At 62.5% G+C, this 55,981-nt stretch carries 53 protein-coding genes (2 of these 53 cut by a window edge); 29 read left to right on the forward strand and 24 right to left on the reverse strand.

All coding sequences use genetic code 11. The features are described 5' to 3' along the window. The 5 genes from HB860_RS19675 to def all read right to left on the reverse strand — a co-directional run. Positions 1 to 203, reverse strand: the 5' portion of a protein-coding gene (locus tag HB860_RS19675) for a TrkH family potassium uptake protein (protein ID WP_139437627.1). The gene continues 1,240 nt to the left of window position 1, outside the view; 203 of the gene's 1,443 nt are visible here — the first part of the coding sequence; its start codon is at positions 201 to 203; the stop codon falls past the left edge of the window. 93 nt (positions 204 to 296) lie between these two features. Next, positions 297 to 1,673, reverse strand: coding sequence for a Trk system potassium transporter TrkA (trkA, locus tag HB860_RS19680; protein WP_139437629.1), 1,377 nt, complete (start codon positions 1,671 to 1,673; stop codon positions 297 to 299). 80 nt (positions 1,674 to 1,753) lie between these two features. Continuing rightward, a complete protein-coding gene (gene rsmB / locus HB860_RS19685) occupies positions 1,754 to 3,046 on the reverse strand; it encodes a 16S rRNA (cytosine(967)-C(5))-methyltransferase RsmB (RefSeq protein WP_247627695.1) in 1,293 nt (430 codons plus the stop codon). A 60-nt stretch (positions 3,047 to 3,106) separates the two neighbouring features. Further along, entirely contained in the window at positions 3,107 to 4,051 is a 945-nt protein-coding gene (gene fmt / locus HB860_RS19690) for a methionyl-tRNA formyltransferase (protein ID WP_202047931.1), read from the reverse strand. Positions 4,052 to 4,063: 12 nt separating this feature from the next. Next, positions 4,064 to 4,576, reverse strand: coding sequence for a peptide deformylase (gene def / locus HB860_RS19695; protein WP_043132215.1), 513 nt, complete (start codon positions 4,574 to 4,576; stop codon positions 4,064 to 4,066). Between the two features lie 108 nt (positions 4,577 to 4,684). On the opposite strand from def, the gene HB860_RS19700 reads away from it, so the two are divergent. The 7 genes from HB860_RS19700 to aroE all read left to right on the forward strand — a co-directional run bounded on the left by HB860_RS19700 (position 4,685) and on the right by aroE (position 10,774). Next, entirely contained in the window at positions 4,685 to 5,773 is a 1,089-nt protein-coding gene (locus tag HB860_RS19700) for a LysM peptidoglycan-binding domain-containing protein (RefSeq protein WP_247627696.1), read from the forward strand. A 1-nt stretch (position 5,774) separates the two neighbouring features. Continuing rightward, positions 5,775 to 6,890 carry a DNA-processing protein DprA gene (gene dprA / locus HB860_RS19705; protein WP_247627697.1) on the forward strand — a complete coding sequence of 372 codons (1,116 nt, stop codon included), beginning with the start codon at positions 5,775 to 5,777 and terminating at the stop codon, positions 6,888 to 6,890. Further along, positions 6,883 to 7,356 carry a DUF494 family protein gene (locus HB860_RS19710; protein WP_025325340.1) on the forward strand — a complete coding sequence of 158 codons (474 nt, stop codon included), beginning with the start codon at positions 6,883 to 6,885 and terminating at the stop codon, positions 7,354 to 7,356. The genes dprA and HB860_RS19710 overlap by 8 nt, the downstream gene beginning before the upstream one ends. Positions 7,357 to 7,411: 55 nt before the next feature. Beyond that, positions 7,412 to 7,969 (forward strand): DNA topoisomerase family protein, encoded by a 558-nt coding sequence (locus HB860_RS19715; RefSeq protein ID WP_139745007.1) that lies wholly within the window; start codon positions 7,412 to 7,414, stop codon positions 7,967 to 7,969. 301 nt (positions 7,970 to 8,270) lie between these two features. After that, entirely contained in the window at positions 8,271 to 8,831 is a 561-nt protein-coding gene (locus HB860_RS19720; protein ID WP_247627698.1) for a Sua5/YciO/YrdC/YwlC family protein, read from the forward strand. Between the two features lie 108 nt (positions 8,832 to 8,939). After that, positions 8,940 to 9,848 (forward strand): oxygen-dependent coproporphyrinogen oxidase, encoded by a 909-nt coding sequence (hemF, locus tag HB860_RS19725; protein WP_247627699.1) that lies wholly within the window; start codon positions 8,940 to 8,942, stop codon positions 9,846 to 9,848. Between the two features lie 104 nt (positions 9,849 to 9,952). After that, on the forward strand, positions 9,953 to 10,774 hold the full coding sequence (gene aroE, locus HB860_RS19730; RefSeq protein WP_247627700.1) for a shikimate dehydrogenase: 822 nt from the start codon (positions 9,953 to 9,955) through the stop codon (positions 10,772 to 10,774). Between the two features lie 990 nt (positions 10,775 to 11,764). Here the strand turns inward: aroE and yihA are convergent. After that, on the reverse strand, positions 11,765 to 12,421 hold the full coding sequence (gene yihA, locus HB860_RS19735) for a ribosome biogenesis GTP-binding protein YihA/YsxC (RefSeq protein WP_202047937.1): 657 nt from the start codon (positions 12,419 to 12,421) through the stop codon (positions 11,765 to 11,767). Between the two features lie 143 nt (positions 12,422 to 12,564). On the opposite strand from yihA, the gene HB860_RS19740 reads away from it, so the two are divergent. From HB860_RS19740 to hemN, 4 genes are all read left to right on the forward strand, one after another. Next, complete coding sequence (locus HB860_RS19740) at positions 12,565 to 13,182, forward strand: c-type cytochrome (protein WP_342059285.1); 618 nt, start codon at positions 12,565 to 12,567, stop codon at positions 13,180 to 13,182. A gap of 795 nt (positions 13,183 to 13,977) precedes the next feature. Further along, positions 13,978 to 14,553, forward strand: coding sequence for a Der GTPase-activating protein YihI (yihI, locus tag HB860_RS19745; RefSeq protein ID WP_139437654.1), 576 nt, complete (start codon positions 13,978 to 13,980; stop codon positions 14,551 to 14,553). A gap of 11 nt (positions 14,554 to 14,564) precedes the next feature. Beyond that, the gene (locus tag HB860_RS19750; RefSeq protein ID WP_247627725.1) at positions 14,565 to 15,005 is read left to right on the forward strand and encodes a DUF2489 domain-containing protein; all 441 of its coding nucleotides are present in this window, start codon (positions 14,565 to 14,567) and stop codon (positions 15,003 to 15,005) included. 31 nt (positions 15,006 to 15,036) lie between these two features. After that, positions 15,037 to 16,410: an oxygen-independent coproporphyrinogen III oxidase gene (gene hemN, locus HB860_RS19755; RefSeq protein ID WP_247627701.1), complete on the forward strand. Its 1,374-nt coding sequence runs from the start codon at positions 15,037 to 15,039 to the stop codon at positions 16,408 to 16,410. Between the two features lie 68 nt (positions 16,411 to 16,478). Here hemN and add read toward each other — a convergent pair whose 3' ends face one another. The 5 genes from add to glnA all read right to left on the reverse strand — a co-directional run bounded on the left by add (position 16,479) and on the right by glnA (position 22,376). Beyond that, complete coding sequence (gene add, locus HB860_RS19760; RefSeq protein WP_247627702.1) at positions 16,479 to 17,480, reverse strand: adenosine deaminase; 1,002 nt, start codon at positions 17,478 to 17,480, stop codon at positions 16,479 to 16,481. A 142-nt stretch (positions 17,481 to 17,622) separates the two neighbouring features. Continuing rightward, positions 17,623 to 19,041, reverse strand: a complete 1,419-nt coding sequence (gene glnG, locus HB860_RS19765; protein WP_106885257.1) for a nitrogen regulation protein NR(I) — start codon at positions 19,039 to 19,041, stop codon at positions 17,623 to 17,625. A 9-nt stretch (positions 19,042 to 19,050) separates the two neighbouring features. After that, positions 19,051 to 20,106 carry a nitrogen regulation protein NR(II) gene (gene glnL / locus HB860_RS19770; protein ID WP_139437660.1) on the reverse strand — a complete coding sequence of 352 codons (1,056 nt, stop codon included), beginning with the start codon at positions 20,104 to 20,106 and terminating at the stop codon, positions 19,051 to 19,053. Positions 20,107 to 20,192: 86 nt separating this feature from the next. Next, positions 20,193 to 20,768, reverse strand: a complete 576-nt coding sequence (locus HB860_RS19775) for a DUF4124 domain-containing protein (RefSeq protein WP_247627703.1) — start codon at positions 20,766 to 20,768, stop codon at positions 20,193 to 20,195. Positions 20,769 to 20,966: 198 nt separating this feature from the next. Next, positions 20,967 to 22,376, reverse strand: a complete 1,410-nt coding sequence (gene glnA / locus HB860_RS19780) for a glutamate--ammonia ligase (protein ID WP_025325354.1) — start codon at positions 22,374 to 22,376, stop codon at positions 20,967 to 20,969. Positions 22,377 to 22,726: 350 nt separating this feature from the next. Here glnA and typA point away from each other — a divergent pair, with 350 nt between their 5' ends. From typA to dtd, 4 genes are all read left to right on the forward strand, one after another. Beyond that, positions 22,727 to 24,538 (forward strand): translational GTPase TypA, encoded by a 1,812-nt coding sequence (gene typA, locus HB860_RS19785; protein WP_139437664.1) that lies wholly within the window; start codon positions 22,727 to 22,729, stop codon positions 24,536 to 24,538. Positions 24,539 to 24,841: 303 nt separating this feature from the next. Beyond that, positions 24,842 to 25,714, forward strand: coding sequence for a virulence factor BrkB family protein (locus HB860_RS19790; RefSeq protein ID WP_247627704.1), 873 nt, complete (start codon positions 24,842 to 24,844; stop codon positions 25,712 to 25,714). Between the two features lie 12 nt (positions 25,715 to 25,726). Further along, entirely contained in the window at positions 25,727 to 25,858 is a 132-nt protein-coding gene (locus tag HB860_RS19795; RefSeq protein WP_432612687.1) for a ribonuclease BN, read from the forward strand. Positions 25,859 to 25,933: 75 nt separating this feature from the next. Then, a complete protein-coding gene (gene dtd / locus HB860_RS19800) occupies positions 25,934 to 26,371 on the forward strand; it encodes a D-aminoacyl-tRNA deacylase (RefSeq protein WP_247627705.1) in 438 nt (145 codons plus the stop codon). A gap of 27 nt (positions 26,372 to 26,398) precedes the next feature. Here dtd and HB860_RS19805 read toward each other — a convergent pair whose 3' ends face one another. Continuing rightward, positions 26,399 to 27,055, reverse strand: coding sequence for a spermidine synthase (locus HB860_RS19805; protein ID WP_247627706.1), 657 nt, complete (start codon positions 27,053 to 27,055; stop codon positions 26,399 to 26,401). Positions 27,056 to 27,228: 173 nt separating this feature from the next. On the opposite strand from HB860_RS19805, the gene HB860_RS19810 reads away from it, so the two are divergent. Beyond that, positions 27,229 to 28,137, forward strand: a complete 909-nt coding sequence (locus HB860_RS19810) for a bifunctional GNAT family N-acetyltransferase/hotdog fold thioesterase (protein WP_247627707.1) — start codon at positions 27,229 to 27,231, stop codon at positions 28,135 to 28,137. Positions 28,138 to 28,190: 53 nt separating this feature from the next. On the opposite strand, the gene HB860_RS19815 is transcribed toward HB860_RS19810, so the two are convergent. The 4 genes from HB860_RS19815 to HB860_RS19830 form a co-directional block, all read right to left on the reverse strand. Further along, complete coding sequence (locus HB860_RS19815; protein ID WP_247627708.1) at positions 28,191 to 30,260, reverse strand: AsmA-like C-terminal region-containing protein; 2,070 nt, start codon at positions 30,258 to 30,260, stop codon at positions 28,191 to 28,193. 143 nt (positions 30,261 to 30,403) lie between these two features. Further along, positions 30,404 to 32,473 (reverse strand): ATP-dependent DNA helicase RecG, encoded by a 2,070-nt coding sequence (gene recG / locus HB860_RS19820; protein ID WP_247627709.1) that lies wholly within the window; start codon positions 32,471 to 32,473, stop codon positions 30,404 to 30,406. A 177-nt stretch (positions 32,474 to 32,650) separates the two neighbouring features. After that, entirely contained in the window at positions 32,651 to 34,000 is a 1,350-nt protein-coding gene (gene pssA, locus HB860_RS19825) for a CDP-diacylglycerol--serine O-phosphatidyltransferase (protein WP_162519253.1), read from the reverse strand. A 153-nt stretch (positions 34,001 to 34,153) separates the two neighbouring features. Continuing rightward, complete coding sequence (locus HB860_RS19830; RefSeq protein ID WP_236661794.1) at positions 34,154 to 35,515, reverse strand: GntP family permease; 1,362 nt, start codon at positions 35,513 to 35,515, stop codon at positions 34,154 to 34,156. A 164-nt stretch (positions 35,516 to 35,679) separates the two neighbouring features. Here HB860_RS19830 and HB860_RS19835 point away from each other — a divergent pair, with 164 nt between their 5' ends. The 4 genes from HB860_RS19835 to HB860_RS19850 all read left to right on the forward strand — a co-directional run bounded on the left by HB860_RS19835 (position 35,680) and on the right by HB860_RS19850 (position 39,532). After that, on the forward strand, positions 35,680 to 36,189 hold the full coding sequence (locus HB860_RS19835; RefSeq protein ID WP_005328545.1) for a gluconokinase: 510 nt from the start codon (positions 35,680 to 35,682) through the stop codon (positions 36,187 to 36,189). A gap of 61 nt (positions 36,190 to 36,250) precedes the next feature. Continuing rightward, entirely contained in the window at positions 36,251 to 38,047 is a 1,797-nt protein-coding gene (gene edd, locus HB860_RS19840; protein WP_247627710.1) for a phosphogluconate dehydratase, read from the forward strand. A gap of 9 nt (positions 38,048 to 38,056) precedes the next feature. Further along, entirely contained in the window at positions 38,057 to 38,698 is a 642-nt protein-coding gene (locus HB860_RS19845; protein WP_247627711.1) for a bifunctional 4-hydroxy-2-oxoglutarate aldolase/2-dehydro-3-deoxy-phosphogluconate aldolase, read from the forward strand. 141 nt (positions 38,699 to 38,839) lie between these two features. Then, a complete protein-coding gene (locus HB860_RS19850) occupies positions 38,840 to 39,532 on the forward strand; it encodes a helix-turn-helix domain-containing protein (RefSeq protein ID WP_247627712.1) in 693 nt (230 codons plus the stop codon). On the opposite strand, the gene HB860_RS19855 is transcribed toward HB860_RS19850, so the two are convergent. Together HB860_RS19855 and HB860_RS19860 are read right to left on the reverse strand one after the other, a co-directional pair. Then, positions 39,521 to 39,910, reverse strand: a complete 390-nt coding sequence (locus tag HB860_RS19855) for a nuclear transport factor 2 family protein (protein ID WP_247627713.1) — start codon at positions 39,908 to 39,910, stop codon at positions 39,521 to 39,523. The two genes, HB860_RS19850 and HB860_RS19855, sit on opposite strands and share 12 nt — an antisense overlap. 125 nt (positions 39,911 to 40,035) lie before the next feature. Continuing rightward, positions 40,036 to 41,043, reverse strand: coding sequence for a substrate-binding domain-containing protein (locus HB860_RS19860; protein ID WP_247627714.1), 1,008 nt, complete (start codon positions 41,041 to 41,043; stop codon positions 40,036 to 40,038). An 89-nt stretch (positions 41,044 to 41,132) separates the two neighbouring features. Here HB860_RS19860 and HB860_RS19865 point away from each other — a divergent pair, with 89 nt between their 5' ends. Continuing rightward, the gene (locus tag HB860_RS19865) at positions 41,133 to 41,783 is read left to right on the forward strand and encodes a Qnr family pentapeptide repeat protein (protein WP_247627715.1); all 651 of its coding nucleotides are present in this window, start codon (positions 41,133 to 41,135) and stop codon (positions 41,781 to 41,783) included. Between the two features lie 117 nt (positions 41,784 to 41,900). Here the strand turns inward: HB860_RS19865 and HB860_RS19870 are convergent, their stop codons facing one another. Beyond that, positions 41,901 to 43,304 (reverse strand): peptidoglycan DD-metalloendopeptidase family protein, encoded by a 1,404-nt coding sequence (locus HB860_RS19870; protein WP_247627716.1) that lies wholly within the window; start codon positions 43,302 to 43,304, stop codon positions 41,901 to 41,903. A 9-nt stretch (positions 43,305 to 43,313) separates the two neighbouring features. Continuing rightward, positions 43,314 to 44,843: a 2,3-bisphosphoglycerate-independent phosphoglycerate mutase gene (gene gpmM / locus HB860_RS19875; RefSeq protein ID WP_247627717.1), complete on the reverse strand. Its 1,530-nt coding sequence runs from the start codon at positions 44,841 to 44,843 to the stop codon at positions 43,314 to 43,316. 337 nt (positions 44,844 to 45,180) lie between these two features. On the opposite strand from gpmM, the gene HB860_RS19880 reads away from it, so the two are divergent. Genes HB860_RS19880 through gpsA form a run of 3 tightly spaced genes read left to right on the forward strand, consistent with a single transcriptional unit; the run spans position 45,181 to position 47,136 of the window. Further along, a complete protein-coding gene (locus tag HB860_RS19880) occupies positions 45,181 to 45,612 on the forward strand; it encodes a rhodanese-like domain-containing protein (RefSeq protein WP_025325373.1) in 432 nt (143 codons plus the stop codon). A 46-nt stretch (positions 45,613 to 45,658) separates the two neighbouring features. After that, positions 45,659 to 46,129, forward strand: coding sequence for a protein-export chaperone SecB (gene secB, locus HB860_RS19885; protein WP_005328525.1), 471 nt, complete (start codon positions 45,659 to 45,661; stop codon positions 46,127 to 46,129). A 2-nt stretch (positions 46,130 to 46,131) separates the two neighbouring features. Next, on the forward strand, positions 46,132 to 47,136 hold the full coding sequence (gene gpsA, locus HB860_RS19890) for an NAD(P)H-dependent glycerol-3-phosphate dehydrogenase (protein ID WP_025325374.1): 1,005 nt from the start codon (positions 46,132 to 46,134) through the stop codon (positions 47,134 to 47,136). Positions 47,137 to 47,205: 69 nt separating this feature from the next. On the opposite strand, the gene nfuA is transcribed toward gpsA, so the two are convergent. Together nfuA and HB860_RS19900 are read right to left on the reverse strand one after the other, a co-directional pair. After that, the gene (nfuA, locus tag HB860_RS19895) at positions 47,206 to 47,784 is read right to left on the reverse strand and encodes a Fe-S biogenesis protein NfuA (RefSeq protein WP_033129997.1); all 579 of its coding nucleotides are present in this window, start codon (positions 47,782 to 47,784) and stop codon (positions 47,206 to 47,208) included. A 148-nt stretch (positions 47,785 to 47,932) separates the two neighbouring features. Further along, positions 47,933 to 48,661 carry a ComF family protein gene (locus HB860_RS19900; protein WP_202047953.1) on the reverse strand — a complete coding sequence of 243 codons (729 nt, stop codon included), beginning with the start codon at positions 48,659 to 48,661 and terminating at the stop codon, positions 47,933 to 47,935. Positions 48,662 to 48,699: 38 nt separating this feature from the next. Between HB860_RS19900 and bioH the strand changes: the two genes are divergently transcribed. The 3 genes from bioH (at position 48,700) to HB860_RS19915 (ending at position 50,815) form a co-directional block, all read left to right on the forward strand. Next, positions 48,700 to 49,464, forward strand: a complete 765-nt coding sequence (bioH, locus tag HB860_RS19905) for a pimeloyl-ACP methyl ester esterase BioH (protein ID WP_247627718.1) — start codon at positions 48,700 to 48,702, stop codon at positions 49,462 to 49,464. A 71-nt stretch (positions 49,465 to 49,535) separates the two neighbouring features. Then, the gene (locus HB860_RS19910) at positions 49,536 to 49,769 is read left to right on the forward strand and encodes a flagellar biosynthesis protein FlgE (RefSeq protein WP_202047955.1); all 234 of its coding nucleotides are present in this window, start codon (positions 49,536 to 49,538) and stop codon (positions 49,767 to 49,769) included. Between the two features lie 284 nt (positions 49,770 to 50,053). Next, on the forward strand, positions 50,054 to 50,815 hold the full coding sequence (locus HB860_RS19915; protein WP_247627719.1) for a putative metalloprotease CJM1_0395 family protein: 762 nt from the start codon (positions 50,054 to 50,056) through the stop codon (positions 50,813 to 50,815). Between the two features lie 69 nt (positions 50,816 to 50,884). Here the strand turns inward: HB860_RS19915 and HB860_RS19920 are convergent, their stop codons facing one another. Both HB860_RS19920 and greB read right to left on the reverse strand, forming a co-directional pair. Next, positions 50,885 to 53,197 (reverse strand): Tex family protein, encoded by a 2,313-nt coding sequence (locus tag HB860_RS19920; protein WP_247627720.1) that lies wholly within the window; start codon positions 53,195 to 53,197, stop codon positions 50,885 to 50,887. 217 nt (positions 53,198 to 53,414) lie between these two features. Further along, positions 53,415 to 53,888, reverse strand: coding sequence for a transcription elongation factor GreB (gene greB / locus HB860_RS19925; protein WP_247627721.1), 474 nt, complete (start codon positions 53,886 to 53,888; stop codon positions 53,415 to 53,417). 225 nt (positions 53,889 to 54,113) lie between these two features. Between greB and ompR the strand changes: the two genes are divergently transcribed. Together ompR and envZ are read left to right on the forward strand one after the other, a co-directional pair. Beyond that, entirely contained in the window at positions 54,114 to 54,833 is a 720-nt protein-coding gene (gene ompR, locus HB860_RS19930; protein WP_111911588.1) for an osmolarity response regulator transcription factor OmpR, read from the forward strand. Further along, positions 54,830 to 55,981 carry the 5' portion of a two-component system sensor histidine kinase EnvZ gene (envZ, locus tag HB860_RS19935; protein WP_202047958.1) on the forward strand. 159 nt of this gene lie beyond the right edge of the window, so 1,152 of the gene's 1,311 nt are visible here — the first part of the coding sequence; the start codon lies at positions 54,830 to 54,832; the stop codon falls past the right edge of the window. Before ompR ends, envZ begins: the two co-directional genes overlap by 4 nt.

A 55,981-nucleotide genomic window follows, 5' to 3' on the forward strand; every position in this document is an offset into this window, starting at 1 on the left:
CTTACCCCGAGGTGAAACTCGGCCTTGCGCCCGTAGTGCAGGCAGAGCAGGGCGGCACCGTGGGTGATGAGCACGGACTTGAGAAACTCGACGAAACCCTCGGAGCCGGTGAGCAGCGCCAGCAGGGTGGGCAGCCACATGAAGAGGGCCAGTTTGGAGAGCACCAGCCCGAGGGTGAAGACGATGGGACGCAGCTTGATCATGCAAGATAACCTGGTCGTTGATTGAAAAAAGACCCGGACCTTCCCTCTGGGAAGTGTCCGGGTCTGAATGTCGCAGCCTGTTGCATGGGGTGCTTACAGGAAGAAAGGGCTGGGCTGGAACAGGCGTTCCACTTCCGGGATGTACTTCTTGTCCACCAGGAACATCACCACATGGTCATCCTGCTGGATCTGGGTGCGATCGTGGGCGATCAGCACCTCATCCCCCCGGACCACGGCGCCGATCGTGGTGCCCGGCGGCAGCTTGAGCTCGCCCACCGTCTTGCCCACCACCTTGGAGGTGTTCTCGTCACCGTGGGCGATGGCCTCGATGGCTTCGGCGGCGCCGCGGCGCAGGCTGTAGACGTTGGCGATGTCGGCACGGCGCACATGGGTCAGCAGGGCCGAGATGGTGGCCTGCTGGGGCGAGATGGCGATGTCGATGGAGCCGCCTTGCACCAGATCCACATAGGCCCCGCGCTGGATCAGCACCATTGTCTTCTTGGCACCCATCTTCTTGGCGAGCAGGGCCGACATGATGTTGGCCTCGTCCTCGTTGGTCACCGCGATGAAGACGTCGATCTGATCGATGTGCTCCTCCGCCAGCAGCTCCTGATCCGCCGCGTCGCCGCAGAAGACTATGGTGTGTTCCAGGTTCTCCGAGAGCTGCTCCGCCCGCTTCTGGTTGCGCTCGATCAGCTTCACGCTGTAGCGCTTCTCCAGCTGGCGGGCGAGACCGGCACCTATGTTGCCGCCCCCGACTATCATGATGCGGCGATAGGGACTCTCCAGGCGTTGCAGCTCCGACATCACGGCCCGGATGTGGCCGGCGGCGGCGACGAAGAACACCTCGTCATCCGCCTCTATGATGGTGGTGCCTTGCGGGCGGATGGAGCGACCCTGGCGGAAGATGGCGGCTACCCGGGTCTCGATGTTCGGCATGTGATCCCGCAGGGTGGAGAGGGCATTGCCCACCAGGGGGCCGCCGTAGTAAGCCTTGACCGCCACCAGGCCCACCTTGCCACCTGCAAAATCAACCACCTGCAGTGCACCCGGATACTCGATGAGACGACGCACATAGTCGGTCACCAGCTGTTCGGGGGCGATCAGGTGATCCACAGGCACGGATTCCGGCAGGAACAGGCGATCCCGCTCCACCAGATAGGCGGGGGAGCGGATCCGCGCCACCTTGTTCGGGGTGTTGAACAGGGAGTAGGCCACCTGACAGGCGATCATGTTGGTCTCGTCACTGTTGGTGACCGCGACCAGCATGTCCGCATCCTGGGCTCCCGCCTCCCGCAGCACCCTGGGGTGGGCGCCGTGGCCGTTCACCACCCGCAGGTCGAACTTGTCCTGCAGCTCCCGCAGGCGGTCGCTGTCGGTGTCGACTATGGTGATGTCGTTGTTCTCGCCGGCGAGGTTTTCCGCCAGGGTGCCACCCACCTGACCCGCACCCAGAATGATGATTTTCATATGGACATCTTACTCAAGATTGTTGCTTCGAAACGAGGCAAGCCAGCCTGTCGCCCGGACTCGGCATCCGACTGCACGGCCTACAGCTTGATCAGCTTGGCATAATAGAAGCCGTCCATCTCCGCCTCGCCGGGCAGGAACTGGCGACCCGGGCAATCCGGGGTGTCCTGCTGGTGCAGCGGCACCAGACGGGCATCCTTGGTGTCAGCCAGGAAGGCGCGGATCTGGTCACGGTTCTCTTCCGGCAGCACCGAGCAGGTGGCATAGAGCAGGGTGCCGCCGCTCTTCAGCTTCGCCCAGAGGGCGTTCAGAATGCGGCGCTGCAGCTCGGCCAGCTCACGGATGTCCTGATCCCGGCGAAGCCACTTGATGTCCGGATGGCGGCGGATGACGCCGGTGGCTGAGCAGGGGGCGTCCAGCAGGATGCGGTCGAACTGGCCCTCTGGCCACCACAGATCCGGGGTGCTGGCATCCCCGTGGATCACCCGGGCGGTGAGGCCGATGCGATCCAGGTTCTCCTGCACCCGGGTGAGGCGGTTCTCGTCGGCATCCACGGCCACCACACCGGCGAGGGCGGGCTGCAGCTCCAGCAGGTGGGCGGTCTTGCCGCCGGGGGCGGCGCAGGCGTCCAGCACCCAGTCACCCGGCTGGGGATCGAGCAGGCGTGCGGCCTGCTGGGCGGCACAGTCCTGCACCGAGCAGTCACCGGTTTCGAAGCCGGGCAGCTTGGTCACGTCGCAAGGGCGCTCCAGCAGGATGCAATCCTCACCCTCTTCGCCGGCCACCGCATTGATACCCACTTCGGCCATGCGGGCCAGCATCTGCTCGCGGCTCTGGCGCTGGCTGTTGTTGCGGATCCACATGGGGGGGCGCTGGTTGTTGGCCTCCATGATGAACTCCCAATCTTCGGGATAGGCCTGGCGCAGACGCTTGGTGAGCCACTCGGGGTGACCGAGGCGGATGCTGGGCACCCGATCGATGCGCAGCAGTATGACTTCGGCGCTGCGCTGGAAGTTGCGCAGCACGCCGTTGATGAGGCCGCGCAGTGAGGTGCCCTTGAGCAGCTTGACGGCATTGACGGTCTCGGCCACGGCGGCATGCGCCGGAATGCGGGTGTAGATGAGCTGATAGAGACCGACCAGGATCAGATAGTGGAAGATGCGGCTCTTGTTCTTGAGCGGCTTGTCCATCATCTCGCTCACCGCCGCGTCGAGACGGGGCAGCCAGCGCAGGGTGCCGTAGCAGAGTTCTTGCAGGAGGGCGCGATCGCGAGGCGCCACCTTCTCCTGGGCAGCAGGCAGAACAGCGGAGAGGGATTGGCCCTGATCCAGCACCTGTTGAATAACGAGAGCGGCCTGTGCACGTGTTTTCATAGAGTTACCTTAGATGCGCAAGTCGGGGCCTGGGCCCCGCTTGTGTCAATTCAATCCAGTTCAATGCAATTGCGTGCCGGGTTCAAACCAGTCGCGGCGAGAGTTGAGCAGATCCGGGACGGACATGGCCTTCTTGCCGGGCGGTTGCAGGGTCAGCAGACGTAGCACCCCCTTGCCGGTGGCGACGTCGATCCCCTGCTTGTCGGCCTTGAGCAGGGTACCGGCGCTCTGGCCATGGTCGCTGTCGATGACCTCGGCCTGCCACACCTTGATGGTCTGCTCCGCGACCTCGAACCAGCTGATGGGCCAGGGATTGAAGGCACGGATGCAGCGCTCGATGGCGACGGCCTCCATGGACCAGTCGATGCGCGCCTCTTCCTTGGAGAGCTTCTGGGCATAGTTGGCCAGCGCATCGTCCTGCACCTCGGCCGCTGTGTCACCGGCGGCCATGGCATCAAGGGTGTCGACCAGCGCCTGCGGGCCCAGCTCGGCCAGCTTGTCATAGAGGCTGGCGGAGGTCTCGTCACTGGCGATGGGGCAGCTCACCTTGCGGATCATGGCGCCGGTATCCAGCCCCACATCCATCTGCATGATGGTGACGCCGGTTTCGGCATCCCCCGCCCAGATGGCGCGCTGGATGGGGGCGGCACCGCGCCAGCGGGGCAGCAGGGAGCCGTGCACGTTGAGGCAGCCAAGCCGCGGGGTGTCGAGCACCGCCTTGGGCAGGATCAGGCCGTAGGCCACCACCACCATGAGATCGGCGCCAAGGGCGGCCAGCTCGGCCTGGGCCTCTTCATTGCGCAGGGACGCGGGCTGGTAGATCGGCAGATCGTGGGCCAGCGCCAGCTCCTTGACCGGGCTGGCGGTCAGTTTCTGGCCGCGGCCCGCGGGCTTGTCGGGCTGGGTGTAAACGGCGACGACCTCATGGTCGGAAGACAACAACGCCGCCAGGTGACGGGCGGCGAAGTCGGGGGTACCGGCAAAAATCAGTTTCAGCTTGTTCAATGGGGCAGATCCTCAGAGGACTTTGCGATCTTCGCGGGCCATCTTTTCCAGCTTCTGACGGATGCGCTGGCGCTTGAGCGGGGACAAGTAATCCACAAACAGCTTGCCGACCAGATGATCCATCTCATGCTGTATGCAGATAGCGAGCAGATCGTCCGCCTCCAGCTCGAATGGCTTGCCGTGGCGATCCAGCGCCCGGACCTTGACCCACTCGGCGCGCGGCACCAGGGCGCGGCTGCCGGGGACCGAGAGGCAACCCTCTTCGATACCGGTGCTGCCTGATTGCTCCAGGATTTCCGGGTTGATCAGCACCAGCTGATCTTCACGGTCTTCAGAGACGTCGATGACGATGATGCGCTGATGAACGTCGACCTGAGTCGCGGCCAGGCCTATGCCTTCCTCCGCGTACATGGTTTCGAACATATCATCTACAATCTGTTGTAACTCGGGTGTAATGGTCTCGACAGGGGCTGCGACTGTGCGCAGGCGCTCATCGGGGAAACGCAATACATCTAGAATGGCCATAGTTTTTTCTTTAGTTTCATGTAAACGCAGTCAATATTGACGTAATTCTAGTCATTTACGTCGACAAAAAACAGCAACACTTTGCGTGCAGAAGTAACAGGGAGTGTTATGCATCTGAAGCAAATCATCCTCGCCTGTCTGGCGACAGCCCTGGCCAATGGTGCCATGGCACAGCAGTTGACGCTGAAATCCGGCTATCCCGAGAGTTATGTGGTGCAGAAGGGGGATACCCTCTGGGATATCTCGGGCCAGTATCTGGCCGAACCCTGGCTCTGGCCACGTCTCTGGAACATCAATCCCCAGATTGCCAATCCACACTGGATTTACCCAGGCGACGTGCTGCACCTGAGCTGGGTCAACGGCGAGCCGCGTCTGGGCAAGGCCAGTCAGGGCGGCAAGCAGGTTATTCACCTGTCTCCCAAGAATCGCTACGAGAACAAGGCCAATCCCATTCCGACCCTGCCCCTCAGCGAGATAGTACCCTTCCTGCAAACCGATCACATTCTGGCCGACAGCCAGCAGAGCAAGGAGCTGCCCTATGTGCTTGGCAATAATGACAAGCATATCGGCATGCTGGAGGGGGACACCCTCTATGTACATGGGGCGCTGAATCCGGGTCAGAGTTACGGCCTCTATCGCCCCGGGGTGACTTACAAGGACAAGCTGACCGGTGAGCAACTCGGCCAGGAGGCGATTTTTGTCGGCACTGTGCGGGCGGAGGATCGCCAGGCCAACGACAGCACCAGAGTCACGCTGACGCACAGCCGGCGCGAGGTGTTTCAGGGAGACAAGGTCATCCCGTTGCCACCGCAGGAGAGCCTCTCTGCCGTCTTCATGCCAAAGGCGGCGCCGGTGATTTCCCCCGGTTATGTGATAGAGCTGCCGACCAAGGTGCGCGGAGGAGGCAAGTTCGACGTTGTCCTCATCAACAAGGGGCAGCGGGATCAGATTGCGCCAGGCGATGTGCTCGAGATCCTGCGTCCGGGTGCCGATATGGTGGACAAGAATGGCAAGGTCTCGTATCGGGAATATGCATCCGTCTATGACAAGGCATTTCACTCTGCTGGCAAGTCGTCCCTGCCCGCCGAAGCGGTTGCCAGGGTCATGCTGTTCAAGGTGTATGACAAGCTGAGTTATGGCCTCATCCTGCAGAGCCAGGACCTGGTCAGCTCGGGTTATCAGGTCAGTAACTTCTGACGTGCCACTTCCACTCGGGCGGCTGTCGCTGTGGCTGACGCTGGATGCGGTGACCGGCATAGGCCCGGTCACAGCCGCGCGCCTGCTGGCCCATTTTGGTGGCGACATCACCGCTCTGTTTGACTCAGACGATGGCACCCTGCGATCGCTTGGTCTGCAGAGCGCCCAAATTCAGCAGATGAGATGGCCCCTGCCGGTTGTGGATCAGGGGCTGAGCTGGGCCGAAGCGCCTAGCAATCACCTCCTCTGTCTCGATGACCCCGCCTATCCTGCCTTGCTCAAAGAGAGCCCCGCCGCCCCCTTGCTGCTCTATTGCCGCGGGGATCTCGCAGCCCTTTCCCTGCCACAGCTGGCGATGGTGGGAACTCGTCACCCCACCTATGCAGGCAAGGACAACGCCGCCCGTTTGTGTGCCGAGCTGGTGGAGTGCGGCCTGGCGATCACCTCCGGATTGGCGCTGGGCATCGATGGCATCTGTCACCAGCAGGCCCTGGCATCGGGCGGTGTGACGCTGGCGGTGTTGGGCTCCGGGCTTGAGTGCCTCTATCCAAAGCGCCATCAGGGCCTGGCGATGCAGATCCTCGAGCACGGCGGTCTGCTTGTCTCCGAGCTGGCGCCGGACCAGGGACCGCTGGCGGAACATTTCCCTCGCCGCAATCGCATCATCAGCGGCCTGTCGCTGGGCACCCTGGTGGTGGAGGCGGCCGAGCAGAGCGGCTCACTCATCACAGCCCGCTACGCGCTGGAGCAGGGCCGAGAGGTCTTTGCCGTCCCAGGTGCGCCGCAAAATACCCAGGCTGCGGGGTGCAATCGCCTGCTTCAGCAAGGGGCCAAGCTGGTATTGAATGCGGCAGATGTCATGGAAGAGCTGCCTGCCCTTGTGCCATTAAAGAGGCTGGCGAACCCTTCTCCCGAGCCATTGCATAATAGCGAATTGCCTTATGCCGATTTGTTGGATAACGTAGATTATGAGACCACGAGCGTGGATACCGTTGCCGAGCGGGCCCAGCTTCCTGTCGAAGTGGTATTGGGCAGGTTGGTAGAGCTGGAGCTGGCCGGTGCAGTGATGGCGGTAGCCGGTGGATACGTCAGAGCGAGGAGGGCGAATCATGTTTGATGTATTGATGTACCTTTTCGAGACCTACATCCACAGCGATGCAGATGTGATGGTCGAGCAGGATGAACTCACCGACGAACTTAGCCGGGCTGGATTCAATCAGGACGAGATTGAGAAGGCGCTCAACTGGCTGGAACGACTGGCCAATCTGCATGACAGCGAGCGGGAGGTGTATGTCACCGCCAGCGCGCAAGGTTCGATGCGGATCTACGCCCCGCAAGAGCTGGCTCGCCTCAGCACAGAGTGCCGTGGTTTCCTGCTGTTCCTGGAACAGGCCCAGGTGCTCAACGCCGAAACCCGCGAGATCTGTATCGAGCGCTTGCTGGAGCTGGACAAGCCGGATATCGAGCTGGATGACCTGAAGTGGGTCGTCATGATGGTGCTGTTCAACGTCCCGGGCAGTGAGAATGCCTACCAGCAGATGGAGGAGCTGGTGTTTGACGAGTCAGACGGTGTCATTCACTGACAGTCCGGTGCCGCGCTGGTAGAATTCAGGCCATCTGGATTCCAAGGCGCGGCCCATGTCAAAAATCGATCATCACCTCTTTTCTGCCCACGAACATGCATTCGAGCGCGAGCCGTGCCCGCAGTGTGGTGCCGAGCTGGTGATCCGTCAGGGCAAGCATGGCCCCTTCCTGGGCTGTTCGGCCTACCCCTCCTGTGATTACATTCGTTCCCTGACGCCCTCCGGCCGCGACATCGAAAAGGTGCTCGAAGGATCGGCCTGCCCCGATTGTGGCCAGCCGCTGGCGATCAAGAAGGGGCGCTACGGTCTGTTCGTGGGCTGTACCCAGTATCCGGCCTGCCAGCATATCGAGTCCCTGCAGGAGAGCGATGATACCCAGATCCTCTGCCCGGAGTGCGGCAAGGGCCATCTGGTGAGCCGCACCTCCCGCTATGGCAAACAGTTTTACTCCTGTGATGCCTATCCTCACTGCAAGTACGTGGTGAATGACAAGCCTGTTCCCATGCCCTGCCCCGAGTGTGGCTGGGGCATCATGATCGAGAAGAAAGTGAGAGGGAGTCTGCGCTGGGTCTGCCCGCAAAAGAAATGCTGTCATCAGATTGAGCGGGTATAATCCTGCCGCCATAAGCCCGCTGGCAGCTTGCTGGCAAGGGAGTGTTTCATCTGGATTTATCACCTTGCCGTGAACCGCCCCTTTATGGCCGTGCCGTTGGGCGCCGATCCCGATGTCGCCGCGCCGCCAGCCTCTTGACCTGCCCGGCATCGCAGGCGCTGCACTGGCCTATGATGAGCCGGCGCTCTGGCGGGTCAAACGTCCGAATGTACTGAAGAGGTGAGGGCACCAAGGTCCCTCATGTCGGTTCAACTTACAACCCAGTGATGAGAGGTGGCAGCCCGGCTGTCGCATTTTTTCTATGCCAAACGAATTTGAACAAGCGATCGCCGCCCTGCACAGCGAAGGGGTGATCGCCTATGCCACCGAGGCCGTCTTTGGCCTGGGATGTGATCCCGACTCCGAGGCCGCGGTTCAGCGCCTGCTGGCCATCAAGCAGCGTCCGGTGGAGAAGGGCCTGATCCTGATCGCCGCCGATCTGGCCCAACTGCAGGATTACATCGACCTGAGCCAGCTCAGCAGCGAGCAGCTTGCGCGCGTGCAGGCGAGCTGGCCCGGCCCCTTCACCTGGATCATGCCTGCCCGTGCGACCACGCCAGCCTGGCTGACCGGACAGTTCGATACCCTGGCGGTGCGCGTCACGGCCCATCCTCAGGTGCAGGCCCTGTGCCGCGCCTTTGGCAAACCTCTGGTCTCGACCAGTGCCAACCTGACCGGCGAGGAGCCTGCCCGTCGGGTGGCCGAGATAGGTGAGCTGCTGGCAAGCCAGCTGGCTTATGTCCTGCCCGGCGAAGTCGGGGGACAAGCCAATCCATCCGAGATCAAGGACGCCCGTACCGGCGCCATCATTCGTCCCTCCTGAGGGGCGGCAAGTGCCTGATTTGCAGTCATGACGGGCGATGTGCTCATGGCGTGACACCACAATATAAAATGGACGGGACGATCAAGAGCCTGCCTGACTGGAGACAAGATGAGCAAACCGGATGTGGCCCAGGTCAAGGCCTTCCTGCTGCAGTTGCAGGACGAGATCTGTCGGGGACTGGAGCAGGCTGACGGCGCCGGACACTTCGTGGAGGATGCCTGGCGCCGCGAAGGCGGTGGTGGAGGCCGTACCCGGGTGCTGCGCCATGGCGCTGTGATCGAGCAGGGCGGGGTCAACTTCTCCCATGTCTATGGCGATGCCATGCCGGCGTCGGCGACCGCTCACCGCCCCGAACTGGCCGGCCGCAAGTTCGAGGCCATGGGGGTCTCGCTGGTGATCCATCCGCACAACCCCTATGTGCCGACCAGCCATGCCAACGTCCGTTTCTTCATCGCCGAGAAAGAGGGCGAGGCGCCCATCTGGTGGTTTGGCGGCGGTTTCGATTTGACGCCCTTCTATCCGTTTGCCGAGGATGTGCAGCACTGGCACCAGGTCTCCTGTGATCTCTGCCAGCCTTTTGGCGACCAGATCTACCCCGAGTTCAAATCCTGGTGCGATCGCTACTTCTTCCTCAAGCATCGCAACGAGACCCGGGGTGTGGGTGGCCTCTTCTTCGATGATCTGAACCGCTGGCCCTTTGCAGACTGCTTCGCCTTCATGCAGGCGGTAGGTCGGGGTTATCTCGATGCCTATCTGCCCATCGTCGAGCGACGCAAGGTGCTGCCCTATGGCGAGCGGGAGCGGGCGTTCCAGCTCTATCGTCGCGGCCGTTATGTGGAGTTCAATCTGGTGTATGACAGGGGCACCCTGTTTGGGTTGCAGACTGGCGGGCGTACCGAGTCGATCCTGATGTCGATGCCCCCCCTGGCTCGCTGGGAGTACGACTGGCAGCCGGAGGCGGGCAGCCCCGAGGCCTTGCTCTATACCGACTACCTCACGCCACGAGAGTGGCTGTGACTCGAGGGGCCATGACGGGCCCCTTTTTACTGGCCGATATTCGGCTTGTTCCCGACTGAGAAAACCCGTTAAATCGGGTGATCACCCTCTGATGGAACTCTTTGATGGATCGTTATCTGGTTTTTGGCCACCCGGTGCGCCACAGCAAGTCCCCCTTCATTCATACCCTGTTCGCCAGACAGACCCAGCAAGAGCTGGAGTATGGGCTGGCCGAGCCCGCCGTCGACGAGTTTGCAGCTACCCTGCGCAGCTTCTTTGCCCAGGGAGGCAAGGGGTGCAATGTCACAGTGCCTTTCAAGGAGCAGGCATTCGCCCTGGTCGATCGACTGAGTCCAAGGGCCAAGCGGGCAGGCGCGGTCAATACCATCAAGCTGACGGATGATGGCGTGCTGCTGGGGGACAACACCGATGGCGCCGGGCTGGTAGCCGATCTCAAGTCCCATGGGGTGACGCTGGCAGGCAGCCGGGTTCTGTTGCTGGGGGCCGGTGGGGCGGCTCGCGGTGCGCTGGCGCCGCTGCTGGCGGAGAAGCCGGGCGAGCTGGTCATCGCCAACCGAACTCATGGAAAAGCGCAGCAGCTGGCTGCCGAATTTCAGGATCTGGGTGCGCTCAGTGCCAAGACTTACGAGCAGTTGGCGGGACCGTTCGATCTAATCATCAATTCCACTTCCGCCAGTCTGCAAGGGGAGCTGCCGCCGCTGGCGCCTGCCCTGATCCACGCCGATATCGCCATTTACGACATGATGTACGGTGCGACGGACACGGCCTTCATTGGCTGGGCCAAGCAGCATGGTGCCCGTCAGACCATGGATGGGCTCGGCATGCTGGTGGAACAGGCTGCCGAAGCCTTTACCGTGTGGCGCGGCATCCGGCCTGGCACCAAGCAGGTGTTGAGAGAGCTGAAGCGCAACCTGGGCACCTTGTAAGTAGGTTTGGGCTGGGAGTGGCACAACCGCGAATGTGCAGTCCCGCAGACGGGCTCTGGCAACCTCACCCTCTGGTATCTGGGCAGAACCTCTCTCGTCCTCGGGGAAAGTGCTCCCCTCGGGTAGGAGAGTGAAATTGGCACCATGTTGAAATGGGATTTAAATCGATAAATAACAATATGTTACGGTGTTTTTAAGCTCGCGTTGTTCGCGTTTATCAAGTTTTTTCTCAAAGCAGCGGAACTTGTGCGAAATGGTGCTGACTAACTAGATAGTTGAGAAAGTGCTAGCTAGTCACCTTTATAACTCCCCGGTATTTATACTGGGGATTTTTTTTATCTTTTTGAAAAACATAGAAATTTCCATCATCCATCCTGAGTGAAACTAAATTACATAAATTACTTTCACTTTCTGCTGCTTTGCTGTACAGTTATCAGCGTAGGGTACAGAGGTAAGATGTTCTATCTTTCAGACCTTTTATTTCACGTAATTGAATGTGGCTGAATAGCAGCCCCGATGAGTCATCGTCGGGGTGTTTTTTTATGCGAATAGTTTAGAGTAAATGCTTTAAATTGGGCGATCTTTTGTTAGAATAGGGATGTTTCTTGAGGAAAACCAATCGTCTTTGTTCTCGAGAACTCGCTTTTTCCCAATTTTTTGAACTCATTTCTTCAGGCCGGTCCGCGATAGCGAGACTGGCCTCATTTTTATCCCTTCCTATCCCCTTGTTGTAATAAACTTTCAGTTTCGTTGATGTTCGGCATTATTCCCGGCTTGTCTGGTGGGAGAGATGAAAACGGTGTCAAAGAGGGGGCAAGTTAATTTTCACAACATCCTAACGTTCTATCTCTATGATTATAAAGAATTATAAGAAATAGGGATGAGTTGTAACAGAAGGGGGAGTGGGGACTGGCCCGGGCAGGGGAAAACTGAAAGTCTTTCAATCAGCGGAGGGCCAACTCCGCTCATTGCAGCAAGAAGAGGAGCGATTTACTCCTCGATCTGGTGGTCTTCTTCTGTGTCGGTTGGAGTTGCCTCGGCATTGGACAGATACCAGCCGCTCAGGGTCTGGGCCAGCTTCTCGACGCCTATGTTGTTGAGGGAGGAGAAGGCTTCAACCTGGATCTGCGGACCCAGCTCGGCTACTGCCTGGCGCACCTTGATCACCTGGTTGTTGCGGGGACCCGGGCTCAGTTTGTCTGCCTTGGTCAGCAGCAGCATCACAGGCAGTTCGCGGTGTGAGCTCCACTCCAGCATGTTCATGTCGGTCTCTTTGAGCGGATGGCGAATGTCCATCAGGATCACCAGACCTTTCAAGGATTCGCGGCGCTGCAGGTATTCAGCCAGTGACTTTTGCCACTTGAGCTTCATTTCCAGTGGAACCTGCGCATAACCGTAGCCCGGCAAGTCGACCAGGCGCTTGCCCGGCTCCAGTTCAAACAGGTTGATCAGCTGGGTACGACCCGGTGTCTTACTGGTCCGTGCCAGGTTCTTGTGTTTGGTCAAGGTATTCAATGCAGATGATTTACCGGCGTTGGAACGCCCGGCAAACGCAATCTCGACACCCCCATCATTTGGCAGGTGGCGGATGTCGGGTGCGCTGGTCACAAAATGCACCTTATTGAAATTCAGAGTTTGTGTATCCAACGTAAATTCCCCATAGAGATAGAGGGTTATAGAGTTACTTTTTTGTGAAATCGTGTAAAATGGCGTCGCTTAAACGCGTTTATTTTAACATGCCTTCGGCGGCATGGGATCTGGAAGCCTAATAACGAGAAAGTTGGAACGCCATGAAGAACCTAGTCATTACACTTGCTCTGATGGTTGGCGTAACTGGGATGGCACAAGCCAAGGGCGATGCCGCTGCGGGACAAACCAAGGCTGCCGTCTGTGCGGCCTGTCATGGACCGGACGGCAACAGCCCAGTCGACATGTATCCCAAGATTGCTGGTCAGCACGCATCATATATCAAAAAACAATTAGTTGAACTGAAGGCTGCAGCTTCTGGCCAAACTGGTCGGGTTGCTCCCATCATGGGACCCATGGCGTTGCCTCTGTCCGATCAGGATATGGACGACCTGGCCGCCTACTTCTCCAGCCAGAAGGTGACTCCGGTTGCCGTGCCCGATGACGTGGTTGCCGCAGGCAAGGCGCTCTATATGGGAGGCGACATGGGACGTGGTCTGGCCGCTTGTACCGCCTGCCATGGTCCGCGCGGTTCCGGCGTCGAGCAGGCCAAGTATCCCAGCTTGTCGGGGCAGCACCCTGCGTATATCAAGGCGCAGCTCACCGCCTTCCGTGCGGCAGCCCGTGACAATGACCCCAATGGCATGATGCGGGATGTGGCCAAGAAGCTGACGGATCAGGACATCGAGGCGCTCTCCAGATACGTGGCGGGTCTGCACTGATAAGGTCCTGAATCTAGCTTGTTGAACATAACAGGGAACTATCAAGGTTCCCTGTTCTCTTTTGGGGCTTCCGGTGCCATGTCTGCAAATGCCCTGCATTGTTGTAAGAGATCCCCCATTTCCGAGTTCGGTCGGGGCTGAAACAGTGTTCGGCCTTCGACGCAGAAGCTATAACTTTCAATATGTTAAAAATGAGATGACCACTTATCTTCGTTTGAAAGCATGCCGGGTGGATTGAGCCACGCAGCGAAATTGTTACAGTGAGCCCATGGAACGACCGGGCGAGCTGTTGGCGTCCGGGTTGGACAGGGAGTCGGCTCAGCAGGCAAGTAATGAGCAGGAGAGTCAGAGACCAGGATGGTGACCGCCAGGGATGAGCGGGGCTGCGGGAGGCAACCACCCCAGAAAGACGACCGGATGTTGTCCGCATGGGTCAGACAAGCACACGCACATTCAGGATCGAGCAACAAGGGTCAGGAAGACCTAACGACATGATGCGCAGAGGTACGCCCAGGGATAAGGCGATTTGCAGCCAGGGAATGGGACTCGCATGACAGGATCAAGGCAGCTTCGGCTGCCTTTTTTCTGCTGGGTCATTAACCCGCCAAGGCATTCTGTGTCAAAATACCAGCAACATGCCCAGAGGATGCCGATCCTGCGGTGTTCAGCGACCGAATATGGTCGAATTGGTGCGGGATCCCACTCTTGTTCCAGATTTACTGTTCCCCGCTTCAGCATCCTCCCCGGACGAAACAATCCCGGGGGTTTCAATCCAGTTATTTGTCGGAGTCATTCATGTCGGCCAAACAACCCACCCGCAAGCCTACCGGCAAGCGCAAAGAATCAGATGCCAGTGCCCTGGAAGGTCGCGAGCGCAAACGCGCCGCCAAGCGCAAGGGCTTGAAGGCGGGCTCCCGTCAGCAGGTCGAGCAGGGCAAGAAGGGCGGCAGTGGCAAGCAGGCCAAGGATCCGCGCATCGGCTCCCGCAAGCCGGTCGTGCTGATCGTGGAAGAGAAGCAGAGCAAGCCGGTGGCGCCCAAGCCGCAAAAAGAGAAGAAGTTGGTGATGACGCCCGAGCAGGAGCTGGCCTCCATCGAGAATGATGATCGCCTGAACGATCTGCTGGATCGACTGGATGCCGGTGAAACCCTGGAAGCGGCCGAGCAGGCCTGGGTCGATCAGCGCGTCGATCGCTATCAGGAGCTGATGGACGAGCTCGGCATCATAGACACCGACGAAGATGACGACGGTGATTTTGACGAGGTCGAGTATGAAGAGCCGAGACAGCCAGCCTCCGAGGAGGAGCTGTGGGAGCGTTTCAGCCAGGTTGACTATCAGCCCGAACCCAAGCCAGAGCCGAAGAAGAAGTGATGAGTGGATGGATGCTGGCCGCCCTGTTGGGGGGCCTTGTCTTGCTGGGGCTGGCTGTCTATGCCGGCACCCTGCTGGCGCGTCTCAAGCGTCAGCACGACATGCAGCGGCAGGCCATCACGGCCCGCAACGAGCGCATCCTCGACAGCGTCAGGGTGATCGCCCATGCGGTACGGGATGGTCAGTGCGACTACTCGGAGGGGGCCATCCGGCTGACCAACCTGCTGGACGCCTTGCAGATCAAGGGTGGACGGGCCTTCGCCAGTGAATTCCCCGGTCTCTATGGCCTCTACGAGAAGGTGAAGGAGATGCCGACTCACGAGGCGAGGCGAGCCCTCAAGCGCAACGAAGTGATGAAGATGGATCTCGAGCGCAGCGGCTACGAGGCCGAGCTGGAGGCGCAGATCCTCAAGGATGTCGCCCGACTGAAGGACTTTCAGCTAAGCCGGTGAGCCCTGGATAACAAAGAAAGAGGAAGCAAGCGTGCAAGCAGAACAGATTGTGTGGGATCAGGCCCTGATCGAGAAATATAACTACAGCGGCCCGCGTTACACCTCCTATCCCACCGCGCTGGAGTTCAACGAGGGCTTCGGTTATCCGGACTTCGTCCAGGCCGCGGGCCAGTATCCGGCGCGTAATCTGTCGCTCTACGTGCATATCCCCTTCTGCCACAAGCTCTGCTACTACTGCGGCTGCAACAAGGTGATCACCCGTCACCAGCACAAGGCCGATCAATACCTCGATTACCTCGAGCAGGAGATCAAGGCGCAAGCCCCCCTGTTCAAGAACCGGCTGGTGACCCAGCTGCACTGGGGTGGCGGCACCCCCACCTATCTGAGCGAGGGGCAGACCCGTCGCCTGATGGCCATCTTGCGGGAGCACTTCCACTTCGCCGAGGAGGGGGAGATCAGCATAGAGGTGGACCCGCGCGAGATCGAACTCTCCATGCTGGACGTGCTGCGGGAGCTGGGTTTCAACCGCATCAGCCTCGGCGTGCAGGATTTCAACAAGGCGGTGCAGGTCGCGGTCAACCGGGAGCAGGACAACGACTTTATCCGCGCCATGCTGGAGCGCGCCCGGGCATTGGGGTTCCGCTCCACCAACCTGGATCTCATCTACGGCCTGCCGCACCAGAACCGGGAGAGCTTCCACCACACCCTGGAGGAAGTGCTCAAGACGGATCCGGCCCGCCTCTCCATCTTCAACTATGCCCATCTGCCGAGCCGCTTCGCCGCCCAGCACAAGCTGAAGGAGGAGGACATGCCGGCCCCCCGGGAGAAGCTGGCCATGCTGCAGGACACCATCGCCTTCCTCACCGGTCAGGGTTATCAGTTCATCGGCATGGATCACTTCGCCAAGCCAGATGACGAGCTGGCGGTGGCCCAGCGCGAGGGCAAGCTGCACCGCAACTTCCAGGGCTACACCACCCAGGGGGATTGCGATCTGCTGGGGCTGGGGGTCTCTTCCATCAGCATGATGGGAGATGCCTATTCCCAGAATCAGAAGGACCTCAAAACCTATTACGCCCAGGTGGAGACGCTCGGCCACGCCCAGTGGAAGGGGTGTTCCCTCAACCGGGACGACCTGATCCGCCGCGAGGTGATCAAGCGCCTCATCTGCGACTTCTCCCTGAACTTCGCCGCCGTCGAGCAGGCCCATGGCCTGGTCTTCCGGGAGTACTTCGCCGAGGATCTCAAACTGCTGCAGACCTTCATCGACGATAGTCTGGTGCGCCTGACAGATGACGGCCTTGAGGTGGTCTCCACCGGTCAGCTGCTCATTCGCAACATCTGCATGTGCTTCGACGTCTACCTGCGCAGCAAGGCGCGCCAGCAGCAGTTCTCCCGGGTGATCTGAGCCCTCGGCCAGGTTCTCTACATAAAAAAACCGCCTTTCGGCGGTTTTTTTATTGGACTTGCCTGCACTCAGCGTTGAGCCGCGCGGGCGCTCAGTTCGGCCTTCTCGCCATCGCTCAGGAAGGCCAGGGTCAGGCCGTTCTGCTGGGCGGTGCGGATCTCGCTCGCCGTCATGCCGGCGGCCGGGGCGGCCACCTCGTATTCGTGGGGCAGGTCGATGCCTTCCACTGCGGGATCGTCGGTGTTGAGGCAGGCCAGCACGCCGGCGGCCAGGAACTGGCGGATCGGGTGCTCGGTCAGGCTGGCGACCGTGGTGGTCTGGATGTTGGAGGTGAGGCAGGACTCGATGCCGATGCGGTGCTCCGCCAGATAGGCCATCAGGGCCGGATCCTGGATGGCCTTGACGCCGTGGCCGATGCGCTCGGCGCCGAGATCGCGAATGGCCTGCCACATGCTTTCGGGGCCCGCCGCTTCACCGGCGTGCACTGTCACCCGCATGCCCGCATCCCGCACCTTGCGAAAATGTTCGGTGAAGAGTGTGCCCGGGAAGCCCAGCTCGTCACCGGCCAGATCGATGGCGACCAGCTTGTCGCGGTGGGCCAGACAGGCAGCCAGCTCCTGACTGCACTGTTCGGTGCCGAAGGTGCGGCTCATGATGCCGATGAGGTTGGTCTTGATGCCGAAGTCGCGGCTGCCGGCGGCCACTCCGTCTATGATGGCTTCCACCACGCCCTGCGGGTGCAGCTTGTGGGCCATCGCCATGTAGGCGGGGCTGAAGCGCAGCTCAGCATAATCGATGCCGGCACGCAGCAGATCTTCCACGTTCTCGTAGGCGACCCGGCGGCAGGCATCGTAATCGGCCAGCACGGCCACGCCCCAATCCAGCTTCTTCAGGAAGGCCACCAGACTCGGCTCGTTCTCGACGATCTGCACGTGAGGGCGCAGGGCTTCCAGCTCATCGGCCGGCAGCTGGATGTTGTGCAGGCGACCCAGCTCGAGAATGGTCTGCGGACGGATGTTGCCATCCAGATGGCGGTGCAGGTCGGTCAGGGGGAGGGATCTGTCAATCATGGTGGCGCCTTCTGCGAGTCGGGTTGGAAAGCCTGTCATTCTAGGCGGGGATCTTGAAAAAGATACCCCGTTTGCAGGCAAACGGGGTCTGATTGGTCAGGCTTTCCCTCAAGGCGTGATGGTAATCGTTTTTCCCGCAGACTCAGGGAATGTCGAGTTCCTTGAGCTTGCGGGTCAGGGTATTGCGACCCCAGCCAAGCAGGCGGGCGGCCTCCTGCTTGTGGCCATGGGTGTGCTCCAGCGCCGTCTCCAGCATGATCCGCTCGAACTGGGGCATGGCATCCGCCAGGATGTCGGTCTCCCCCAGCGCCAGCTTGGCGGCCACCCAGTCCTGCAGTTGTTGCTGCCAGCCACCGGTCAGAGCGGGCTGGCCGGGCTCCGCCGTGCTGGTGATGGGGGTCAGCAGCTCGGTGGGCAGATCGCCGACCAGCACCTCCTGACCGGAGGCCATCACGGTCAGCCAGCGGCAGACGTTCTCCAGCTGGCGCACGTTGCCCGGCCAGGGCAGGCGGCTGATGTAGGTCTGGGTATCCGGGTGCAGGCTCTTTGCCTCCACGTTCAGCTCCTTGGCGGCTCTGAGCAGGAAGTGCTGGGCCAGCTGGGGTATGTCCTCCCGGCGCTCCTTGAGGGCGGGGATATGGATGCGGATGACGTTGAGGCGGTGGAACAGATCCTCCCGAAATTCGCCGTCGGCGACCCGTTTTTCCAGATTCTGGTGGGTGGCGGCGATGATCCGCACATCCACCTGCACCGGCTGATGGCCGCCGACCCGGTAGAACTGGCCGTCCGCCAGCACCCGCAGCAGCCGGGTCTGGACGTCCAGGGGCATGTCGCCTATTTCGTCGAGAAACAGGGTGCCGCCGTCGGCCTGCTCGAAGCGGCCGTGACGTATGTTGTTGGCGCCGGTGAAGGCCCCCTTCTCATGGCCGAACAGTTCGGATTCGATGAGATCCTTGGGGATGGCCGCCATGTTGAGGGCGATGAAATTCTTGTGGGCGCGCGGGCTGTGCTTGTGCAGGGCATGGGCGACCAGCTCCTTGCCGGTGCCGCTCTGGCCGTTGATGAGCACCGAGATGCTGGAGCGCGACAGTCGGCCTATGGCGCGAAACACCTCCTGCATGGCGGGAGCCTCACCGATGATCTCCGGGGTGGTGGTGGCCTCCTGCTGGCGTGCCTTGCGCTTGGTGCGTTGCTCTTTCAGATGATTCTCGGCGCGGCGCACCAGGGTGACAGCCTCGTCGATGTCGAACGGCTTGGGCAGGTATTCGAAGGCGCCGCGCTGGTAGGCGTTGACCGCGCTGTCGAGATCCGAGTGCGCCGTCATGATGATGATGGGCAGATCGGCCTGGCGGCGGTGGATCTGCTCCAGCAGGCTGAGGCCGTCTATGCCCGGCATGCGGATATCGGAGAGGATCACGTCCGGTGAGCGCATCTCCAGCGAGCTCAGCAGGGCTTCGCCATCGGCAAAGCTCTCGCATTCGAAGCCTTCGCTGCCAAGGGTGCGCTCCAGGACCCACCGGATGGAGCTGTCGTCATCGACGATCCACACTTTTGCTGTCATGAGGTTCCCTTACTTGCGAAGTGGTAGGTAGATGGTGAATTCGGTGTGGCCGGGCCAGCTGATGCAATCTATGCGTCCCTTGTGCTGATCGATCAGGTTCTGGGCGATGGAGAGGCCGAGGCCTGTGCCCCCCTCCTTGCCGGTGATCATGGGGTAGAAGAGGGTGTCGCGAATGGCATCGGGAATGCCGGGACCGTTGTCGACGATCTTGATCTCGGCGGCCAGGCGGTAGCGCTGGCCGTGGATGGTGATCTGGAAGGCGGTGCGGGTCTTGATGCGGATGAGCCCGGTCTGATCGCCGAGGGCTTCGGCGGCATTGCGGACTATGTTGAGAAACGCCTGCTGCAGCTGGTCCGGCTCCATCTCGAACTCGGGAATGCTGGGGTCGTAATCCCGCTCGATGCGGATCTGGGGCGGCAGCTCCAGATCCACCAGACGGCGCACCTGCTCCAGCACCGAATGCACATTGTGCATCTGATGGCGTCCCGGTCGCTGGGGGCCGAGCAGACGATCGACCAGCACCCTCAGCCGGTCGGCCTGCTCTATGATGATGCCGGTATATTCACGCAGGGCCGGGTCAGGCAGCTCCTTTTGCAGCAGCTGGGCGGCGCCGCGCAATCCCCCGAGGGGGTTCTTTATCTCGTGGGCCAGCCCGCGCACCAGCTCCTTGGCGGCCTGCTGCTGGGCATGTTGCTGCAGCTCCTGGCTGATCTTCTTCTGCTGATCGATCTTGCGCAGCTCCACCACCATCAGCCGCTGCTCGTGGTCGGCCATGGGGCTCACGCTGATCTCCACCAGCCTGGGCTCTCCCTCCACCACCAGGGTGACTTCGCTGTCGGTGAAGCCCTGCCCTGAAATGAGGCACTGCTTGAATCGTTGCAGGTCGAGGGAGATGTGCTCCAGCAGATGGGGCAGTTCGATCCCGATCAGTCGCCGTTCGCTGAGGGAAAGCAGCTGTTCGGCCGCCGGGTTGACGAATTGAATGCAGAGCCGCTCATCCATCAGGATGACGGCGGTCAGCAGGTTGTCCAAGAGTGTCTTGGCGTGATCCAAGCGGGTTGGCACAGGTTTCTCCCTAAAACGGTGCTTTACACCTGTTATGCACCGATATGGTGCATTGAGTTTACCCGCATCGGTGCGTCACATCACCCCTAATTGGCCTTGGGGGTGGCTTTGGGAGCCTGATTCACAGTCGTTCTATGCAGGTAAAAGGTGGCTGCTTTGGATTTAGCAAGGATCGTACCGTCTTTGGCGAGCAGCTCGAGCCGCGCCTCGTAGGCGCCGCGAGGGAGGTTCTCCACCCGGATGGCCAGGCTGTTGTGAACGAGGGGAATGGCCTTGTCGTTCAGCAGCAGGCGCACGTCATATTGCACCGGCGGCTGGGGATGGACCTGGGCCTGGAAGACGATGTTGCCCGTGTTGTCGCGCAGTGTGCTGCCCGGCTCGGGGGAGAGCAGTTCTATCTCCAGGGGTGCGGCCTCCAGGGCCTTCCTGGCATCGACGCCGGTCAGGCTGTTGAAGTCGTCGACCTGGACGGAGTGGGGCGAGGTGCCGATGAGGGGGGAGACCCGCAGGTCTATTTCCCTGGCGTTCTTGCCGGGGGGAGGGGCGTCTGTGTAATGGGTCACCCCTTGGGGATCTATCCAGGAATAGACTCTGGCCGCCTGGGCGGTGCAGGAGATCATCAGCAAGAGGCCCAGCGTCCATGTCGGGTGTACTGTTTTCATCCATCTCTCCTTGACGGGGTTCACCTTAATCCTATCAGAGAAAAAAATGTCGGGCTTATTGTCGGATCCGCGGTGAAGAATGGGCTAGACGAGCCGTATGCCCCATGCTGTGTGAGGCCATGGGTCATGATATTTCAGCCCCTTAGATAAAAAACCCGCCAGATGGCGGGTTTGTCATGATGAAGCAAGGACACCGGATTAGACGGAGTAGTACAGCTCGAACTCCAGCGGGTGCGGGGTCATGCGGACACGATCCACGTCATGCTGCTTCAGCTCCAAGTAGGAGTTGATGAAGTCGTCGCTGAAGACGCCGCCACGGGTCAGGAACTCGCGATCAGCATCCAGTGCGGACAGGGCCTCGTCCAGGGAACCGGCAACGGTCGGCACTTCTGCGGCTTCTTCCGGCGGCAGGTCATACAAGTTCTTGTCCATGGCATCGCCCGGATGGATCTTGTTGATGATACCGTCCAGACCGGCCATCAGCTGGGCAGCGAAGGCCAGGTAGGGGTTGGCAGCCGGATCCGGGAAGCGCACTTCGATGCGGCGGGCTTTCGGGCTCGGCACAACCGGGATACGGATGGAGGCAGAGCGGTTGCGGGCGGAGTAGGCCAGCATGACAGGGGCTTCATAGCCCGGCACCAGACGCTTGTAGGAGTTGGTGGTCGGGTTGGCGAAGGCGTTGATGGCCTTGGCGTGCTTGATGATGCCGCCGATGTAGTGCAGCGCCATCTCGGACAGACCACCGTACAGGTCGCCGGCGAACAGGTTGACACCGTTCTTGGCCAGGGACTGGTGGCAGTGCATGCCGGAGCCGTTGTCACCGAACATGGGTTTCGGCATGAAGGTGACAGTCTTGTTGTAGGCGTGGGCCACGTTGTGGATCACGTACTTCAGCACCTGCACTTCGTCAGCTTTCAGCGTGAGAGTGTTGAAGCGGGTTGCGATCTCGTTCTGACCGGCAGTGGCCACTTCGTGGTGGTGAGCTTCAACGACCTGGCCCATCTCTTCCAGCACCAGACACATGGCGGCACGGATGTCCTGGGAGGAGTCAACCGGCGCAACCGGGAAGTAACCGCCCTTGACGAAGGGACGGTGACCCTTGTTGCCGTGCTCGTACTCGGTACCCGAGTTCCAGGCAGCTTCTTCGGATTCGATCTTCACGAAGCTGTGGCCCATGGTGTTGGAGAAGGTGATGTTGTCGAACATGAAGAATTCCGGCTCCGGCCCGAACAGCACGGTGTCAGCGATGCCGCTGGCTTTCAGGAAATCTTCGGCACGCTTGGCGATGGAGCGCGGATCGCGGTCATAGCCTTGCATGGTGGCAGGTTCAAGCACGTCACAGACGATGTTCAGCGTGGTCTCTTCGGTGAACGGGTCCAGTTTGGCGGAGGCCGGATCCGGCATCAGCACCATGTCAGACTCGTTGATGCCCTTCCAGCCGCCGATGGAGGAGCCATCGAACATCTTGCCGTCTTCGAAGAAGTCTTCGTCGACCTGGTGGGAAGGAATGGATACGTGCTGCTCTTTACCCTTGGTGTCGGTAAAACGTAGATCAACAAACTTGACTTCGTGTTCCTGGATCAGGGCCAAAACGTTCTGGGCTGACATGCTAAGTAACCTCCGGTGTTAAAACTCTTTGGGTGAATGCGTCATCACATTCACATAAGCCAGTATCGTGCCAAGTTTGTGACAGCTTGATTTCAGGGCATTTGCACCCTTTCAGGCTGTCGGGACACCCGCTTTCATGCTTGGCTGCGCCTCAAAGTGGTGCAACCTTGGATCGTTTTGGTGCACCATCGTGGTGCGCCTACGTGCCAAGGCCATCTAAGCAGGCTTTTGGCGCGGGGTCCATGATCCAGATCCCCTGTTGTACGCGAATGGTCTGCAATTCTGCTAGGCAGATCACAAAGGCGAGAGTACAATTAGCGCCCAATTTTACCCGGTGATTTGAGGCGAGAATGTTAGAGAATTTACGCAATATTGCGATTATTGCGCACGTTGACCACGGCAAAACGACTCTGGTTGATAAGCTGCTGCAGCAATCCGGCACTCTGGATCGCACCAGCGAAGGTCAGGAACGGATCATGGACTCCAATGATCTGGAACGGGAACGTGGCATCACCATTCTCGCCAAGAACACTGCGATCCGCTGGAACGACTACCGTATCAACATCGTGGATACCCCGGGTCACGCCGACTTCGGTGGTGAAGTTGAGCGCGTGCTCTCCATGGTTGACTCCGTGCTGCTGCTGGTTGACGCCGTTGACGGCCCGATGCCGCAAACCCGTTTCGTGACCCAGAAGGCATTTGCCCAGGGTCTGAAGCCCATCGTGGTCATCAACAAGATCGACCGTCCGGGTGCTCGTCCTGACTGGGTAATGGATCAGGTCTTCGATCTGTTCGACAACCTGGGTGCCACCGATGAGCAACTGGACTTCAAGGTTGTTTACGCCTCTGCACTGAACGGTTGGGCCACCCTGGACCAAGACGTACCGTCCGACAACATGGAACCCCTGTTCCAGGCCATCGTCGACAACGTCGAAGCCCCTGCTGCGGATACCGAAGGCGGTTTCCAGATGCAGATCTCCCAGCTGGACTACAACTCCTACGTGGGCGTCATCGGCATCGGCCGTATCACCCGTGGTCGCGTCAAGACCAACCAGCAGGTCACCATCGTTGGTGCCAACGGCAAGAACCGCACCGGCAAGGTCGGTCAGGTGCTGGGTTACCTGGGTCTGTCCCGTACCGAAGTGGCCGACGCGCAAGCGGGCGACATCATCGCCATCACCGGTCTGGGCGAGCTGAAGATCTCCGACACCATCTGTGACAACAATGCCGTCGAAGCCCTGCCGCCGCTCTCCGTTGACGAGCCGACCGTGAACATGACCTTCCAGGTCAACACCTCGCCGTTCGCCGGTAAAGAAGGCAAGTTCGTCACCTCCCGCAACATCCTGGAGCGTCTGAACCAGGAGCTGGTCCACAACGTGGCCCTGCGCGTGGAAGAGACCGAAGATCCGGACAAGTTCCGCGTCTCCGGCCGTGGTGAACTGCACCTCTCCATCCTGATCGAAAACATGCGTCGTGAAGGTTACGAGCTGGCGGTATCCCGTCCGGAAGTTATCCTGCGTACCGTTGACGGCGTTCTGCAAGAACCGTTCGAAACCGTTACCGTCGACGTGGAAGAGATCCACCAGGGTTCAGTGATGGAGCAACTCGGCCTGCGTAAGGGCGAGATGACCAACATGACCCCGGATGGCAAGGGCCGTGTCCGTCTGGACTTCATGATCCCGAGCCGTGGCCTGATCGGCTTCCAGACCGAGTTCCTGACCATGACTTCAGGTACCGGCCTTCTGTACCACACCTTCGACCATTACGGTCCGCACAAGGGTGGCAGCATCGGTGAGCGTCAGAACGGCGTGCTGATCTCCAACGCTACCGGCAAGGCCCTGACCTTCGCCCTGTTCGGTCTGCAAGACCGTGGTCGTCTGTTCATCGGTCACGCGACCGAAGTGTACGAAGGCCAGGTGATCGGGATCCACTCCCGCTCCAACGACCTGACCGTCAACTGCCTGAAAGGCAAGCAGCTGACCAACATGCGTGCCTCCGGTACCGACGAAGCCCAGGTGCTGACTCCGCCGATCCGCATGACCCTGGAGCAGGCTCTCGAGTTCATCGACAACGATGAGCTGGTCGAGATCACGCCGAAGGCCATCCGTATCCGCAAGAAACTGCTGACCGAGATGGATCGCAAGCGCGCCGGTCGTGCTTGATCGATAGCTGTTTATCGACAGACCAAAGAGAGGCCTTATGGCCTCTTTTTTTATGGTCGCGCGGCGGTCTCTTGCTCCTGCATGGTCGATTTTTATGGTCGCGCGGCGGCCTCTTGCTCCCGTATGGTCGATTTTTATGGTCGCGCGGCGGCCTCTTGCTCCTGCATGGTCGATCTTTATGGTTGCGCGGCGGTCTCTTGCCTCTTGGATGGTCGATGCGATGGCCGTGAGCCGGCTGATGGGTGGTCAGATGGGCACCCTATCTGACACAATATCTGCATGATGACGCTTACGAGAATCAAGATGCAGCAGCAAATCCGCGGCCGCCTGGCCCACGCAGTCTCCTTCTTGCGCCACGATGGTGCCCATTTCGCCCAGTTTGTCTGGGGTCGTTTCCAGCAGGACAGGCTGACGGTCACCGCCGGCTACCTGGCCTATGTGACCCTGCTCTCCCTGGTGCCCATGGTGGCCGTGGTGTTCGGCATGATGTCGGCCTTCCCGGTGTTCCAGACCCTGAAACAGCAGATGGAACAGTTTGTCTATCACAACTTCGTGCCCACCGCCGGCGAGATGCTCAAGGAGTACATAGACGGCTTCGTGGCCAATGCCACCAACACCACTGCGGTCGGCATAGGTGCCCTGATAGTGGTGGCGCTGATGCTGATCTCGGCCATCGACAAGAACCTCAACTACATCTGGCGTTCGACCCAGAATCGACCGCTGGCCCAGGCCTTTGCCATGTACTGGATGATCCTGACCCTGGGCCCCGTGCTCATCGGGGCCAGCCTCGCCATCTCCTCCTACATACTGTCGCTGAAGCTGTTTGCCGCTGACAGCCTGTTTGGCGCCGGCTACCTGGTGCTGCGCAGCCTGCCGTTCCTGTTCTCTGTGTTCGGCTTCCTGCTTATCTATACGGTGGTGCCCAACTGCAAGGTGCGGCTGACCCACGCCTTGATCGGCGCCCTGGTGGCGGCCACCCTGTTCGAGCTGGCCAAGCGCGGCTTCTCCATCTACATCACCAACTTCCCCTCCTATCAGGCCATCTACGGCGCCCTGGCGACCATCCCCATTCTGTTCGTCTGGGTCTATCTGAGCTGGCTGGTGGTCTTGTTGGGAGCAGAGACCACCGCCTGCCTGGGGGAGTACGAGAAACCCGGCAATGAAGAGCTGGGCTGAGTCAGCCACTCATTGTTGGCACCGATATTCATTCTGTTCGTCTGGGCATTCGTAAACCTGAGCTGGTTGGTGGTCTTGCTGGGAGCAGAGACCACCGCCTGCCTGGGGGAGTACGAGAAACCGGGTACCGAGGAGCTGGGCTGATCCCCTCGCTTATTGCTAACATCAACGACCGCCTTCGGGCGGTCGTGCGTTTCTGACAAGACAAAGGAGTTGCGGGTGATTGCATTGATCCAACGGGTATCCGAGGCCAGCGTGACCGTCGAGGGGGAGGTGACCGGGGCCATAGAGCAGGGGCTGCTGGTGCTGCTCGGGGTGGAGCAGGGGGATGACGAGGCCAAGGCCGACAAGCTGCTGCACAAGGTGAGCGGCTATCGCATCTTCTCCGATGAGAACGGCAAGATGAACCTCAACGTGAGCCAGGTCGGTGGCAGTCTGCTGGTGGTTTCCCAGTTCACCCTGGCGGCGGATACCGGCAAGGGGATGCGACCCAGCTTCTCCGGTGGTGCCCACCCGAGCGATGCCGAGCGGCTCTATGACTACTTCGTTGCCCGGGCCAGGGAGAGCGGCGTGCCAACCGAGACGGGACGCTTTGCCGCCGACATGAAGGTCAGGCTGCTCAACGACGGCCCCGTGACCTTCTGGCTGCAGGTGTAGGCCAACAGTAACAGCTCGCCAAGGGCGTTAAGCCCCCTGGCTGATGGCGTGCAGTATGACGTTGCGATAGCCCGGCACCCCGTGGGCGCCGGTGGGGCCGATCCACTCCTCGGCCAGCCTTTTGGCCTGCGCCAGTTCGAGATGGGTCCGTGGCAGCAGGTTGACGATGAGGGTGCCGTGCAGGCATCTGGCCAGCGCCTGATAGATGGGAGCCTGGAACAGCAGCAGGGGATTGCCGTCCTGGCTGAACAGGTCCAGCAGCACCAGGTCGTACTGTTCCCGACTCTCCAGCAGGAAGTGCAGTGCATCGGCGTGGTGCAGCCGTGGCGCACCTCCAGTCGAGGGCAGGAAAAACTGCTGGAACAGGGTGAGGATCTCGGCGTCCAGATCCACGCAGTCGTGGCGGGCTTCGGGCCAGCGCGCACCCAGATGACGGGTGAGATCCCCCCCTCCCAATCCCAGCTCCAGGATCCGGCTCGCCTGTGCGGGCAGCCGCTCGGCGATGCTCTGCTGATGGGGCAGGCAGAGGTGTTCCGGTTGGCTCAGGCTCATGGCGGATTGCACCACGCCGTCCATTTCCAGCCAGCGGTGACGGGCATTTTCCAGGATGGAGAGGCGGCGTTCGGGTTTGGCGCTGAGGTGCAATAAGTGATCGGCTTGGTACGCTTGCAGATTGAAGTCCATGAATTTGCACGGCAAGATGGCTTTCGACCAGTGTAACTCAAGGATGTCGCTATGTACCGGGTGGTCACCCCTCAAACGCCAGCGGAGCTGGATGCCAGCTACCCGCTGCGCCGGGAGGCATTGTTGCGCAAGCCCTTCCATCTGTCCGTCGGCGCAAACTCAAGGATCGCTTTATGTATCGGGTAGTCACTCCCCAAACGCCAGCGGAGCTGGATGCCTACTACCAGTTGCGCTGGGAACTACTGCGCAAGCCTTTCAATCTGCCCGTGGGCTCCGAGCGTGACGAATACGATACCGTCGCCATTCATCGGCTGATGCTGGCCGAAGACGGCACCCCCATCGCCGTCGGCCGCCTCTTCATCGGGGGTGACGAGGCCCAGATCCGCTTTATGGCGCTTCGTACAGAGTACCGGGGTCAGGGGCTGGGAGCCCGCATGGTGGAGGATCTCGAACAGCTGGCCCGGGACGAGAAGGTGAAACGGCTGGTGATGAACGCACGCCAGGAGGCGGTGGAGTTCTATCGCAGGTGCGGCTTTCTCGAGGTGGGCGAGGGGCCCGTCTCCTTCGGCCGCATTCCCCATCGCCAGATGATCAAATCCATCAGTCCGCTGCAGACCATACAGTATCGCCCCGAGTGGTGTCAGGATCTCACCACCCGCTGGTCGAGGGGGATCCCCATCAGCGAGAAGATGGGGGTGCACATCACCCACTACGATGGCCAGACCTTCCACCTCAAGGCCAACCTGGCGGCCAACCTCAACGTCCACGACACCATGTTTGCCGGCAGCATTTACAGTCAGTGCGTGCTGGCGGGCTGGGGCCTCATCTGGCTGCAACTCAAGGAGGCCGGTCTGGGCGGGGATACGGTGCTGGCGGAGGGCAACATCAAATACTACAGACCGGTGAGCGAGGAGCCTGAGGCCAGGGTCGCCCGGGAGGGGATGCCCGCCGTGCTGGCGCCGCTCAAGAACGGGGAGTCCGCCAAGTTCAGCCTGCGGGTGCAGCTGTTCAGCGGGCGCAAGCTGGCGGTGGAGTTTGTCGGCCAGTACGTGGTGCTGCCCATCAAGCGGGCGGGACACTGACCCCCTCGTCCTGCATCCGTTAGCAACAAGGCCTCATGATGAGGCCTTGTTCGTCATTGCGCCGCGGTGGCGGGGGGCGTCTGGGGTCGCCGGAGCGGGCCGCTGCGCCCCTGGGCCGGGTAGCGTACGCCAGTCTCCCAGTCGCAAGTGGCTTCCCCGCTCGGGAAGCGCCATTCAAGGGTCGGGCTCTCAAGGGGGCCGCGCCAGCGCGCCAGCAGCTCGGCGCAGCGCCGCTTGTTCAGCACGCCGAGATCCAGCTGCCACTGGTCGCTGGCGAGATCGACCCCACCCTGCAACCCGAGCAGGTGGGTGATGGTGGAAGCGCCGCCCTGCTCGATCTGCAGCTTGCCCTGCTCAGCCCTGGCCTTCAGCCTGATGTGGTAGAAGGGGGTATCCCCCTGCTGCATCGCCTGCCACAGGGTCTCGGGGGTCAGGGTGGGCGGGGTCGCTTCCTTGAACCAGTTGTCCAGCAGAGGGTCTATCCCGACCTTGTCCCAGAAGGGATCCCTGGCCTCCAGGCTCAGGCTGCCCTGCAGGGTGCGGCGCCAGTTGCCGGGGGCCTGCTCCGGCTGCGGGGCCAGATCGGCTTGCAGATCCGTCTCCAGATCCACCTTGCCCGCCAGCGAGACGGGGGCATGGAGCAGTTCGCCCCACTTCTCCAGATCCAGCTGCTTGCCCTGCAGTTGCAGGCGGCTCTCCTGCCCGGGCACCTTGCCCCATTGGCCGCTGAGGCTTAGAGAACCCTCATCCGGCAGCTCGCTGCTGAGCCTGTTGAGCTGCCAGGCGCTCGGGGTCAGCTCCCCGTCCAGCACGCCGTTGCGGGCGCTCAGGCCATCCCACACCAGCTCGAACCACTTGCTCTCGATGCGGGCACGGCCGAGCAGCGGGCCCGGCTGGTTGTTCCTCAGGCTGAGATCGCTCAGATAGAGCTGCCAGCCAGTCAGGGAGAGGGGCAGGGCGTCGTCGAAGGAGAGCACCTTGAGCCTGTCTAAGGCCAGCTTGCGCACCTCGATCTGCTGGGGACGCCAGCCCTGCCACTCCTGCCACCACCCTTCCGGCAGGCTGATGTCCATGCCGCTTAGGGCCATGTCCTTGAGGGTCAGCTTTTGCAGTTGGGGGTCGAGGGCAAGCTCGACATTGAACTCCCCTTCGTATGCCTTGCCCTGCAGCTCGGCCTCGAGCTGCCGGGGGGAGAAGGCGAGCTTGCCCTCGATGGCTTCCAGCTGGAACAGGCCGCGGCCGAGATCCGCCAGGGTGCCGGAGAGATAGCCGCTTGGCTGGCTGCCCGCCTGCCAGTCGAAGGCGGTGAGCTGACCGCTGAAGTTGTTGAGGGAGAGCTCCTGCTCTATGGCATTGACGCTGACCCGATCGAGCTGGCCCCGATCCAGGGTGATGCGGCGCAGGGGGAGCTCGCCAGGGGGGATGTCACCGAGCTCGACCCGCATGCCACGGGCCTTGAGAGCGTGCAGTTGCAGGCTGCGATCCGGCCAGTTCAGCACCATGCCGGTCTCCAGCAGACCCTCGAACAGGTTGGTGGTCAGCTTGTCCGTGCTCAGCACCTGTCCCTCCAGTCGCCCCTTGAGGCTGAGGCGGGCCAGGGTGAGTTGCGGCGTCTCCAGCTGGTTGATGCCCAGGGTCAGGTTGGCCTGGGGCTGGCGTTTCGGATCGATCAGCTCCCAGTCGCTCAGGGTGGCGCTCAGACCGCGCAGGGTCAGGGCCTCGCTGTACAGGCTCAGGTTGTCTATGGTGCTGTCGCTGATGGTGAGGGAGTGCACCGGCAGGGTCGGCAGCTGGTTCGGCAGCGGCAGCTTGATGACGGGGCGGATGAGATCCAGGTGGGCGATGCGCACGTCCCGGTTCAGCCAGTCGATGTTGTCTATCTCCAGATAGATCTTCTCCAGCTGCACCGCATCCCCGTATTGCACCTGCTCCGCCAGCAGGGTGTAGGGGTGAAGCGGGTTGAACACCAGCCGGCCTATGGTGACAGGCACGCCGGTCTGCTGGCTGATCCAGCTGGCGATGGGGCCCTTGGCCCGCTCGGCGTCGAACAGGCCGAGGCCGACCCAGACGAATAGCAGCAGGAAGGCAAACAGATAGAGCAGGGCGCGTAGCCAGGAATTCATGGATGCTTTCCTCCTGTTTTGGGGTGTGTTGTCAGGCGTTTGAGTAGTGATCCCGCAGGCCGAGCCAGCGGCGGATCAGCGGTTCGACATGGCTCGGGTGGCGGTCCATGAGGACATGCGCCCATCTTCTGCATCTACCTCGATCAGGCATTGGAATAGTGATCCCGTAAGCCGAGCCAGCGTCGTATCAAGGGTTCGACATGACTCGGATGCCTATCCATGAGGAAGCGCGCCATCTTCTGCACCTGGGGAATAAGCGGCTGATCCCGCACCAGATCGGCGATCTTGAGATCCGCCAACCCGGTCTGGCGGGTGCCGAGCAGTTCCCCCGGGCCGCGCAGCTCGAGATCGCGCTGGGCGATCAGGAAGCCGTCGTTGGTCTCCCGCAGCACCCCGAGCCGGCTCTGGGCCGTCTTGGAGAGGGGGGCATGGTAGAGCAGCACGCAGTGGGAGGCCACCGAGCCCCGGCCGACCCGGCCGCGCAGCTGGTGCAACTGGGCCAGCCCCAGCCGCTCCGGGTTCTCGATGATCATCAGGCTGGCATTGGGCACGTCCACCCCCACCTCGATGACGGTGGTGGCGACCAGCAGTTGCAATATGCCCGCCTTGAACTCTTCCATCACCCGCTGCTTCTCGACCGGGCGCATCCGGCCATGGACCAGGCCTATGTGCAGGCCGGGCAGCCGGGCTTGCAGCTCGGCGGCCGTGTCTTCGGCGGCCTGGCACTCCAGCACCTCGGACTCCTCGATCAGGGTGCAGACCCAGTAGGCCTGCTTGCCCTCCTCGCAGGCGAGTTTGACCCGCTCGATCACATCCTGACGGCGGCTGTCCGGCAGGGCGACCGTGGTGATGGGGGTACGGCCGGGCGGCAGCTCGTCGATGACGGAGGTGTCGAGATCCGCATAGGCGGTCATCGCCAGAGTGCGGGGAATGGGGGTGGCGGTCATGATGAGCTGGTGGGGATGCACCCCCTCCCGCTCCCCCTTCTCGCGCAGGGCGAGGCGCTGGTGCACCCCGAACCTGTGCTGCTCGTCGATGATCACCAGGGCCAGGCGCTGGAACACCACCTGCTCCTGGAAGATGGCGTGGGTCCCCACCACCATCTTGACGCTGCCGTCGGCAATGGCGGCCAGCGCCTCCTCCCGCGCCTTGCCCTTCTGCTTGCCCGCCAGCCAGCCCACCTTGATGCCGAGGGGGTCCAGCCAGTGGGCGAAGTTGATGGCGTGCTGTTCGGCCAGCAGCTCGGTCGGCGCCATCAGCCCCACCTGGCAGCCGTTGCCTATGGCTTGCAGCGCCGCCAAGGCCGCCACCAGCGTCTTGCCGGAGCCCACGTCCCCCTGCACCAGCCGCATCATGGGGTGGCTGCGTTGCAGATCCTGGCTTATCTCCGCCACCACCCGGTTCTGGGCGCCGGTGGGGGTGAAGGGCAGGGCGCTTAGCAGCTTTTCCACCAGGGCAGGTGCCGGCTTGAGGGTGCGGGCCAGCTGGGTCTGTGCCTGGGCGCGGACCTTGAGGACGGAGAGGTTGTGGGCCAGCAACTCTTCCAGCACCAGTCGCTGCTGGGCCGGATGCTGGCCGCTCTCCAGCAGGGCCAGCGCCACCGAGGGGGGCGGGCGGTGGAGCAGACGCAGGGCGGCGGCCAGATCGATCTGCTGGGGGTAGAGACCGGCGGGCATCAGCTCCTCGACACCATAGAGGTCGAGCTGGGCCAGTGCCTGATCCGTGAGGCTGCGCAGGCTGAGCTGGCGCAAGCCTTCGGTGGTCGGGTAGACGGGGGTGAGCGCCTCTTCGGTCTGGCCGGCCTGCTCCTCGCCGAGCAGCTTGTACTCGGGGTGGGCCATCTCCAGGCCGTACTTGCCGGGACGGGCCTCGCCGAAGCAGCGGATCAGGCGACCCTGGGCCAGGCTGTTTTTCTGGGCGGCGGTGAAATTGAAGAAACGCAGGGTCAGGCTGCCGGTGCCGTCGCTGATGCGGCACACCAGCATGCGGCGGCGCCCCATGACCAGCTGGGTGTCCTGGATTTCGCCCTCGACGGCGCCGTGCAGCCCGGGGGGCAGATCGCCGATGGGCCACACCTGGGTGCGGTCCTCGTAGCGCAGGGGGAGGTGGAACAGCAGATCCTGTACCGTGGCCAGCCCCAGCCGCTCGAGCTTCTCCAGCATCTTGCTGCCGACGCCCTTGAGGCTATCGAGAGGAATTTTATCCAATTTCATCAATTAGATGCCCGAAAACACTGTAAATATGTCCAGATGATAGGGGTTGTTGCTGTCTCGATGCAAGCCGCGTTGCAGCGGCAGGGGCTCCCCGGGCGGGGCGAGAGGGCGCATACGACAAAGGCCTGCCGAACACGGGAGGCCTTTGGAGGGGCAGAGAGGGGAGGTGGACAGGGCTTAGATGATCCGCTTGAGCAGGATATGGGCCCTGACCCTGTGGATCCTGGCAAGCAGCTTGCGCACCTGCTCGGGGTAATCCTTGATCTGCTCGATCTGATCGAAGTGGCTGATGCGACGGGTGTGGGCCAGGATGCAGTCACGCTCCTCCTGGAAGCGCTCGCGCAGATGGTGGTGGCGGTCATGGACCAGCAGGCCGTTCTCCAGATCCAGCGCCCAGGCGCGGGGATTGAGGTTGTTGCCGGTGAGCAGGGCCCACTCCTGATCCACGAAGATCCCCTTGAGGTGATAGGAGTTCTTGTCGCAGCACCAGAGCATCAGGTTGAGACGGCCGCTGTCGATGTGGTGCTGGTTGCGCTCGGCAAACTTGCGCAGGTTGGTCTCGTAGAGATAGGGCAGGCCGCCTATGGTGGAGAATTTCTCCTCCGGCGGGATGAAGAAGTCGTTGGCTGTCTTGTCGCCCACCACTATGGTCACCTTGCAGCCGCGCTTGAGCAGGGCTTCCACGTCCTTGTTCAACTCCTTGGGGGGGTTGAAGTAAGGGGTGCAGATGAAGATCTCCCGTTCGGTGGCCCGCACCAGGTTGCGGATCATCCGGTTGAGCTGGTTGCCGCGCTTGCCCAGGCCCACCATGGGGGTGATGGCGATCTCCTGGCTGTTGGCCGGTATGCTCTCGAATCGGTACTGGCTGGTGCGCAGGTTGTGCTTGAAGCGGCGGATCTGCCCCTTGAGCTGCTTGGCACCCGGGATGCCGGGGCGATCCAGCCGCTGCACGGCCTCGCTCTTGAGGAAGACGTCATCCACGTAGTTGACCATGCTGCGGGTCAGGGCCTGGCTGTGGATCTGGTGATAGCGATCGAAGCGGTAGCGCTCCTGCTGGTGCAGGTAGATGTCGTTGAGGCTGGCACCCGAGTAGAGCAGGATGTCGTCGAAGATGAATCCCTTGAGGTGCAGGACGCCGAGCAGCTCGCGGCCCTTGACCGGCACGCCGTAGATCTCGATCTGGTGTTCATGGCGGGCGGCCATGGTCTGATACATCAGGTGGTTGCCCCCCTGCTTGCCCTTGCCGATCAGGCCGCGCTGGGCACGGTGGAAGTCGACGAAGACCTTGATGTCGAGGGCGGGGTTGCGCTGCTTGGCGGCGTAGAGGGCGGAGAGGATCTCCCGTCCCGCCTCGTCATCCTGCAGGTAGAGGGCGATCAGATAGATACGCTGGGTCGCGCCCGCGATGAGCGAGAGGATACGGCTCTTGAAATCCTTGGCGCTGTTGAGTACCTGAAACTGATCTGCGGCAACCGCGATCTGGGGTAAACGTGCCAGCAACTGTCGATAATGTGCCGATGAATGCATAGAGAAGCCTGAAATCACGGGATGAAGCGTTCCACTCGGGGCGATGAATAGGCAATTCTAGCAATCTGTGGCGACGGGCCCAAGCAAGAATCCGTAAAAATGTCGATGGAACGCCATATCGGGGCCGCCGGATGGGGCCCCGATATGGGGGAGTTAGAAGACGATGCTTGCCATGGCAACGATGAGGAAGGCGATGGTACCGAGCAGTGTCTCCATCACGGTCCAGGTCTTGAGGGTGGTCTTCTCGTCCATGTTGAGGAAGCGGCTGACCAGCCAGAAACCGGAGTCGTTGAAGTGGGAGAGCACGGTCGCCCCACCGGCGATGGCGATGACGATGAAGGTCAGGTCCAGATCACTCAGCCCGGCCGTGGCCGCGACCGTCGGCGCCATCAGGGCGGCCGTGGTGGTCAGGGCTACTGTGGCAGACCCCTGGGCCACTCGCAGGGCGGTGGAGACCAGGAAGGCGGCCAGGATCACCGGCATGCCGGTGTCGGAGAGCACGTCGGCCAGGGCCGTGCCGATGCCGCTGGCACGCAGCACGCCGCCGAACATGCCACCGGCACCCGTCACCAGAATGACGGCGCAGACCGGGGCCAGGGCGTCGTTGCAGAACTTCTCGAGCTGCACCTTGCCCTGGGTCTGACGGAACAGCCAGAGGGCATAGAGCACAGTGATGAGCAGGGCCACCGGGGTCTTGCCGACCATGCGCAGCACGTTGACCCAGTCCGCACCCTTGTCGATGACACCCATGACGCCCAGGGTATTGAGGCCGGTATCCATGAAGATGAGCACCAGCGGCAGCAGCAGGATGGAGATCACCTGGCCAAAGCTCGGCGCCTTGTCGGAGAGTCGCTCTGCGGTCTCGGTGAAGCTCGGGGGCAGGGGCAGCTCAAACTTCTTGCCGGACCAGAGCCCGAACAGATAGGCACCCAGATACCAGGTCGGCAGCGCGACCAGCAGACCCACGACGGTGAGCAGCCCTATGTTGGCACCCAGCAGTTCGCTGGCGGCCACCGGGCCCGGGTGCGGCGGCAGGAAGGCGTGCATCACCGCGAAGGCACCGGCGGAGGGCAGGGCATATTTGAGGACTGAGCCGCCGAACTGCTTGGCCACGCTGAAGATGATGGGCAGCATGACGATGAGGCCGGCATCGAAGAAGATAGGGAAGCCGAACAGCAGGGAGGCGATCCCCAGCGCGAAGGGGGCGCGGTGGGAGCCGAAGCGGTTGATCAGGGTGTCGGCAAGCACCTTGGCGCCCCCCGTCATCTCCAGGATCCTGCCTATCATGGCCCCCAGGCCGACCAGCAGCGCGACCGAGGCCAGGGTGCCGCCGAAACCGGTCAGCATGGTGGGGATCACCTGGTCATAGGTGACCCCGGTGGCCAGGGCTGTCAGCATGCTGACCAGGGTCAATGCCACGAAGGCATGTACCTTGAATCGCATGATCAGCACCAGCAGCATGACGATAGCGCCAGCGGCTACCGAGAGCAGGTAGGCGACATCGGGTGTGTTCATCGCTCCGTCCATAAAATGTCCTCAAATGGTTCTAGTAGTTGTTCTGCACATTTCTGTGCTCCACTTCACATTGCGCAACGTTACCGGTAACATGTTACCGGTAACGTGCTAACTTAGAACCCATCAGGTAAACGTTTTTTGAAAAGTGAGAGAGAGGTCAAATAATGGCGGGCAAGAGCATTATCGTGATGGGTGTGTGTGGCAGTGGCAAGTCCAGCATAGGCCTCAAGGTGGCCAGCGCCCTGGGCGCCAAGTTCATCGACGGTGATGATCTGCACCCCCGCGCCAACATCCAGAAGATGGCGGGCGGCAACCCTCTCAACGACGAAGACCGGGCGCCCTGGCTGGAGCGGATCCGCGATGCGGCCTACAGCCTGGAGCAGAAGAACGAGCTCGGCGTCATCGTCTGCTCGGCCCTCAAGAAGCAGTACCGCGATCAGATCCGCGAGGGCAACGAGTCGGTGCACTTCCTGTTTCTGGACGGCAGCCAGTCCCTCATTCTCGACCGGATGCGGGCACGGCAGGGCCACTTCATGCGGGAAGGCATGGTAAAGAGTCAGTTTGAGACCCTGGAGCGGCCGGATGGCGAGGCCGGTGTGTTTCGCGTCGACATAGACGGCACCTTCGAGCAGGTGGTCGACCGCGCCGTCACCGCCCTGGCGCAGGTGCAATGAGCCATTTCGCGCGCCCGGCCCCGGTCGATCGCGCCCGTATTTCCGTGTTGGAGACAATCCTATGACCCATCCCGTGATCACCGAGGTGACCAACCGCATCCGCGAGCGTAGTGTCGCCCGCCGTCAGGCCTTCCTGGCCCGCATCCAGCGCCAGGCCGAGCAGGGCAAGACCCGCGCCTCCCTCTCCTGCGGCAACCTGGCCCACGCCGTGGCCGCCTCCAGCTGTGACGACAAGGGGCGCATCCTCGACATGACCCGCGCCAACGTGGCCATAGTCACCGCCTACAACGACATGCTGAGCGCCCATCAGCCCTATCAGGGCTACCCGGATATCATCAAGGGAGCGCTGGCCGGACTCGGCCACAGCGCCCAGGTCGCCGGCGGCGTGCCCGCCATGTGCGACGGCGTGACCCAGGGCCAGCCGGGGATGGACATGTCCCTCTTCTCCCGGGATCTCATCGCCCAGGCCACCGCGGTCTCCCTCTCCCACAACACCTTCGACGCCACCCTGCTGCTCGGCATCTGTGACAAGATAGCCCCGGGCCAGATCATGGGGGCCCTCTCCCATGCTCACCTGCCCACCGCCTTCGTGCCCGCCGGCCCCATGGCGAGCGGCATAGGCAACGACGAGAAGGTGAAGGTGCGCCAGCAGTACGCCGCGGGCGAAGTGGGCCGCGATGCCCTGCTCAAGATGGAGTGCGGCGCCTACCATTCGGCCGGCACCTGCACCTTCTACGGCACCGCCAACACCAACCAGCTGGTGTTCGAGGCCATGGGGTTGATGCTGCCGGGCTCCGCCTTCGTCCACCCCCACAGCGAGCTGCGCCACGCCCTCACCGAGGAGGCGGCCCGTCGCATCAGCGCCATGATCCCGGGCTCCCCGGCCTACCGCCCCCTGAGCCAGGTGCTGGACGAGCGCGCCCTGGTCAATGGCCTGGTGGCCCTGCTCGCCTCCGGCGGCAGCACCAACCACAGCATCCACATGGTGGCGCTGGCCCGCGCCGCCGGCCTGGAGCTGACCTGGGACGACTTGAGCGACCTCTCCGACGTGGTGCCGCTCTTGGTGCGCATGTACCCGAACGGCCCGGCGGACGTGAACGCCTTCGAGCAGGCGGGGGCCGTGCCCGGCCTGATGCGCCGGCTGGCGGAGGCGGACCTGATCCACCTGGATGCCACCCCGGTGTTTGGCGAGATGCAGGATTACCTCAGCCGCCCCGCGTTGGTGGATGGCAAGCTGGTGTGGCAGCCGGTGGGGGAGAGCACGGATCCGAGCGTGTTGTCCGTCGCTGGCAGCGTGTTCCAGGCCACCGGCGGCACCAAGCTGCTCAGTGGCAACCTGGGCCGCGCCGTGGTCAAGGTCTCGGCGGTCGCCCCCGAATACCGGGTGATTGAAGCGCCGGCCCGGGTCTTCTCCTCCCAGCACGCGGTGGAGGCGGCCTACAAGGCCGGTGAGCTGAACCAGGACGCCGTCATCGTGGTGCGCCACAATGGTCCGGCGGCCAACGGCATGCCGGAGCTGCACAAGCTGATGCCGGTGCTCGGCAACCTGCAGAAGGCGGGTCACAAGGTGGCCCTGGTTACCGACGGTCGTCTCTCCGGCGCCTCCGGCAAGATCCCGGCCGCCATCCACGTCACCCCGGAAGCGCTGCACGGCGGGGCCATAGGCCTGCTTGCCGATGGCGATCTGCTGCGGGTGGACGCGGTGACCGGCAGCCTCGACTGCCTGACCGATTTGAGCGGCCGCACCCAGGCCGAGATCGACCTCACTCTGGAACAAGAGGGGTGGGGCCGTGAACTGTTCAGCGTGATGCGTCGCGCGGTATCGAGCGCCGAGTGCGGCGCCACCATCTTTGACTGAGGAAGAGCTATGCAGAACTGGAAAGTGACCCCTGCCGAGGTGTTTGCCGCCTCCCCCCTGGTGCCCGTGATGGTCATCAACGACCTGGAGCAGGCCCTGCCGATGGCCAAGGCCCTGCTCGATGGCGGCATCTCTGTGTTCGAGATCACCCTGCGCACCCCGGTGGCCCTCGATGCCATCGCCCTGATCGCCAAGGCGATGCCGGATGCCATGGTCGGTGCCGGTACCGTGCTCAACTGTGGGCAGTTTGACGCCGCCGTGGCCGCCGGTGCCCGCTTCGTCATCTCCCCGGGGATGACCCCGGCCCTGCTGGCCCACGCGGCCAAGAGCACGGCGCCGCTGATCCCGGGGGTGGCGACGCCGTCCGAGGTGATGCAGGCGCTGGAAGCGGGCTACGACCACCTGAAGTTCTTCCCGGCCGAGGCGAACGGCGGCACCAAGGCGCTCTCCGCCATCGCCGCCCCCCTGCCCCAGGTACGGTTCTGCCCCACCGGCGGCATAGGCCCGAAGAACGTGGCCGACTATCTGGCGCTCAAGTGTGTGGCCACGGTCGGCGGCTCCTGGATGCTGCCAGCCGATGCGGTCAAGAGCGGCAATTGGGAAGAGGTGACCCGCCTCTCCCGGGAAGCGGTTGAAATGGTTAAACGCTAAGCGAACATCGTTTAGATAAATTGAACAGGCCACCCTTGGGTGGCCTGTTGTTTTTCCGCCTCCGGGAGGCAGGAAGGCCATTTACACTGAGCCGCCGGCTGGCTTAAGGTCGGGGGCCTGTCCTCCACTCTGCCGCCCCTTATGAGCTTTCTTCATCACGCCTACCCGCTAGGGCACCTCACCGCCCTGCACAGCCACTCCCAGGCCCAGTATTGCTACCTGCACCAGGGCGGCGGCGTCATCACTGGTCACGACGGCGGCGGCTTGCTGGTGGCCGGCCAGCTCTGCCTGATCCCCGCCGGCTGGGCACACGAGTTTCGCGTGCTGCGCCACTCCCGGCTCTCGCTGCTCTACACCCCGCAATCGGCATCTACCACTTTCAGCCAGTTGCAGGTGAGCCCCATGCTGGCGGGCCTCTTTGCCCGTCTGCCCGAGCTGGAAGAGGGGGAGACGCGGGATGCCTATCTGAAGGTGCTGCGCCACGAGCTGGGACTCGCCGCTCCGCTCGCGGGGCAGATCCCCCTGGCCGCGGATCTGGATCCGCGCCTGCTGCGGGTACTGGAGAGGCTGTGTCAGGCCCCCTCCGTCAAGGTGACGCTGGAGGCACTGGCGGTCGATTGCGGCGCCTCGGTGCGCACCCTCAATCGCCTCTTTGTCCGGCAGCTGGGGTGCAGTTTTCGCCAGTGGCGGGAGCGGGTGCTGATGGGGCGGGCCCGTCAGTTGCAGCACCAGGGGATGGCGCCTGCCGAGATTGCCGGGATCCTCGGCTATGAGGATCCCGACGCCTTCTCGGCGGCCCTGGCGCGGGTGATGGGCCGCGGCTCAGCGCCGTGAGCCTATGTCTGCGTCCTCCTTGTCCCCCGCCAGCAGGCAGGTGACCTCCTCGGTGTGACAGAGCCGGCCCTCGCGAAAGGTGAAGAGGCCGCTCACCTTGCAGGCCAGGGTGCCGCCATCCTGGCGGGTGGCTCGAACCAGGTGGGTGGAGTGGACCCGCTCCCCCAGCTCCAGGGTGGCGACAAACTCGATGGTGGCCTCGGCCAGATGGCTTCTCAAGGCGGCGATATGCTGGCGAAAGGCGGCGTAGTCGAGGGTCTCGCCATTCACCTGCTGGCAGTAGTCCGGGCTGAACCAGGCGTCGAGCTCGGCCAGGGGGAAGCCGGGATCGCAGATGACGCGCTGCAGGCAGGTCTTCAATCTTTCGGTGTGGTTCATCTTCTGCTCCTGAATGTGGGACAAGCTGCGCCAGCATAAGTCAGTGAGCAGGGAGGATCCCGGGAGGACGCGCCATCATGGCGGTCACAGGCGCCAAGGTGGCGCCGGGGGATGAAGGGGCGGGATCAGCCCAGGCTCTCCCCCTCATAGAGGGAGAAGCCCATGTCCTTGCGGTGCTCGGCCTGGGGTTGCCCATTGAGCCTGGCCAGCAGCATGGCGGCCGCCTCGCGGCCGATGGCCTCGCGCGGGGTGCTGATGCTGGCGAGCTTGGGGGTCATGGCGTGACCGATGTCGAGGGCGTTGCAGCCGGCGATGGCGATCTGCTGGGGCACGGGTATCCACCTGGCCTGGCACTGCAGCAGGGCACCGACCGCCACGTCGTCGTTGGTGCAGAACAGGCCGTCCAGATCGGGGTAGCGGGCCATGGCCTGCTCCAGCAGTTGGCCACCCAGGGTGAAGCTGGAGGACTGCTCGGTCAGCAGGTGCTGGCCATCCAGGCCGAAGTCCGCCATCGCCTGGTAGTAGCCCTCCATCCGCAGCTGGGTACGCACATCGAGGCGCGCCCCCAGGTAGACCACCTTGCGCCGTCCCCGGCGCAGCATCTCTGTTACCATGGCCCGGGCGGCGGCCCGGTGATCCATGCCCACCACCATGTCGATGGGGGAGAGCGGCAAGTCCATGGTCTCCACCACCGGAATGCCGGCGGTGGCGATCATCTTGCGGGTGCGATCCGTGTGCTGGGTATCGGCGAGGATGAGACCATCCACGTTGTAGGAGAGCAGGGAGGCGACCTGCTCCTCCTCCCGCTCCGGGCTGTAGCCATAGTGGGCGAGCAGGGTCTGGTAGCCGGCGGGCCGGGTCACCGCCTCTATGCCGTGGATCACCGCCGAGAAGACCTGGTTGGAGAGGGAGGGGATCAGTATGCCGATCGCCTTGCTGGTGGCGTTGGAGAGCATGTCCGGCGCCCGGTTCGGGATGTAGCCGAGCTCCTCCACCGCCGTAGCGATCCGCTCACGGGTGCCTTCGGCCACGGCGGACGGGTCACGCAGGTAGCGGCTGACGGTCATCTTGGTGACCCCGGTCAGGTCGGCGATGTCCTGCAGGGTGGGGCGGCGCTTGCGGGTGTCGTTCATCTCGGGGTCCGGCAAAGAATGTTACAGGTAACATTACCGTTTTCGCGCAACAAAGTCAGCATATGACGCCATCACAGGAGAGGCTGGGGATGATCAAGGGCAAGTGCTTCGAGGGGAAAAGGTTCGAGCAGCAGGAGGTGGCCGAGCAGCAGTTCGAGGGTTGCCGTTTTATCGACTGCAACTTCTCCTGGCTGGATCTGGGGGAGAGCCGCTTCGTCGACTGCAGCTTCTACGAGCGGGAGCGCGAGCTCGGCTGCCAGTTTCAGGGCTGCGATTTGCGGGAGGCGAGCTTCCTGCGCTGCGATCTCACCCTGGCTGACCTCAGCCGCAGCCAGTGCCTGGGGCTGGAGATGCGCGACTGCCAGGCCATGGGCATCAACTTCGCCCACGCCAGCTTTGCCAACCAGATCACCGTCAAGAGCTACTTCTGCGAGGCCCATCTGACCGGCAACAACTTCAGCTACGCCAACTTCGACGGCTGCCTGCTGGAGAAGTGCGAGCTCGGCGGCAACCGCTGGCAGGGGGCCAGCCTGCTGGGAGCTTCATTGGCGGGATCCGATCTCAGCGGCTCCGAGTTTGGCCAGATCGACTGGACCAGCTTCAACCTGCAGGGCTGCGATCTGCGTCAGTGCGATCTGCCCGGGCTGGATCTGCGCCGGGTCAACCTGGACGGCGTGCAGATAAACGAGGAGCAGCAGCAGGGGCTGCTGGAACAGATAGGGCTGGTGGTCTTCCCCTGAGCGGGGTGGAAAAGAGGTAAATTTTCATCAATGGGGGAGCTGTTGACCTGAGGGTATGCCGCCATTCGCTCCCTTCTCCCCTCGCGGGAGAAGGGCTGGGGATGAGGGGGCGCTGGCTCAGCGTCTGGCCAGCCACTTGGTCGGGTTGATCGCCTCGCCCTGATAGCGGATCTCGAAGTAGAGGCCGGAGCGCTCCTGTCCGCCGCTGTCGCCGACCAGGGCCACGGGTTCGCCCTGCTCCACCTTCTGCCCCACCTGACGCAGCAGCGACTGGTTGTGGCCGTAGAGGCTCATGTAGCCGCGGCCATGGTCGATCACCAGCAGCATGCCGAAGCCGTCCAGCCAGTCCGCATAGACCACCTGGCCCGGTGCCACCGCCTTGACCTGGGTTCCCTCGCTTGCGCCTATCAGGGTGCCCTTCCACTTGAGCTCGGCGGTGCGCGGCGAGCCGTAGGAGATAAGGATGGGGCCCTGCACCGGCCAGCGCAGGTTGCCACCCGTGCTCAGACCGCCGTAGCCGTTGCTGCTCGCCTTGGCGCTGCTGCGCGCGGCGGCTTGCTGCTTCGCCACCCGGTTCTGCTGTTCGGTGACTCTCTGCTGCTCGGCGGCGAGCCTTTGCTGCTCGCCGGCCTGGCGCTGCTGGGCCGCGATCCGTTGCTGCTCGGCAATCCGCTTCTGCTCCGCGGCCAGGCGCTGGGCCTCCAGGCGGCGCTGGCGCTCCTGCTCGGCCTTGATCTTGGCGAGGCGCTCCCGCTCGGCCCGTTCGCGGCGTTCCTGCTCTTCCCGCTGGCGGCGCAGCTCTTCCAGCCGGGCCTTCAGGGCCTTCTCCGCCTTGACCAGCTTGGTGAGCTTCTGCTCGTCGTTTTGCACCGACTGCTGCAACTGGTTGCGCACGGTGGCCCGGCTCTGCTGGCTGGCCAGCAGGCTCTGGTGATGCTGCTGCTGTTCGCCGAGCAGGGTCTGCAGCCTGGTCTCGGTCTCTTTGGTGGCCAGCTGGTTTTTCGCCAGCTTGTTGCGGGTGGCGCGCAGGGCGTCTATGGCCTCGATACGGGCCTTGTTGAGATAGTCGTAGTAATCGAGAGAGCGGCTCAGCTTGGCCGGATCCTGCTGGTTGAGCAGCAGCTTGAGGTAGTCGTGGTTGCCCGCCTGGAAGGCGCTTTCCGCCTGCTTGGCCAGCAACTGTTTCTGGTGTTTCGCTTGTTGTTCCAGCGCCAGCTTGTCCTGCTGCAGCTCGATCAGCTTCTGCTGGTTCTGCTTCAGTTGCAGTCTGGTCTGATCCAGTTTGGCGGCGGCGGCCGAGATGGCCTGCTCGTCAGCCTTGAGCTGGGTGTTGAGCTTGGCAAGCTCCTGCTTGCTGAGCTTGAGGGTCTTCTGCTGTTCCTTGATCTCGGACTGCATGGCCCCCAGCTGCTGGTTCGCAGCCTGGGCCGTGCCTGCACCGCCGACCAGGCAAAAAAACAGCGCGCCGGCCAACAGGCCGACGCGACTGGTTTTCTGTGAAATAACTTCGCATCCCCGCATGGGGCAGGATTATTTCAGAATCATCAGGGGCTTGCCAGTCATTTCCGGCGGGACAGGAAGACCCATCAGAGTCAGCATGGTCGGGGCCAGATCGGACAGTTTGCCCCCTTCCAGCACCTCGGCCTTGCGACCGAAATAGATGAGGGGAACCGGCAGATTGGTGTGGGCGGTGTGCGCCTGACCAGTCTCTTCGTCCAGCATCTTCTCGGCGTTGCCGTGGTCGGCGGTGATCAGGCACTCGCCACCCACTTCGGCCAGGGCCTCGGTGACGCGACCGATGCAGTGGTCAACGGCTTCGCAGGCCTTGACGGCCGCATCGAACACACCGGTGTGGCCAACCATGTCGCCGTTCGGGTAGTTGCAGATGATGACGTCGTACTTGCCGCTCTTGATGGCGCCGACCAGCTTGTCGGTCAGCTCTTCGGAGCTCATCTCCGGCTGCAGGTCATAGGTGGCCACTTTCGGGCTGGCGACGATCTCGCGGTCTTCGCCGGTGAAGCAGGACTCTTCGCCACCGTTGAAGAAGAAGGTGACGTGAGCGTACTTCTCGGTCTCGGAGATGCGCAGCTGGGTCTTGCCCTGCTTGGCCAGCCATTCACCCAGGGTGTTGACCAGGGCAGTGGGCGGGTAGGCGCAGGCAGTCTTGATGTCGGCCGCATACTCGGTCAGCATCACGAAGTTCAGCGCAGGGGTGGCAGCACGGGCGAAGCCGGTGAAGTCGGCGTCGACGAAGGCGCGGGTGATCTCGCGGGCACGGTCGGCACGGAAGTTCATGAAGATCAGCGCATCGCCATCTTCCATCGGTGCGGCGTCGCCGATGCGGGTCGCCTTGACGAACTCGTCGTTCTCGTCGCGGGCATAGGCATTGGCCAGGGCTTCGGTGGCGCTCTCGGCGGTGAACTCGCCCTTGCCCTGGGTCATCAGGTCATAGGCCTGCTGCACGCGATCCCAGCGGTTGTCACGGTCCATGGCGAAGTAGCGGCCGATCATGGAGGCGAAACGACCCTTGCCCAGGCGGGCGAACAGGGCGTCGAACAGCTCGATGGAGGACTGGGCGGAGCGCGGCGGCACGTCGCGGCCATCCAGGAAGGCGTGGAAGTAGATCTTCTCGGCGCCACGCTTGGCGGCCATTTCGATCATGCCCATGATGTGCTCTTCGTGGCTGTGTACGCCACCCGGGGACATCAGACCCATGATGTGCACGGCCTTGCCCTTGGTCACGGCGGCGTCAACAGCCTTGCCCAGCTCGACGTTCTGGAAGAAGTCGCCGTCCTGGATGTCTTTGGAGATACGGGTCAGCTCCTGATAGACGATGCGACCGGCGCCGATGTTGACGTGGCCCACTTCGGAGTTGCCCATCTGGCCGTCCGGCAGACCCACATCCAGGCCGGAGCCGGAGATCAGGGTGCTGGTGTAGTCACGGGCCAGGCGGTCCAGGTTCGGGGTCTTGGCGGCGGCAACGGCGTTGTGCTCTTGCTTGGTGCTATAGCCCCAACCGTCCATAATGACCAGAACCAAAGGTTTCTTAGCTGTTGACATAAGACTATGTCCTCTCGGATAGGAATGAATTGCGGGAAGTGAAACTAGCGTAATATTACTACATCTGCCGAAATAGTCACCTGATAGCCAAGTCCCTCTCCCACCTCTGTTTTTACCTGTTATCCGGCTGTATTTGGCATGTTGCCGGCTTGTCTTTCCTCCCCGATATTACCCTTGCGTCTCTCCCTCCAGGCGGGTGGCAGCCCCGTCCCCAAGCCGGATTTTGGGCGGGAGATCCCTGATGGGAGCTTGCTCTCGCTTTGCCGCCAAGATGGCTGATCTTATCAAGGGCCCCATGTATACTCGGGCCCTTGTCTTGGTCCCTGGATAGTAGAAGATGCAAGAGTATTTGGATTTTGCGGCCCGTAACCCGCTGCTGACCGCAGCCTGGTTGGGCCTGGCAGGCACCCTGGTGTATACCACTGTGCGTGCTCGTTTTTCTCCGGTGAAGGCGGTGAACAATCACGGCGCCACCCTGCTGATCAACCGTGAAAATGCCACTGTGGTGGACATTCGCAGTCAGGATGAGTTTGCCAAGGGTCATCTGGCCGGCGCCCATCACCTGCCGCTCACCCAGATCCAGGCGAACAATCTGGGGCCGGTTGAAAAGCACAAAGATGCCCCCATCATAGTGGTGTGCGAGTCGGGGATGACCGCTGGTGGCGCGGGTCGCCAACTGAGCAAAGCCGGTTTCAAACAGGTATATGTGCTCAGCGGTGGCATGGCCCAATGGCGTGCAGATAATCTGCCGGTGACCAAAAAACGCTGATTTAAGGGCCTGCGCCCACTCATTATTTAAAAAGGAATCAAACGAAATGGCTGACGAAATCAACAATCAGGAAGTGCAACCGGAATTCCACATCCAGCGTGTCTACACCAAGGATGTCTCCTTCGAAGCCCCGAATACTCCGCACATCTTCCAGAAAGAGTGGCAGCCGGACGTCAAACTGGACATGGACACCAAGACCAATGTCCTGGCTGACGGCGTGTACGAGGTCGTGCTGACCCTGACCGTGACCTGCAAGCTGGAAACCGAGACCGCCTTCCTGTGTGAAGTGCAGCAGGCCGGTATCTTCACCATCGGCAACCTGCCGGAGCCGCAGCTGGCACACTGCCTGGCCGCCTTCTGCCCGAACATCCTGTTCCCCTATGCCCGCGAAGCCGTGGCCAATCTGGTGAGCAAGGGTTCCTTCCCGCAGCTGAACCTGGCACCGGTCAACTTCGACGCCCTGTTTGCCCAGCACATGGCACAGGTTCAGGCCCAGCAGGCGACTGCGGAAGCCTGATAATGGCCGACCAGATCGCAATCTCGGTCTTGGGGGCGGGGTCTTATGGCTCCGCCCTTGCCATTTCTCTGGCGCGCAACGGCCATCCGACCCTGCTGTGGGGTCACGATCCCGCCCATGTCGCCGAGCTGGAACAGGATCGCTGCAACAAGGCGTTTCTGCCTGATGTCCCTTTCCCCGCCGATCTGCAGCTGACTGCGGATCTGCAGGCGGCGGTGCAGGCCGCACCCGTGCTGCTGCTGGTGGTGCCGAGCCATGTGTTCGGTCAGGTGCTGGCCCGGGTCAAACCCTTCCTGCGTCCCGATACCCGTATCGCCTGGGCCACCAAGGGGCTGGAGCCGGACAGCGGCCGCCTGCTGCAGGACGTGGCCCGTGACGTGCTGGGGGAGACTATCCCGCTGGCGGTGATCTCGGGTCCGACCTTCGCGAGGGAGCTGGCCGCCGGCCTGCCGACCGCCATCTCGGTGGCGTCGACCCACGACGACTTTGCCGACGATCTCTCGCAACTGCTGCACTGCGGCCGCTCGTTCCGGGTCTATACCAATCCGGACTTCATCGGTCTGCAGCTGGGGGGGGCGGTCAAGAACGTCATCGCCATCGGCGCCGGTCTCTCCGACGGGCTGGGCTTTGGCGCCAACGCCAGAACCGCGCTCATCACCCGGGGTCTGGTGGAGATGCAGCGCCTCGGTGCCGCCCTCGGGGCCGATGCCAAGACCTTCATGGGGATGGCCGGGCTCGGGGATCTGGTGCTGACCTGTACCGACAACCAGTCCCGCAACCGTCGCTTCGGTCTGGCCCTCGGGGCCGGCAAGTCGGTGGAAACCGCCATGACCGAGATAGGTCAGGTGGTGGAAGGCTATCGCAACACCAAGGAGGTGCATCTGCTGGCGGCCCGTTGCGGCGTCGAGATGCCCATCTGCGAGCAGATCTTCAAGGTGCTGTACGAAGGCAAGAACCCGAAAGAGGCGGCCATCGCCCTGCTGTCGCGAGACAAGAAGGACGAGTGATCTGCCCGCCGCAGAATGCAAAAGGCCCCGCCAGCTGGCGGGGCCTTTTCTTTGCCGCAAGGCAGCAAATCAATAGTAGGAGTGATCGCCACGCTGGTGCTCGGTGGCATCCTTCACGCCGTTGAGCTCGCCCGGGAATTTCTCCAGCAGCTGCTTCTCGATCCCCTCTTTCAGGGTGTAATCCACCTGAGAACAGCCGTTGCAACCACCACCAAACTGCAAAATCGCCAGCTTGTCGTCGGTAATGTCAATCAAGGTCACCTTGCCACCGTGACCGGCCAGCATGGGGTTCACCTCAGACATCAGCACGTACTCGATGCGGTCGGCCAGGGGCGCATCGTCGGCCACCTTGCGCATCTTGGCGTTTGGCGCCTTGAGGGTGAGCTGGGAGCCCATCTGATCGGTGACGAAGTCGATGGTGGCATCGACCAGGTAAGGGGCGCTCAGGGGATCGACCAGGCAGTCGAAGCCGCTGAAGGGCAGGTGTTGATCTTCCGGATCGACCGCGTCGGGTGGGCAATAGGATACGCCGCACTCGGCATTCTGGGTTCCCGGATTGACCACAAACACCCGGATGTTGGTGCCATCAGGCTGCTTTTCCAGCAACTTGCGGAAGTGGGCCTGGGCGGTGTCGGAAATGCTGATCATCACTATCCTCATAAACCTGAGTGTACGACTAGGGTATTCATGATAACTCGCTTGGCGGGGCTTGGGTAGCGTGTCGATGGCGAGCTTGTGAGCCCGGGCGTATCGGAATCATGCAGCCATCGGCCTGCTTGGCCGGATCCCTGCCAGGTTATTTGAGGTGTCTGAGGGTACGGCAGATGGCCCACACCTCCACCTCTGTTATGCCACTCTCATGAAGCAGGCGGGTGAGCTGACCTGCGGTGGCTCCCGTGGTGACCACGTCGTCGAGCAGGGCCACGTGGCGGTAATGGTGGGGCGCTATCTGGAAGGCGCCGCGCAGGTTGCGCCGCCGCTGGCCGGCACTGAGCCGGGTTTGCTGCGGAGTGGCCCTGATCCTGCGCAGCAGCCGGGTGTCGCAGGGGATGCCGGTGAGCTCGCCGAGGGCGGTTCCTATCTCCTCTGCCTGATTGAACCCGCGCCACCACTGGCGCCACCAGTGCAGGGGGACGGGGATGATGGCTTCGGGAGGATCGTCTCCCTCCAGATGGTCGGCCAGCAGGCGAGCAAGCAGCGGCGCCAGCAGGATCTGGCCCGAGTATTTCAGCCGGGGAATAAGCAGGGAGTAGGGGAGCTGATAGTCACCTATCACCTGCAGCCGCTCCCAGGGAGGGGGCCTGCGCTGGCAGCGTCCGCACAGCAGCTCGTTTCCTGCCTGGTGCTCTGGCAAGGGGGTCGCGCACAGCCTGCATTTGCGGCAAGGCTGGTGCAGGGACTGCTGACACCAGCGGCACAGCAGAGGCTGATCATCACAGGGCTGGCGACAGAGCAGGCAGAGGCCGAGCCAGTCGGACCGGCTGCCGAGGATCGGACTTGCTTTGGCGAGCAGCCGCTTTAACATGCAGGCTCCAAGCAGATGAACAGGGATCTTGAGTCTAGATGAGCGTATCGGTTGAGCGGTTTGGCCAGGGTCAGGACCTGGTGTTGTTGCATGGCTGGGGCATGAATGGTGCTGTCTGGCACGGCATTGCCCAGCAGTTGGCGGCCCACTATCGGCTGCACCTGGTGGACTTGCCCGGGTTTGGCAACAGCCCCCTGCAGGAGGGGAGTGACTACTCCCTGCCCTGGCTGGCGGAGCAGGTCGCCACCGTCCTGCCGGAAAAATGCCATCTGCTCGGCTGGTCCCTCGGCGGCCTGGTGGCGAGCCAGCTGGCCCTGACCCGGCCCGAGCGCCTCCACTCCCTCATCACGGTCGCCAGCTCCCCCTGCTTCATGGCCCGCGATGAGTGGCCCGGGATAGCCCCCAAGGTACTGACCGGCTTCAACCAGATGCTGGCGGGGGACTTCATGCAGACCATAGAGCGCTTCCTGGCGATCCAGGCCATGGGCAGCGAACATGCCAGAAACGACATTCGCCAGCTGCGCCACTGGCTGGCGGAGCGTCCGGCTCCCCGGCTTGCGGCGCTGGAGGCGGGTCTCGGCCTGCTGGCCGACGTGGATCTGCGGGATGCGCTGGTCGGCCTGGATCTGCCCTGGCTGCGCATCTATGGCCGGCTGGATTCCCTGGTGCCCAAGGCGGCCATACCGCTGCTGGACAAGCGCTACCCCGCGAGCCGCAGCCTGGTGCTGGAGAAGGCCTCCCACGCCCCCTTTATCTCCCACCCGGCCCAGTTCATCGACATGGTGCGGCAGTTTGTCGGCTGAAAAGTGAGCGGAAGGCTTCAATAATTCCGCAAGCTGGTGAATAATCAGCCAACCATGAAAGGAGTGAGCCGATGCGTATCGATTCTGCCATGACCACGGGCGTACAGGGATTCCAGCGGGCCGAGCAACTGGCCGGCCAGGCATCCGGCCAGCTTGCCCGCCTCAACACCCCGTCGGGCGACCAGGTACAGGTGACGGACGAGCTGGTGAATCTCAAGGTGGCCGAGCTGCATGCCGGCGCCTCCGCCAAGGTGATCCAGACCGCCAGCGACATGCTGGGCACCCTGATCGACATCAGGGTGTGAGATGAACGTCAACGTCGCTCTGCCGTCCTTCATCCTCCATCGTCTGCAACCGCAGGCTGACATGGTTGGGGACCTTGATCGACATCAGGGTGTGAGATGAACATCAACGTCAGTCTACCGCCCATCATTCCGAATCAACTGCAGCCGCAGACGGTATGGCTGTGCAGTCTGAGCGAGATCCGGGTGTGAGATGAACGTCAACGTCAGCCTGCCGCCCATCATTCCGAATCAACTGCAGCCGCAGACGGTATGGCTGTGCAGTCTGAGCGAGATCCGGGTGTGAGATGAACGTCAACGTCAGTCTACCGCCCATCATTCCGAATCAACTGCAGCCGCAGACTGAATCGGCGCAGACTGACAACCGCCGCGCAGAGCTGGTGCCTCCCAGCCGCCAGAGCGAGGCGTCCAACGCCGAGTCCGGCGTCGCCTCCCAGAAAGACAAGTCCAGAGCCGCCCAGGCCAATTCCAATCCGTCCGCCGCTTCGACCCGGGATAACGCGCAGGCCGGCCCGACGACCCCGTCCCATCGCTTCGTCGAGGCCACGGGGGAGGAGAGCCAGCGCCGGCAGCAGCAGGATCCCGAACAGCAGGAGCAACAGAGGCAGCAACGCCAGCTGGCTGCGCTGGTGGAGCGGGATCTCGAGGTGCGCAAGCACGAGCAGGCGCACCAGATGGCAGGCGGCGAGCATGCGGGTAGCCCCAGCTACCAGTTTTCCCAGGGGCCGGATGGCAAGCGCTACGCCACCGGGGGGGAGGTGGCCATCGACATCGGCACCATCCCGGGCGATCCGGCTGCCACCCTCGCCAAGATGCAGCAGGTGCGTGCCGCCGCCCTGGCACCGGCAGAACCCTCGTCACAGGATCTGAGCGTGGCCCGCGCCGCCTCTGCCAAGGAAGCCCAGGCCCGCAAGGAGCTGATGACCCTCAGGCAGGAAACCACAGGTCCGCTCGGTGCCTATATGGACAACCGAAATCAGGTGATTGCCAGGCACTATCAGCAAGCGGTGAGGCCGGCTTCCCCACATAGCCTGAGTCAGGACGTCTGATCCCGTCCCGTGCCAACGCGGTGCAGACAAGAAAAAGCCCCTTTCGGGGCTTTTTGCATTGTCGGGATCCTATTTCTTCAGCTTGGAGAGGGCGGCGGCGAAGGCGTTGCCCATGGCACCCCCGGCAGGGGTGCCCTGTTTCGGCTCCTGCCTGGGTCTGGCGCTGCCTGTACCCGATGGGCGGGATTCCGCCGGCTTGCGGGCGGGTTGTCCCGCTTTCTCGTCGAGGCGCATGGTCAGGCTGATGCGCTTGCGCGGTGCATCCACCTCCAGCACCTTGACTCTTACTATGTCTCCCGCCTTGACCACCTCGCGGGGATCCTTGACGAAGCGGTCGGTCAGGGAGGATATGTGCACCAGGCCGTCCTGATGGACGCCGATGTCGACGAAGGCGCCGAAGTTGGTGACGTTGGTGACCACCCCTTCCAGCACCATCTCGGGCACCAGGTCGCTGATTTTCTCCACCCCTTCCTTGAAGGTGGCGGTCTTGAACTCGGGGCGCGGGTCGCGGCCCGGCTTGTCCAGCTCGCCGATGATGTCGGTGACTGTGGGCACGCCGAACTGCTCGTCCGTGTAGTCGGCCGGTTTCAGGCTGCGCAGCAGGCTGCTGTTGCCGAGCAGGCTCTCCACTGTCTGTTCCAGCTTGGCGAGGATCCGCTCCACCACCGGATAGGACTCCGGGTGTACCGCCGAGCCGTCGAGGGGATTGCTGCCGCCGCGAATGCGCAGGAAGCCGGCGCACTGCTCGAACGCCTTGGGCCCGAGCCGGCTCACCTTCAGCAACTGCTGACGGCTCTTGAAGGCGCCGTGCTCATCCCGGTAGGCGACTATGTTCTGGGCCAGCGTCTGGGAGAGGCCGGAGACCCGGTTGAGCAGGGCGACCGAGGCGGTATTCACATCCACACCGACCGCGTTCACGCAATCCTCGACCACGGCATCCAGTCGGCGGGCCAGCTGGCTCTGGCCGACGTCGTGCTGATACTGGCCCACGCCGATGCTCTTGGGATCGATCTTGACCAGCTCGGCCAGGGGGTCCTGCAGGCGACGGGCGATGGAGACGGCGCCACGGATGGAGACGTCGAGATCCGGGAACTCCTGGGAGGCGAGCTCGGAGGCGGAGTAGACAGAGGCCCCTGCCTCGCTCACCACTATTTTCTGAGCCTTGGCGGCGGGGTAGCGCTCGAACAGATCGCTTACCAGCCGGTCGGTCTCCCGGGAGGCGGTGCCGTTGCCTATGCTGATGAGCTCCACCTTGTGCTTCTGGCACAGCTCGCTCAGGGTCTTGAGACTCTGGTCAACCTGGCGCTTGGGTTCGAACGGATAGATGGTGGCGTGATCGACCAGCTTGCCGGTGGCATCCACCACCGCCACCTTGACCCCGGTGCGGATGCCGGGATCCAGCCCCATGGTACAGCGCATGCCGGCCGGGGCCGCCATCAGCAGATCCTGCAGGTTCATGGCGAACACCTTGATGGCCTCGTCTTCTGCCGATTCGCGGATGCGGCCGATCAGCTCGGTCTCCATCTGCAAGGAGAGTTTGATCTTCCAGGTCCAGCTCACCACCCCCTGCATCCACTTGTCGGCCGGGCGGTTTTGCAGATTCAGCCTGAGGTGGTGGGCGATGATCCCTTCGCAGGGGCTGGCACCCTCATCGTCGCCGGCAACCAGCGCCAGATTGAGGATCCCCTCGTTGCGGCCGCGCAGCATGGCCAGCACCCGGTGGGAGGGGGCCTTGTGCAGGGGCTCGTCGTGCTCGAAGTAGTCCTTGAACTTGGCCCCTTCCTGCTCCTTGCCCGCCACCACCCGGGCGCGCAGGGTGGCGTTCTGCCACAGGTAGTCCCGCAGCTTCTCAAGGAGATCCGCCTGCTCGGCGAAGCGCTCCATCAGGATGTAGCGGGCACCGTCGAGGGCCGCCTTGCTGTCGGCAATTCCCTGTTCGGCATTGAGGAAGCGGGCCGCCACTTGCTCCGGATCCTGCATGGGGTCGGTGAGCAGCAGGTTGGCCAGCGGCTCCAGCCCGGCTTCGATGGCCATCTGCCCCTTGGTGCGACGCTTGGGCTTGTAGGGGAGGTAGAGGTCTTCCAGCCGGGTCTTGCTGTCGGCACCGTTCAGCTCGCGGGCCAGCTCGGGAGTCAGCTTGCCCTGCTCCTCGATGGAGCGAATGATCACCTGGCGGCGATCTTCCAGTTCACGCAGATAGCCGAGGCGGCTCTCCAGGGTACGCAGCTGACTGTCGTCCAGACCGCCGGTCACCTCCTTGCGATAACGGGCGATAAAGGGAACGGTCGAGCCTTCATCCAGCAGGCGCACGGCGGCCTGCACCTGTTCCGGACGGGCATTCAGCTCACCGGCAATCTGTCTCTCAATTACATGGCTGTGCATCTGGGGTCTCTGTGGTCGGGTCTGTCCAACGGGCCGGCAGTGGCTGGGAATGGTCGCGGCGGGCTCGCCAGCTGACTCCCGGTGCGCCTCTGCGGCCGGTGTGCGCCTTGCGGCGCCGGGTGTGAGCACTATATGAGGTCGACGCTGGGGATGCCACCCCGGGCAAGGCGCCAGCCTGACCCCGAGGGGATGGGCTGGCCCGCGCTCCCCGGCAGGATCACTTGGGGTAGCTGATGTCGTTGACATACCAGCAGGCGTCACCCACTGGCGTACGCACTATGGCCTCGTCGCCGACCTCTTTCTTGAGCAGGGCGCGGGCCATGGGGGAGTCGATGGAGATGTAATCCTTGCGACCGAAGATCTCGTCATAGCCGACGATGCGAAAGCGCTTGGTCTCTCCCTCTTCACTCTCCACCTCGACCCAGGCGCCGAAGAACACCTTGCCCTCCTGGGAGGGGGAGTAATCGACTATGGTCAGCTCCTCCAGGCACTTGCGCAGGTAGCGGACCCGACGGTCTATCTCCCGCAGCCGCTTCTTGTTGTACTGGTAGTCGGCGTTCTCGCTGCGATCCCCGAGGCTTGCCGCCCAGGCCACCTTCTTGGTGACCTCGGGTCTCTCCTCGCGCCACAGGGTGTCGTGTTCCTGCCGGAGCAGGTTGTAGCCTTCACGGGTGATGAGTTTGGTTTTCATGGGCTTATCAGTCCCTGCTGCCTGCGTGGCGGGTTGCGTCGTCTTGCTCGGGATCTTAGCCATTGGCGTCCGAGTGTCGAGCAGAAATGCATGGTGAGCAGCTCGTTCGGCACTGCACCATCCCCGGGATCCCCCGGCCAAGGGTAATAACCGGTAACATATTTATGCTTTGTGGTTGCCAGAGCGGGCCCTAGTATTGGGGGGAGACAGAGAGGAGAGGCGGCAATGAGTCAGCAATACAAGGTCCTGGTGGTCGACGACGACCTGAAACTACGCTCCCTGCTGGAGCGTTACCTCACCGAACAGGGATTTGTGGTGCGAGGCGTTGCCAACGGGGAACAGGCGGATCGTCTGCTGACCCGCGAGAACTTCAGCCTGATGGTGCTAGACCTGATGTTGCCGGGGGAGGACGGGCTCTCCATCTGCCGCCGTCTGCGGGAGGCGGGCAACCAGATCCCGGTGCTGATGCTCACCGCCAAGGGGGACGAAGTGGATCGCATCGTCGGGCTGGAGATGGGGGCCGATGACTATCTGCCCAAGCCGTTCAACCCCCGTGAGCTGCTGGCCCGGATCCGCGCCGTACTGCGCCGTCATACCGTCGAGCTGCCCGGTGCGCCGTCCACCGCCGAGAAGATGGTGAGCTTTGGCGCCTATCAACTCAACCTGGCGACCCGCGAGCTGAGCCGCGACGGGGATCCGGTCGCCCTGACCAGCGGCGAGTTTGCCGTCCTCAAGGTATTGGTGAGCCACCCTCGCGAGCCGCTCTCCCGGGACAAGCTGATGAACCTGGCCCGGGGGCGGGAGTACACAGCCACAGAGCGCAGCATAGATGTGCAGGTCTCCCGCCTGCGCCGCCTGCTGGAACAGGACCCGGCCCAGCCCCGTTACCTGCAGACGGTGTGGGGCCTGGGCTATGTCTTCGTGCCGGACGGTGACGGGGAATGAAAAAAGTGGGCAGCATGTTCTCCCGCATGCTCTGGTTCCTGGCCGCCGTGCTGGTGGTCTATCAGGTCGTCTCCTACGCCACCTTCTACAACTATCTGCTGGCGCCCACCGTCAAGCAGATCAGTCACCTGCTGGCCAATCAGGTCAAGCTCATCTTCCCGGTCGACAGCAACCAGCTTGCCCTGAGCGAGGATGCCGAGGCGCTGGTCTATGTGACCACGGGCAGCGACATCTACACCCAGAGCGAGGCGGAGCAGCACGGACTCAAGGAGTCCAAGCCCTACCCCTATCTGGAGGAGAACATCAGTCGGGAGCTGAAGGGGGAAACCAGGGTCAGGGTCGAGATCCAGGACCACTACATCATCTGGATCCAGCCGCCCCAGGCCAGCCAGATGTGGGTACGCATCCCCCTGACCGAGATCGAGGATGACGACATAGAGCCCCTCATCATCTACATGAGCGTGCTGCTGGTGGTGACCCTGTTTGCCGCCTGGCGTTTCGCCCGCCAGCTGGTGCGGCCGCTGGAGGATCTGGAGGCGGGGGCCGTGGCGGTGGCGCGAGGCAACTTCCCCGATGCCCTGGGAGAGCACGGTTCGCGGGAGGTGCGCCGCCTGACCCGCACCTTCAACCACATGTCGCACTCCATCAAGGGCCTCATCGAAGAGCGCAACCTGATGATGGCCGGGGTCTCCCACGATCTGCGCACGCCCCTGACCCGCATCCGGCTGGCGACCGAGATGATGTCCTCCGGGGACGAGTATCTCAAGGAGAGCATCAATGCGGACATCGACGAGTCCAACGGCATCATAGATCAGTTCATCGACTACATACGCCCGAACGAGGGGCTGGATGCCCAGCCCATCGATCTGACCCAGCTCATCCACGATGCGCTGCTGATGCAGACCGATCAGGGGCTGGAGGTGGAGCTGCTCCTGCCGGAGCAGGCTGTGCGGGTGGCCTGTCATCCCATCAGCATACGGCGCATCCTCAACAACCTGTCGGGCAATGCGGTGCGCTACGGCGCGACCCGGCTGCAGGCCGAGCTGAAGGACGATGGTCACTGGGTCAGGTTGCGGCTCTCCGACAATGGCCCCGGGATAGCAGAGCAGGACTATTCCCGGGTGCTCAAGCCCTTTACCCAGGGCAAT

Source organism: Aeromonas genomosp. paramedia, from assembly GCF_023093515.1.
GTDB lineage: Bacteria > Pseudomonadota > Gammaproteobacteria > Enterobacterales > Aeromonadaceae > Aeromonas.

Coding starts and splice junctions, on each gene's coding strand:
- trkA (WP_139437629.1), bottom strand. CDS start 1,673: ATGAAAATCATCATTCTGGGTGCGGGTCAGGTGGGTGGCACCCTGGCG.
- rsmB (WP_247627695.1), bottom strand. CDS start 3,046: ATGAAAACACGTGCACAGGCCGCTCTCGTTATTCAACAGGTGCTGGAT.
- def (WP_043132215.1), bottom strand. CDS start 4,576: ATGGCCATTCTAGATGTATTGCGTTTCCCCGATGAGCGCCTGCGCACA.
- HB860_RS19700 (WP_247627696.1), top strand. CDS start 4,685: ATGCATCTGAAGCAAATCATCCTCGCCTGTCTGGCGACAGCCCTGGCC.
- HB860_RS19710 (WP_025325340.1), top strand. CDS start 6,883: ATGTTTGATGTATTGATGTACCTTTTCGAGACCTACATCCACAGCGAT.
- HB860_RS19715 (WP_139745007.1), top strand. CDS start 7,412: ATGTCAAAAATCGATCATCACCTCTTTTCTGCCCACGAACATGCATTC.
- HB860_RS19720 (WP_247627698.1), top strand. CDS start 8,271: ATGCCAAACGAATTTGAACAAGCGATCGCCGCCCTGCACAGCGAAGGG.
- hemF (WP_247627699.1), top strand. CDS start 8,940: ATGAGCAAACCGGATGTGGCCCAGGTCAAGGCCTTCCTGCTGCAGTTG.
- aroE (WP_247627700.1), top strand. CDS start 9,953: ATGGATCGTTATCTGGTTTTTGGCCACCCGGTGCGCCACAGCAAGTCC.
- HB860_RS19740 (WP_342059285.1), top strand. CDS start 12,565: ATGAAGAACCTAGTCATTACACTTGCTCTGATGGTTGGCGTAACTGGG.
- yihI (WP_139437654.1), top strand. CDS start 13,978: ATGTCGGCCAAACAACCCACCCGCAAGCCTACCGGCAAGCGCAAAGAA.
- HB860_RS19750 (WP_247627725.1), top strand. CDS start 14,565: ATGCTGGCCGCCCTGTTGGGGGGCCTTGTCTTGCTGGGGCTGGCTGTC.
- add (WP_247627702.1), bottom strand. CDS start 17,480: ATGATTGACAGATCCCTCCCCCTGACCGACCTGCACCGCCATCTGGAT.
- glnG (WP_106885257.1), bottom strand. CDS start 19,041: ATGACAGCAAAAGTGTGGATCGTCGATGACGACAGCTCCATCCGGTGG.
- HB860_RS19775 (WP_247627703.1), bottom strand. CDS start 20,768: ATGAAAACAGTACACCCGACATGGACGCTGGGCCTCTTGCTGATGATC.
- glnA (WP_025325354.1), bottom strand. CDS start 22,376: ATGTCAGCCCAGAACGTTTTGGCCCTGATCCAGGAACACGAAGTCAAG.
- typA (WP_139437664.1), top strand. CDS start 22,727: ATGTTAGAGAATTTACGCAATATTGCGATTATTGCGCACGTTGACCAC.
- HB860_RS19790 (WP_247627704.1), top strand. CDS start 24,842: ATGCAGCAGCAAATCCGCGGCCGCCTGGCCCACGCAGTCTCCTTCTTG.
- HB860_RS19805 (WP_247627706.1), bottom strand. CDS start 27,055: ATGGACTTCAATCTGCAAGCGTACCAAGCCGATCACTTATTGCACCTC.
- HB860_RS19810 (WP_247627707.1), top strand. CDS start 27,229: ATGTATCGGGTAGTCACTCCCCAAACGCCAGCGGAGCTGGATGCCTAC.
- HB860_RS19815 (WP_247627708.1), bottom strand. CDS start 30,260: ATGAATTCCTGGCTACGCGCCCTGCTCTATCTGTTTGCCTTCCTGCTG.
- recG (WP_247627709.1), bottom strand. CDS start 32,473: ATGAAATTGGATAAAATTCCTCTCGATAGCCTCAAGGGCGTCGGCAGC.
- pssA (WP_162519253.1), bottom strand. CDS start 34,000: ATGCATTCATCGGCACATTATCGACAGTTGCTGGCACGTTTACCCCAG.
- HB860_RS19830 (WP_236661794.1), bottom strand. CDS start 35,515: ATGAACACACCCGATGTCGCCTACCTGCTCTCGGTAGCCGCTGGCGCT.
- HB860_RS19835 (WP_005328545.1), top strand. CDS start 35,680: ATGGCGGGCAAGAGCATTATCGTGATGGGTGTGTGTGGCAGTGGCAAG.
- edd (WP_247627710.1), top strand. CDS start 36,251: ATGACCCATCCCGTGATCACCGAGGTGACCAACCGCATCCGCGAGCGT.
- HB860_RS19845 (WP_247627711.1), top strand. CDS start 38,057: ATGCAGAACTGGAAAGTGACCCCTGCCGAGGTGTTTGCCGCCTCCCCC.
- HB860_RS19850 (WP_247627712.1), top strand. CDS start 38,840: ATGAGCTTTCTTCATCACGCCTACCCGCTAGGGCACCTCACCGCCCTG.
- HB860_RS19855 (WP_247627713.1), bottom strand. CDS start 39,910: ATGAACCACACCGAAAGATTGAAGACCTGCCTGCAGCGCGTCATCTGC.
- HB860_RS19860 (WP_247627714.1), bottom strand. CDS start 41,043: ATGAACGACACCCGCAAGCGCCGCCCCACCCTGCAGGACATCGCCGAC.
- HB860_RS19865 (WP_247627715.1), top strand. CDS start 41,133: ATGATCAAGGGCAAGTGCTTCGAGGGGAAAAGGTTCGAGCAGCAGGAG.
- HB860_RS19870 (WP_247627716.1), bottom strand. CDS start 43,304: ATGCGGGGATGCGAAGTTATTTCACAGAAAACCAGTCGCGTCGGCCTG.
- gpmM (WP_247627717.1), bottom strand. CDS start 44,843: ATGTCAACAGCTAAGAAACCTTTGGTTCTGGTCATTATGGACGGTTGG.
- HB860_RS19880 (WP_025325373.1), top strand. CDS start 45,181: ATGCAAGAGTATTTGGATTTTGCGGCCCGTAACCCGCTGCTGACCGCA.
- secB (WP_005328525.1), top strand. CDS start 45,659: ATGGCTGACGAAATCAACAATCAGGAAGTGCAACCGGAATTCCACATC.
- gpsA (WP_025325374.1), top strand. CDS start 46,132: ATGGCCGACCAGATCGCAATCTCGGTCTTGGGGGCGGGGTCTTATGGC.
- nfuA (WP_033129997.1), bottom strand. CDS start 47,784: ATGATCAGCATTTCCGACACCGCCCAGGCCCACTTCCGCAAGTTGCTG.
- HB860_RS19900 (WP_202047953.1), bottom strand. CDS start 48,661: ATGTTAAAGCGGCTGCTCGCCAAAGCAAGTCCGATCCTCGGCAGCCGG.
- bioH (WP_247627718.1), top strand. CDS start 48,700: ATGAGCGTATCGGTTGAGCGGTTTGGCCAGGGTCAGGACCTGGTGTTG.
- HB860_RS19910 (WP_202047955.1), top strand. CDS start 49,536: ATGCGTATCGATTCTGCCATGACCACGGGCGTACAGGGATTCCAGCGG.
- HB860_RS19915 (WP_247627719.1), top strand. CDS start 50,054: ATGAACGTCAACGTCAGTCTACCGCCCATCATTCCGAATCAACTGCAG.
- HB860_RS19920 (WP_247627720.1), bottom strand. CDS start 53,197: ATGCACAGCCATGTAATTGAGAGACAGATTGCCGGTGAGCTGAATGCC.
- greB (WP_247627721.1), bottom strand. CDS start 53,888: ATGAAAACCAAACTCATCACCCGTGAAGGCTACAACCTGCTCCGGCAG.
- ompR (WP_111911588.1), top strand. CDS start 54,114: ATGAGTCAGCAATACAAGGTCCTGGTGGTCGACGACGACCTGAAACTA.